General features: G+C 65.0%; 46 protein-coding genes and 1 tRNA gene. 25 read left to right on the top strand and 22 right to left on the bottom strand.

Annotated features, from left to right (window positions below):
- Positions 1 to 164: 164 nt before the first annotated feature.
- The 4 genes from QBJ92_RS16280 to proC all read left to right on the top strand — a co-directional run bounded on the left by QBJ92_RS16280 (position 165) and on the right by proC (position 2,448).
- Positions 165 to 725, top strand: a complete 561-nt coding sequence (locus QBJ92_RS16280) for a TspO/MBR family protein (protein ID WP_277970752.1) — start codon at positions 165 to 167, stop codon at positions 723 to 725.
- A gap of 21 nt (positions 726 to 746) precedes the next feature.
- Positions 747 to 1,025 (top strand): accessory factor UbiK family protein, encoded by a 279-nt coding sequence (locus QBJ92_RS16275; protein ID WP_277970751.1) that lies wholly within the window; start codon positions 747 to 749, stop codon positions 1,023 to 1,025.
- A 105-nt stretch (positions 1,026 to 1,130) separates the two neighbouring features.
- Positions 1,131 to 1,634, top strand: a complete 504-nt coding sequence (locus tag QBJ92_RS16270) for a YbjN domain-containing protein (RefSeq protein ID WP_277970750.1) — start codon at positions 1,131 to 1,133, stop codon at positions 1,632 to 1,634.
- Between the two features lie 34 nt (positions 1,635 to 1,668).
- Positions 1,669 to 2,448: a pyrroline-5-carboxylate reductase gene (gene proC / locus QBJ92_RS16265; protein ID WP_277970755.1), complete on the top strand. Its 780-nt coding sequence runs from the start codon at positions 1,669 to 1,671 to the stop codon at positions 2,446 to 2,448.
- Between the two features lie 10 nt (positions 2,449 to 2,458).
- Here the strand turns inward: proC and QBJ92_RS16260 are convergent, their stop codons facing one another.
- Positions 2,459 to 2,947 carry a MarR family transcriptional regulator gene (locus tag QBJ92_RS16260; RefSeq protein WP_277970749.1) on the bottom strand — a complete coding sequence of 163 codons (489 nt, stop codon included), beginning with the start codon at positions 2,945 to 2,947 and terminating at the stop codon, positions 2,459 to 2,461.
- A gap of 72 nt (positions 2,948 to 3,019) precedes the next feature.
- Between QBJ92_RS16260 and QBJ92_RS16255 the strand changes: the two genes are divergently transcribed.
- The 3 genes from QBJ92_RS16255 (at position 3,020) to QBJ92_RS16245 (ending at position 6,791) form a co-directional block, all read left to right on the top strand.
- A complete protein-coding gene (locus QBJ92_RS16255; protein ID WP_277970748.1) occupies positions 3,020 to 4,171 on the top strand; it encodes a branched-chain amino acid aminotransferase in 1,152 nt (383 codons plus the stop codon).
- Between the two features lie 64 nt (positions 4,172 to 4,235).
- Positions 4,236 to 4,310: transfer RNA gene (locus QBJ92_RS16250), tRNA-Gln, on the top strand.
- 555 nt (positions 4,311 to 4,865) lie between these two features.
- A complete protein-coding gene (locus tag QBJ92_RS16245; RefSeq protein WP_277970747.1) occupies positions 4,866 to 6,791 on the top strand; it encodes a glycoside hydrolase family 97 protein in 1,926 nt (641 codons plus the stop codon).
- 318 nt (positions 6,792 to 7,109) lie between these two features.
- On the opposite strand, the gene QBJ92_RS16240 is transcribed toward QBJ92_RS16245, so the two are convergent.
- Together QBJ92_RS16240 and QBJ92_RS16235 are read right to left on the bottom strand one after the other, a co-directional pair.
- The gene (locus tag QBJ92_RS16240; protein WP_277970746.1) at positions 7,110 to 7,577 is read right to left on the bottom strand and encodes a group I truncated hemoglobin; all 468 of its coding nucleotides are present in this window, start codon (positions 7,575 to 7,577) and stop codon (positions 7,110 to 7,112) included.
- An 18-nt stretch (positions 7,578 to 7,595) separates the two neighbouring features.
- Complete coding sequence (locus tag QBJ92_RS16235; protein ID WP_277970745.1) at positions 7,596 to 8,480, bottom strand: DUF3034 family protein; 885 nt, start codon at positions 8,478 to 8,480, stop codon at positions 7,596 to 7,598.
- A 110-nt stretch (positions 8,481 to 8,590) separates the two neighbouring features.
- On the opposite strand from QBJ92_RS16235, the gene QBJ92_RS16230 reads away from it, so the two are divergent.
- Both QBJ92_RS16230 and QBJ92_RS16225 read left to right on the top strand, forming a co-directional pair.
- Positions 8,591 to 9,196, top strand: coding sequence for a methylamine utilization protein (locus QBJ92_RS16230; protein ID WP_277970744.1), 606 nt, complete (start codon positions 8,591 to 8,593; stop codon positions 9,194 to 9,196).
- On the top strand, positions 9,193 to 11,559 hold the full coding sequence (locus QBJ92_RS16225; RefSeq protein WP_277970743.1) for a putative bifunctional diguanylate cyclase/phosphodiesterase: 2,367 nt from the start codon (positions 9,193 to 9,195) through the stop codon (positions 11,557 to 11,559). Before QBJ92_RS16230 ends, QBJ92_RS16225 begins: the two co-directional genes overlap by 4 nt.
- A 68-nt stretch (positions 11,560 to 11,627) precedes the next feature.
- On the opposite strand, the gene QBJ92_RS16220 is transcribed toward QBJ92_RS16225, so the two are convergent.
- Both QBJ92_RS16220 and QBJ92_RS16215 read right to left on the bottom strand, forming a co-directional pair.
- Positions 11,628 to 12,614, bottom strand: a complete 987-nt coding sequence (locus tag QBJ92_RS16220; protein WP_277970742.1) for a GGDEF domain-containing protein — start codon at positions 12,612 to 12,614, stop codon at positions 11,628 to 11,630.
- A gap of 132 nt (positions 12,615 to 12,746) precedes the next feature.
- Complete coding sequence (locus QBJ92_RS16215; RefSeq protein WP_277970741.1) at positions 12,747 to 13,073, bottom strand: hypothetical protein; 327 nt, start codon at positions 13,071 to 13,073, stop codon at positions 12,747 to 12,749.
- Positions 13,074 to 13,118: 45 nt separating this feature from the next.
- On the opposite strand from QBJ92_RS16215, the gene QBJ92_RS16210 reads away from it, so the two are divergent.
- The 3 genes from QBJ92_RS16210 to QBJ92_RS16200 all read left to right on the top strand — a co-directional run bounded on the left by QBJ92_RS16210 (position 13,119) and on the right by QBJ92_RS16200 (position 18,663).
- Positions 13,119 to 15,614: a TonB-dependent receptor domain-containing protein gene (locus tag QBJ92_RS16210; protein ID WP_277970740.1), complete on the top strand. Its 2,496-nt coding sequence runs from the start codon at positions 13,119 to 13,121 to the stop codon at positions 15,612 to 15,614.
- Positions 15,615 to 15,711: 97 nt separating this feature from the next.
- The gene (locus tag QBJ92_RS16205; protein WP_277970739.1) at positions 15,712 to 17,559 is read left to right on the top strand and encodes a methyl-accepting chemotaxis protein; all 1,848 of its coding nucleotides are present in this window, start codon (positions 15,712 to 15,714) and stop codon (positions 17,557 to 17,559) included.
- Positions 17,560 to 17,610: 51 nt separating this feature from the next.
- Positions 17,611 to 18,663 carry a DUF2332 domain-containing protein gene (locus tag QBJ92_RS16200; protein ID WP_277970738.1) on the top strand — a complete coding sequence of 351 codons (1,053 nt, stop codon included), beginning with the start codon at positions 17,611 to 17,613 and terminating at the stop codon, positions 18,661 to 18,663.
- A 65-nt stretch (positions 18,664 to 18,728) separates the two neighbouring features.
- Here the strand turns inward: QBJ92_RS16200 and QBJ92_RS16195 are convergent, their stop codons facing one another.
- Positions 18,729 to 19,508 carry a class I SAM-dependent methyltransferase gene (locus QBJ92_RS16195; RefSeq protein ID WP_277970737.1) on the bottom strand — a complete coding sequence of 260 codons (780 nt, stop codon included), beginning with the start codon at positions 19,506 to 19,508 and terminating at the stop codon, positions 18,729 to 18,731.
- An 84-nt stretch (positions 19,509 to 19,592) separates the two neighbouring features.
- On the opposite strand from QBJ92_RS16195, the gene QBJ92_RS16190 reads away from it, so the two are divergent.
- Positions 19,593 to 20,024 (top strand): Rrf2 family transcriptional regulator, encoded by a 432-nt coding sequence (locus QBJ92_RS16190; RefSeq protein ID WP_277970736.1) that lies wholly within the window; start codon positions 19,593 to 19,595, stop codon positions 20,022 to 20,024.
- Positions 20,025 to 20,043: 19 nt separating this feature from the next.
- Here QBJ92_RS16190 and asd read toward each other — a convergent pair whose 3' ends face one another.
- Complete coding sequence (gene asd / locus QBJ92_RS16185; protein ID WP_277970735.1) at positions 20,044 to 20,895, bottom strand: archaetidylserine decarboxylase; 852 nt, start codon at positions 20,893 to 20,895, stop codon at positions 20,044 to 20,046.
- Positions 20,896 to 21,033: 138 nt separating this feature from the next.
- A complete protein-coding gene (hemA, locus tag QBJ92_RS16180) occupies positions 21,034 to 22,248 on the bottom strand; it encodes a 5-aminolevulinate synthase (RefSeq protein WP_277970734.1) in 1,215 nt (404 codons plus the stop codon).
- 308 nt (positions 22,249 to 22,556) lie between these two features.
- Here hemA and QBJ92_RS16175 point away from each other — a divergent pair, with 308 nt between their 5' ends.
- From QBJ92_RS16175 to QBJ92_RS16150, 6 genes are all read left to right on the top strand, one after another.
- Positions 22,557 to 23,948, top strand: a complete 1,392-nt coding sequence (locus tag QBJ92_RS16175) for a cytochrome ubiquinol oxidase subunit I (RefSeq protein WP_277970733.1) — start codon at positions 22,557 to 22,559, stop codon at positions 23,946 to 23,948.
- Between the two features lie 5 nt (positions 23,949 to 23,953).
- On the top strand, positions 23,954 to 24,961 hold the full coding sequence (gene cydB, locus QBJ92_RS16170) for a cytochrome d ubiquinol oxidase subunit II (protein ID WP_277970732.1): 1,008 nt from the start codon (positions 23,954 to 23,956) through the stop codon (positions 24,959 to 24,961).
- A complete protein-coding gene (locus QBJ92_RS16165) occupies positions 24,961 to 25,083 on the top strand; it encodes a DUF2474 domain-containing protein (protein ID WP_277970731.1) in 123 nt (40 codons plus the stop codon). Before cydB ends, QBJ92_RS16165 begins: the two co-directional genes overlap by 1 nt.
- Positions 25,084 to 25,111: 28 nt before the next feature.
- Entirely contained in the window at positions 25,112 to 25,786 is a 675-nt protein-coding gene (locus QBJ92_RS16160; protein WP_277970730.1) for a 2-dehydro-3-deoxy-6-phosphogalactonate aldolase, read from the top strand.
- A 128-nt stretch (positions 25,787 to 25,914) separates the two neighbouring features.
- Positions 25,915 to 26,466: a GNAT family N-acetyltransferase gene (locus QBJ92_RS16155; protein ID WP_277970729.1), complete on the top strand. Its 552-nt coding sequence runs from the start codon at positions 25,915 to 25,917 to the stop codon at positions 26,464 to 26,466.
- A gap of 37 nt (positions 26,467 to 26,503) precedes the next feature.
- Positions 26,504 to 28,012: an acetyl-CoA hydrolase/transferase family protein gene (locus tag QBJ92_RS16150; protein WP_277970728.1), complete on the top strand. Its 1,509-nt coding sequence runs from the start codon at positions 26,504 to 26,506 to the stop codon at positions 28,010 to 28,012.
- A gap of 58 nt (positions 28,013 to 28,070) precedes the next feature.
- Here QBJ92_RS16150 and QBJ92_RS16145 read toward each other — a convergent pair whose 3' ends face one another.
- The 4 genes from QBJ92_RS16145 to QBJ92_RS16130 all read right to left on the bottom strand — a co-directional run bounded on the left by QBJ92_RS16145 (position 28,071) and on the right by QBJ92_RS16130 (position 32,721).
- Entirely contained in the window at positions 28,071 to 29,357 is a 1,287-nt protein-coding gene (locus QBJ92_RS16145; RefSeq protein ID WP_277970727.1) for an MFS transporter, read from the bottom strand.
- 94 nt (positions 29,358 to 29,451) lie between these two features.
- Positions 29,452 to 30,945, bottom strand: coding sequence for a tryptophan halogenase family protein (locus QBJ92_RS16140; protein WP_277970726.1), 1,494 nt, complete (start codon positions 30,943 to 30,945; stop codon positions 29,452 to 29,454).
- Positions 30,942 to 32,000, bottom strand: a complete 1,059-nt coding sequence (locus QBJ92_RS16135) for a cupin-like domain-containing protein (RefSeq protein WP_431358424.1) — start codon at positions 31,998 to 32,000, stop codon at positions 30,942 to 30,944. Before QBJ92_RS16135 ends, QBJ92_RS16140 begins: the two co-directional genes overlap by 4 nt.
- Positions 31,987 to 32,721, bottom strand: a complete 735-nt coding sequence (locus QBJ92_RS16130) for a SapC family protein (protein WP_277970724.1) — start codon at positions 32,719 to 32,721, stop codon at positions 31,987 to 31,989. Before QBJ92_RS16130 ends, QBJ92_RS16135 begins: the two co-directional genes overlap by 14 nt.
- Before the next feature lie 153 nt (positions 32,722 to 32,874).
- Here QBJ92_RS16130 and QBJ92_RS16125 point away from each other — a divergent pair, with 153 nt between their 5' ends.
- Positions 32,875 to 34,179 carry an MFS transporter gene (locus QBJ92_RS16125; RefSeq protein WP_277970723.1) on the top strand — a complete coding sequence of 435 codons (1,305 nt, stop codon included), beginning with the start codon at positions 32,875 to 32,877 and terminating at the stop codon, positions 34,177 to 34,179.
- Here QBJ92_RS16125 and otsA read toward each other — a convergent pair.
- The 4 genes from otsA to QBJ92_RS16105 are packed head-to-tail and all read right to left on the bottom strand — an operon-like array spanning position 34,160 to position 39,342.
- Positions 34,160 to 35,560 carry an alpha,alpha-trehalose-phosphate synthase (UDP-forming) gene (gene otsA / locus QBJ92_RS16120; protein ID WP_277970722.1) on the bottom strand — a complete coding sequence of 467 codons (1,401 nt, stop codon included), beginning with the start codon at positions 35,558 to 35,560 and terminating at the stop codon, positions 34,160 to 34,162. The genes QBJ92_RS16125 and otsA overlap by 20 nt on opposite strands.
- Positions 35,557 to 37,338 (bottom strand): glycoside hydrolase family 15 protein, encoded by a 1,782-nt coding sequence (locus QBJ92_RS16115; protein ID WP_277970721.1) that lies wholly within the window; start codon positions 37,336 to 37,338, stop codon positions 35,557 to 35,559. The genes otsA and QBJ92_RS16115 overlap by 4 nt, the downstream gene beginning before the upstream one ends.
- Positions 37,335 to 38,087: a trehalose-phosphatase gene (otsB, locus tag QBJ92_RS16110; RefSeq protein ID WP_277970720.1), complete on the bottom strand. Its 753-nt coding sequence runs from the start codon at positions 38,085 to 38,087 to the stop codon at positions 37,335 to 37,337. The genes QBJ92_RS16115 and otsB overlap by 4 nt, the downstream gene beginning before the upstream one ends.
- Positions 38,088 to 38,142: 55 nt before the next feature.
- Positions 38,143 to 39,342 (bottom strand): multidrug effflux MFS transporter, encoded by a 1,200-nt coding sequence (locus tag QBJ92_RS16105; RefSeq protein WP_277970754.1) that lies wholly within the window; start codon positions 39,340 to 39,342, stop codon positions 38,143 to 38,145.
- A gap of 210 nt (positions 39,343 to 39,552) precedes the next feature.
- Between QBJ92_RS16105 and QBJ92_RS16100 the strand changes: the two genes are divergently transcribed.
- Together QBJ92_RS16100 and QBJ92_RS16095 are read left to right on the top strand one after the other, a co-directional pair.
- Positions 39,553 to 40,965 carry an amino acid permease gene (locus tag QBJ92_RS16100; protein ID WP_277970719.1) on the top strand — a complete coding sequence of 471 codons (1,413 nt, stop codon included), beginning with the start codon at positions 39,553 to 39,555 and terminating at the stop codon, positions 40,963 to 40,965.
- Positions 40,966 to 40,993: 28 nt separating this feature from the next.
- Positions 40,994 to 41,941, top strand: coding sequence for a cation diffusion facilitator family transporter (locus QBJ92_RS16095; RefSeq protein ID WP_277970718.1), 948 nt, complete (start codon positions 40,994 to 40,996; stop codon positions 41,939 to 41,941).
- A gap of 131 nt (positions 41,942 to 42,072) precedes the next feature.
- Here QBJ92_RS16095 and QBJ92_RS16090 read toward each other — a convergent pair whose 3' ends face one another.
- The 3 genes from QBJ92_RS16090 to gltX are packed head-to-tail and all read right to left on the bottom strand — an operon-like array spanning position 42,073 to position 45,017.
- On the bottom strand, positions 42,073 to 42,258 hold the full coding sequence (locus tag QBJ92_RS16090) for a hypothetical protein (protein WP_277970717.1): 186 nt from the start codon (positions 42,256 to 42,258) through the stop codon (positions 42,073 to 42,075).
- Complete coding sequence (locus QBJ92_RS16085; protein ID WP_277970716.1) at positions 42,255 to 43,541, bottom strand: citrate synthase; 1,287 nt, start codon at positions 43,539 to 43,541, stop codon at positions 42,255 to 42,257. The genes QBJ92_RS16090 and QBJ92_RS16085 overlap by 4 nt, the downstream gene beginning before the upstream one ends.
- A gap of 18 nt (positions 43,542 to 43,559) precedes the next feature.
- Entirely contained in the window at positions 43,560 to 45,017 is a 1,458-nt protein-coding gene (gltX, locus tag QBJ92_RS16080) for a glutamate--tRNA ligase (protein ID WP_277970753.1), read from the bottom strand.
- A 37-nt stretch (positions 45,018 to 45,054) separates the two neighbouring features.
- Here gltX and QBJ92_RS16075 point away from each other — a divergent pair, with 37 nt between their 5' ends.
- The gene (locus QBJ92_RS16075; RefSeq protein WP_277970715.1) at positions 45,055 to 47,349 is read left to right on the top strand and encodes a ComEC/Rec2 family competence protein; all 2,295 of its coding nucleotides are present in this window, start codon (positions 45,055 to 45,057) and stop codon (positions 47,347 to 47,349) included.
- Here QBJ92_RS16075 and lexA read toward each other — a convergent pair.
- Both lexA and QBJ92_RS16065 read right to left on the bottom strand, forming a co-directional pair.
- Positions 47,340 to 48,014 (bottom strand): transcriptional repressor LexA, encoded by a 675-nt coding sequence (gene lexA / locus QBJ92_RS16070; protein ID WP_277970714.1) that lies wholly within the window; start codon positions 48,012 to 48,014, stop codon positions 47,340 to 47,342. The two genes, QBJ92_RS16075 and lexA, sit on opposite strands and share 10 nt — an antisense overlap.
- Positions 48,015 to 48,070: 56 nt before the next feature.
- A complete protein-coding gene (locus tag QBJ92_RS16065) occupies positions 48,071 to 49,261 on the bottom strand; it encodes a molybdopterin molybdotransferase MoeA (RefSeq protein WP_277970713.1) in 1,191 nt (396 codons plus the stop codon).
- A 258-nt stretch (positions 49,262 to 49,519) separates the two neighbouring features.
- Here QBJ92_RS16065 and QBJ92_RS16060 point away from each other — a divergent pair, with 258 nt between their 5' ends.
- Both QBJ92_RS16060 and QBJ92_RS16055 read left to right on the top strand, forming a co-directional pair.
- The gene (locus QBJ92_RS16060; protein ID WP_277970712.1) at positions 49,520 to 51,853 is read left to right on the top strand and encodes a TonB-dependent receptor; all 2,334 of its coding nucleotides are present in this window, start codon (positions 49,520 to 49,522) and stop codon (positions 51,851 to 51,853) included.
- Between the two features lie 87 nt (positions 51,854 to 51,940).
- A complete protein-coding gene (locus tag QBJ92_RS16055) occupies positions 51,941 to 52,591 on the top strand; it encodes an RluA family pseudouridine synthase (protein WP_277970711.1) in 651 nt (216 codons plus the stop codon).
- A 184-nt stretch (positions 52,592 to 52,775) separates the two neighbouring features.
- Here the strand turns inward: QBJ92_RS16055 and QBJ92_RS16050 are convergent.
- Positions 52,776 to 53,042, bottom strand: a 267-nt coding sequence (locus QBJ92_RS16050; protein ID WP_277970710.1) for an aminoacyl-tRNA hydrolase, incomplete at its 5' end; no start/stop codon positions are given.

The raw sequence follows: 53,042 nt of genomic DNA, 5'->3' as shown, positions 1-53,042 counted from the left end.
GTCGAGTTCCTGATCGGCGCAGAGCGCATCGCTCCTTCGGATCAGGCGGCAAATAATCCCACCGAGGCGCCGGGAGTTACCGTATAGCGCGATCGTCCGGGTCGGCTCGCCGATCGCGGGATGAACGCAGCGTGGGAAGGTGAAAGCGCGAGATGGCGACGAACATGGCGGGCAGTATCGTGTCGAAACGGCAATTGCGCGTGTCTCTGCTGCGCTGGATCGCGTTGACGGTTCCGGGCATGCTGTTGCTCGGATTCGGTGCCGCGCAGCTCGCGCCGCTCGGCAAGAACAACGTCTGGTACGCCGGGCTGGTCAAGCCCGCGTTCAACCCGCCGGACTGGGTTTTCCCGGTCGCCTGGTCGCTGCTGTACGCGATCCTCGGGGTAGCGCTCGCGCTGATCCTGAACGCGCGCGGGGCGCGGTTGCGGACGCCCGCGCTGATCGTGTTCTTCGGGCAGCTCGTTCTCAACCTGTCCTGGTCGCCGCTGTTTTTCGGCCTGCATCAAGTCGTGGTCGCGCTCGTGCTGGTCGGGCTGATGTTCGGTGTGACGTTGTTGATGACGATCCTGTTTTCGCAGGTTCGCGGGGTCGCGGCGGTGCTGCTGGTGCCCTATCTTGCCTGGCTGCTGTTCGCCGCGTATCTCAATTACGAGATTCTGGCGCTGAACCCGGGGGTGGAAACCCTTGCACCCGGTTCGACGACCACCCAAATTCTTGCTACATGAGTTCGATTGGATTTTTCGCAGATGCAAGCCGACAACAAAATCTTCGATGATTTCGCAAAATTCGTCAACGGCGCGGCGGGTACGCTGGCGGGCGTTGGCCGGGAAGCCGAGGCTGGCGCGCGTGCGCGGGCACGCGAGTGGATCGGCGGGCTCGACTTCGTGTCGCGCGACGAGTTCGAAGTCGTGAAAGCGATGGCGACCGCAGCACGGGACGAGGCCGATGCGCTGCGTGCAAGGCTTGATGCGCTGGAAGCCAAGGCGGCAGGCGCCCCTCCGGCTGCGCCGGCAAGCGGAGTCTGACCTCATCTTATCCACAGGAAATTCTCCGGGCATTCGCACCTATCGCTTGTGTCGCCGCGTCCCAGCGGCCACGCTTTTGGTCGTAGCGTGGACGGAGGGCTCGGAATGATATTGGACGAAGCCGATTTCGACCGCGACGACGCGGCACCGATCGATATGCTCGAGAGCTATTTCGCGGCGCACGGGTGGGATTACGAGCGGCAGGACGATGAGGTCATTGCCAAGGTCAAGGGCAGCTGGGCGCAATATGAATTGCGCGCGCTGTGGCGGGACGAGGACGGAGTCATCCAGTTTCTCGCTTTCCCCGACATCAAAGTCGCGGATGACAAACGCGCCGCGATGTACGAGGCGATCGGGCTGATCAACGAGCAGTTGTGGGTCGGCCATTTCGAATTGTGGTCGTCGAGCGGGATCTTGCTGTACCGCCATGCCGCGATGATCGATGGCGACGGCGGGACCTTGTCGCTTGGGTCTGCGGAGTTGATGGTGGAAAGCGCGATCGACGAGTGCGAGCGCTTCTATCCGGTGTTCCAGTTCATCCTGTGGGGTGGCAAGACCCCCAAGGAAGCACTGGCTGCCGCCATGACCGAAACCCAGGGCGAAGCCTGAGCGCGTGACGGATTTGCGCGGGTGCCGGATCTGGATGATCGGATGCGGCAATATGGGCGGCGGGATGCTGCGCCGCTGGATCGCGAGCGGTGTGGTGGCGGGTGGCGACGTCGATGTCGTCAACCGCGCGGACCGAAGCCTTCCCGATGGGGTGCGGCAGGCGCGTGATCTGCCCGACGGGCCGTTGCCCGATATCGTCATCCTCGCGATGAAGCCCCAGCAACTCGACGCCATCGCCGCGCGGTTCGCGTCGCGATTGACGGGGGCGGGGATGCTCGTTTCGATCCTTGCGGGGGTCGAGGAAGCCGCTTTGTCCGCGCGGTTCGACGTTGCGGCGATCGTGCGGGCGATGCCCAATCTTCCCGTCGCGATCGGCAAGGGCGTCGTCGCGCTCGACAGCGCCAGCGCATCTGCGACAGCAAAGACGCTGGTCGAGCAGCTGATGCAGCCGCTCGGCCTGGTCGAGTGGGTCGCGCCCGCCCAGTTCGATGCGGTGACGGCGTTGGCCGGGAGCGGGCCGGCGTTTCTCTACCGTTTCATTGAATCGCTGACGCTCGCAGGGGTCGCGCAGGGGCTCGACCGCGATCAGGCGGAACGGCTCGCGCTTGCGACCGTCGAAGGGGCGGGGCTTCTCGCCGCCGCGGCGGAGGTCGCGCCGGGGGCGCTCGCGGAGCAGGTGGCGAGCCCTGGGGGATCGACTCGTAAAGGGCTCGACGTGCTCGATGCCGATGATGCGCTAACGCTATTGCTGACCCGGACGATCGACGCGGCGACGCGGCGCAATGCGGAAATGGCCGCGACCGCCCGCACCTGACCGCGTGGCGCTATTCGTGCGGTCCCGACAGGCGAGTGAGACCCTCGTCGTCGATCATGCCTTCGAGCACCGACCAGAAGCCCGTCACCGCATTTTGCCCTGCGCGCGCATACGCTCGCGACCAGTGCTCGCGCAGCATCTGGAACAGCTCCCGTTCGAACGCCGTCCCCGTGTCGGACAATCGCAGCAGGCGCTGACGGCGGTCGCGTTCGCCCACGCGCGTTTCGACCAGCTCGCGGTCGACCAGTTCGTTGAGTACGCGGCCGAGCGATTGCTTGGTGATTCCCAGCAAGCTCAGCAGGGCACTGACCGTAAGATCCGGGTGCCGCGCGATAAAGTACATTGCGCGATGATGCGCGCGGCCCAGGCCCATTTCGGCCAGACGCGCTTCCGTCGTGCGCGCGAGCGTACTTTGGGCGAAGTAGAGCAATTCCATCCCGCGACGAATTTCATTCTCGCGGAGGAAGAGCGGCGAAGCAGAGGCGATTGCGGTTGCCATTGTTGACCGCGTTTGACGTGTCCCGTACACCCCTTCAACCCCCAAATTGTCGCAATATGTCGCAAGGATACCATGTCGCACACCGCCTCGCTCGCCAACGCTCCGCTTGCCGATCCGTCGGATGGCGGCGCGGTGCACTCTTCGCCGACGTTCGCGTTCGAACCGAATGCGAATCCGATCGCGGCGAACGAGCGTGCGGCGCAGCTCGTCAATCCCGGCTTCGGCCGGGTCTTCACCGATCACATGGTGACGATCCGCTACAGCGAGGCGGCGGGGTGGCATGACGCCAAGATCGTCGCGCGGGCGCCGTTCACGATGGATAGCGCCTCCGCTGTGCTGCATTACGCGCAGGAGATTTTCGAGGGGATGAAGGCGTATCGGCTGCCCGACGGCGGCGCCGCGCTGTTTCGCCCGACCGCCAATGCCGCGCGATTCCGGTCTTCGGCCGAACGCATGGCGATGGTGCCGCTGCCGGAAGAGCTCTTCGTCGAATCGGTCCGCGCGATCGTTCGCCAGGAAGCCGATTGGATCCCGGACATCGACGGCGGTGCGCTGTACCTCCGCCCGTTCATGATCGCGAGCGAGGTGTTCCTCGGGGTCAAACCCTCCGCCGAATATCTCTACGCAGTCATCGCCTCGTCGGTCGGCGCCTATTTCAAGGGCGGCGCTCCGGCGGTGACTCTTTGGGTGTCGCAGGATTACACGCGCGCCGCGCCGGGGGGCACCGGCGCGGCGAAGTGCGGCGGCAATTACGCCGCCAGCCTGATCGCGCAGGCCGAGGCGACCCGACAGGGGTGTGACCAGGTGCTGTTCCTCGACGCGGTCGAGCGCCGCTGGATCGAGGAACTGGGCGGCATGAACATCTTCTTCGTGTTCGACGACGGCACGCTGCAGACGCCGCCGCTGACCGGTACGATCCTGCCGGGCATCACCCGCGACTCGCTGATCACGCTGGCACGCGACATGGGGCTGACGGTGCGGGAGGAACCCTATGCGATCGACCAGTGCCGCGCGGACGCTGCGAGCGGCCGGCTGCGCGAGGCGTTCGCGTGTGGGACCGCGGCGGTGGTCACGCCGATCGGCACGATGAAGATGGTCGATGGCGCATTCGACATCGCGGACGGGGGCGCTGGCGAGACGACGAGCCGGTTGCGCCAGGCGCTGATCGACCTGCAACGCGGCGTCGCGCCCGACCCGCACGGGTGGCTCGAACGCGTTATCTGACGCGATCCGCATTTTTTCGGTTTGCATCGGGGCACGCGCAGCTTAAAGGCCTGCGCTCCCGGATTGGGGCGTCGCCAAGTGGTAAGGCAGCGGCTTTTGATGCCGCCATTCGCAGGTTCGAACCCTGCCGCCCCAGCCAGTTCCAATATATCGATTAAATGCGATTTTTTAGCAGGCTGGGTTGATAGTCTGTGGGGCAGGTTCGCGGGGCAGTTCTGTGGGGCCTTGGACAACCGTAGGTTGGACCGGGGATCGACACCCCACTTCCCACGTCGTTCCGATTAAAGGGACTCGGACCTTGACAGCGTGTCGGTGTACCGGCCCGCTCCTCGAATGTCGTTATGACATCCTTTTCGCGGGTTCGGTGCCCCGATCGTCGTTACGGCGGGCGGCAAGGGCCTCGGCACCATGGCGAAAGCCGCCCACTCGACTGGGGGGGGGGCGGCGCCTTCATTCCGTCGGCTAGGATGACTCGGGGCACCAACGGTAGCTCATAAACGCTTTGGACGCCGCAACCTCGTTTCGACTTTGCTCTGGCCGACGGCTTGAGCCTGACAGCGTGATTCCGGGGTCATCGCGCTTCGTTGTCCCGCATGGTCGAATGCCGTTCGGCCATCTATTCGTAGGATGGCTGGCGGCTCGGGTGACAATCCGACATGGAGAGCAAATTACTGTTCGCGCGGAGTACGCCCCCATGTTTTTCAAAGGTGTGCTTGGCATGGCGCTGGCCATGGCCGTCGGCGGCTGTACGAAATTCGACGTGGCAAAACCGGATGTGTCGCCTGACGGAACCATTGGGATCGCCGCCGGGATCGCGCCGAATGGTGCGTTCGAGGTTTCGATCAGGCATCGCGGCAAATCCCTGATCGATCCTTCGCCGGCCGGTATCCTGCTGGCGGATCACCCTTTCGGGGCGCTGGTCGAGACAGGACGGACCCGTTTGATCGCGGCACTCGGCTGCCCCGGCGAGCGGATCAGCGCGCGCGAGAAGGGCCCGCGCGGCCGCGCTGTCATTCTGGAAACAGCAGCGTGCGATGACGGGGCCGCGTTCAGGGTGATCGTCCCCGGACATCCGTCCGAGGGCGTTTGGCGTGTGACAGGGGAGTCGACCCGCTTTGTCACCGCCCGCAACGATGCCTGTCTGGGCGTTCGGCATGAGAAGTTCTTTAACAGCCACGAGGGCGACTACAAGCCCGTGCGCCTCCGCACGCTCAAGCATGACGATCTGTACGACCTCCCGCTGACCTGTGCCACCGGGCGAGAGGGGGAAACCTACGCACTCACCGAGAGCAACATCGAGAATTACGCGGCGGCCTATCTGACGGGAACGGTCTCTGGCAACGCTGTCTCGGTCCGCCTGACACCGCGGCCCGACGACGATCGGCTCGCCGTCGTCTTGCCTGCCGGGGAAAAGATCACGACGCCGTGGCGCATCGTGATGATCGCCGACCGGCCCGAGCGATTGGTCGAGAACCGTATGGTGCAGCGTCTCGCTGCGCCGTCCCGGATCGCTGACACTACCTGGATAATACCTGGCAAGGCCGCATGGGGGTGGTGGTCGGGTCTCCTTGCGCCGGATGTGCCCAATGCGGGCCACAACATGGCGACGTACCGACGCTATATCGATTTTGCCGGTCGCATGCGGCTTCGCTATTACGTCATTGACCAGGGGTGGGCGTCGAAGCCGTCCGGACCTGGTCAGCCGGCCGACGTCCTGACGCCGGCCGAGGGCATCAACGTACCCGAACTGGTCGAATATGCCCGTCGGCGCGGCGTGCGCATCTGGTTGTGGACCGACTGGACGTCGCTCGACGGGCGGATGGATGCCGTGCTCGCGTGCTGGCAGGGCTGGGGCGTTGCGGGGATGAAGGTCGACTTCATCTACCGGCAGGATCAGGCCGTTGTCGGGTTCTATCACCGACTGCTCGCCACCGCCGCCCGGCACCGCATCCTCGTCAACATGCACGCTGCGTTCGTCCCGCGCGGACTGGAGACGACCTATCCTAATTTCCTCACGCAGGAAGGGGCGATGGGCAACGAGTACAACCGCTGGAGCCGGAAGGTCACGGCGGGCTACGACGTCCGCGCCGCCTACACCCGCGCGACGATCGGACCGATGGACTATACGCCGGGCGGGTTCCGCAACGTGACACCCGCCGCGTTCTCGCCAAAGGCGCCCGCTCCGGAAGTGACGACGACGCGGGCGCATCAGCTCGCGCTGTTTGTACTCTATCCCAGCCCGCTGACCAGTTTGGCCGACGCGCCTGTCGCATACCGCAGTGCGGATGGACGCTGGGCGCCGGGCGTGGCCTTCATTCAGCAAGTCCCGACGACCTGGGACGAGACGCATGGGATTGCGGGAGCCATGGGCGAATGGATCGCCGTCGCGCGCCGCAACGGGGAACGCTGGTACGTCGGGGCCATTACCGACAGCACGGCGCGGACCGTTTCCCTCCCGCTCAATTTTCTCAAGAACGGACGCTGGAAGGTTCGTGCGTGGATTGATGGCAAGCCCCCCAGCGCGCTCGACGATCGGACCGGGAAGGTCCGCGCCGGGACTCAGCTGGGCGTTCCGATAGCGGCGAACGGGGGCGCCGCCCTCGTTTTCGAACGACCGTGACCCGGCATCGTTGCCACGTTGGCTGAGGGCCCGATGTCGATCGCATCGGGGGTGGCGCGTTTCGTTACGTCGCCGGGAAATCCGAGCTTTGCCGCGACGGTATCGTTCCAGCCATAGGGGGCGGTCCGCACTGCGATGTTGCCGGCGTTGTCGATAATCGCGTTGTGGTGCAGAAGCCGCACCGGGATCTCCCGCGGCAGATCGACGATGGTGTAATCGCGATGGCGCTGGCTGCGACACGCCTGCGGTTTCTGCAGGACCCGGCCCTTCGAAGGGTTCAGGGTTTCCCCGGTGTCAAGCGTCGCCGTCCATCCTCGATCAGCGTTGCACGGTATCGCGGCGCATTGGCGCAAGCTTCGCCAGGAAACGGTTCTGCGCCGGGAACGCGACGCCTTCCTTCCGCATCGCCGCCTGCAAGTCCTCGACCAGCGCACCCATGTCGGCTTGCTGCACGCCGAGGTTCTTGTGGGAATCCCGCATGGTCCGCCCGGTGTAGGTGCAGCCTCCGGCGAGGATGTAGCAGAACTGTTCCTTCAGCAGACGCCGCAGCCGGACGATGTCCTGGCCTTTGAAGATGTCGGCGATGCGGTTGTCCGCCACCAACCGGTTTACGAAGTCGTCGGTCATCCGATCTATCCCGACGCGCCCGTGAAACGCGCGGAGCATGGCGGATCCGCGGAACGGCGTCGCGCCGGCGTTGGTGTCGTGCTGCGCGTACGGCGCGACGGGGTCTTCGCCCGGTGGGATCGTCTGGGCGGCAGCGGCAAGCGCGAGAAGCAAGATCATCGTGGCACCATCCGCATGTCAGAAACGTCCCTGAAGCGACACAAGCGCGCCGCGTTGGCCGCGGACGGTCGCGATATCGCCGAGGTCGGTATAGGCGGCGGTCAGTGTAGCGTGGCGGTTGAACGACCACGCCGCGAAGCCGTCCCACGCATTCTGCTCCCGCGCGAAGCCGAGATTGTTCGGCTTGGTGCGATATTCGGCGCCGATCACCAGATTGCGAGTCAGCAGGCGGCCGATCGACCCTTCGAACTGGGGACGATACCGATCCTCGCGATCGCCCCCGAACCCCAGAAGGCCAAACTGGTTGGCCTTGGTGAACCGGACGGTCGCACCCAGCAGCACGCTTTTTGACAGGACCAGCTTGGTTGCGGCGGCATAGAAATCCATGCCGCGCTGCGCCTGTCCACCGACCGCGCGGATGACGGCGCCCTTGGTGGCGATCTTGTACTGCACACCGATCGCGATCTGCGGCAGCAACCGGTCCTGATCGTAGACGGCATCCCCGACAAGACGGAGTTTCGCCCCGACGATATGCTGCCCGAACGTGAAGCCGCGCCCCAGTCCAAGCGCCGCTCCGGCTGCGCGCGTGTCGAACGCCTGATGAGCGTAGGACAGCTCGACGCGATTGGAAAAGCCGATTGCGCCTCCGAAGCTGGTCAGGTCGAAGTTCGGGAGGGCGACATAGCTGGCATGCACGCTACCACCGATGCCGTCCTTGGTCTCGGCGCCGGAAATGACCGCCCAGGTCGCCAGCCCGCCGCCGGCAGACCCATCGACGGTGGACACGCCATCGGTCAGCAAAAGCTTGCCGCCCTGGCGTCGTTCACTCGCCCCAGCCGGTGTGGCGATGAGAAGCATGGCACCAAGCACCGATGCGATCAGGGATGCCAGAAAGGACGTCATGGAATACCGGCGCTCGGATTTGGGTCGGACCAGAATATGGCAGATTGCCGTGAGTTTTTCGTAAATGCGGCATTGAGGGTTTAGAAAGCGTTTGGCCCTAGAGTATCTCGATGCAACGCTCTCATGCCTGGATTGCGGCGCTTGCCGTCGCATGTGCTCCGTCCGCCGTTCACGCCGCCACGGTCACGATCGACGTGCGCGATGCAGCGGGCCAGCCGCTGCCCAATTCGGTCGTATTGATCGACAGTCCGAACAAACCCGCGGTCGCGATGAGATCCGCCGGATCGTACCAGATGGCGCAACAGAACATCATGTTCGCACCGCATATCCTGATCGTCCCGGTCGGCGCGAGTGTGACCTTTCCCAACCGCGATCGTGTCCGGCATCACGTCTATTCCTTCTCCGCAGCGAAGAAGTTCAACCTCAAGCTGTACGGCAAGGACGAAACGCGCAGTGTCGTGTTCGATAAGCCCGGGGTCGTTTCGCTCGGCTGCAACATTCATGATGCGATGAACGCGTTCATCTTCGTCGTCGATACGCCGTTTGCGATGACGACCGACGCACAAGGCCGGGTCACCATTCCGAACGTTCCCGCCGGTACCGTCACCGTGCGCGTGTGGAACCCGTTGATCCGGGCCAGCGGCAACATGCTGTCGCAAAGCTTGGCGGTTCCGGCGGCTGGGCTGTCCACCACCTATACCATCCGGAACAAATGATCTTGCGTCGCGCGCTGCGCCGGATCGTCAGGCGGTTGCGGTTTCGGAACCTCAGCACGCGGTTGTCGGTGCTGTATACCGCACTGTTCGCCGCCGCGCTGATCGTGGTCGCGGTGGTCGGTCAGATCATGATCCTCAACCACGCGAAAGACAGCGTTCGGGCCGAACTGGCGACGAGCGGCACCGTGTACGACCGGATCTGGGCGCTGCGCGCGAGCGCGCTGGCGAGTTCGGGCGACGTGCTGGCGCGCGATTTCGGGTTCCGCAGCGCGGTCGCGAGTGGCGACCGTGAAACGATTGCGTCGGCGGTCGGCAATCTGCGCGACCGCGCGGACGTACCGAACGCGTTCGTCGTCGATCAATCCGGCGACGTGATCGGCGACGGGCCGGCGGAGTTGCGCAGCATCGTGCGCGACTTGCCGACGAGCCTGTCCGGCGACCGGGCGGACGCAACCGTCATGACCGAGGGCGGCGCGTATCGCGTCCTGGCGTCCCCGATCCTCGCGCCGGTCAAGATCGGATCGGTGATCTTTGCCGTTCCGCTCGACGCCCGCGAGATCAGCGCGCTTCAGCGCCTGTCGGCAATCCCGCTTAACGCGACGATCCTCCACCGCGATCCGCGTGGCCACTGGATTGCGCGCGATGCGAGCGTTCCGGTGACGCCGGCGCTGGATACGATGATCGCGCACGGCAGTGGTGACGCGACGCCGACGACGCTCGACCTGCCCGGAGGCCGCGCGTTTGCGCTCGTGAAGCGCCTCAAGGGCCGCAACGGTATTCCGGAAGCGGTATTGCTGCTGAGCTATCCCCAAGCGCGCGCTTTGGCCTCCTATCGCGCGCTGCAACTCGGCATTGCGCTGGCCGGAGCCCTTGGGCTTGTCGTGGTGCTCGTCGGCAGCGGTCGCCTTGCCCAAAGTATCGCACGCCCGATCACGGCGCTGGATGCTGCCGCCAAGGCGCTGGAAGAAGGCGGAAGCGTGCAGGTCGCGGTGGCCAGTAGCGACGAGATCGGGCGGCTGGCGGAAAGCTTCAACCTGATGTCCGCGGGGATCAGTGAGCGCGAACATCGCATCGCGCATCTCGCTTTTCATGATTCGCTGACGGGCTTGCCCAATCGCACTCTGTTCCGCCAGCAACTCGAAGCGGACCTGACCCGCGCGGGGAAGATGAACCGCAAGGTCGTCGTCCTCTGTCTCGATCTCGACGGGTTCAAGGGCGTCAACGATACGCTCGGTCATCCGGTCGGGGATGCGCTGCTACGGCATTTCGGCGGCCTTCTGGCGACGCTGGCGGTCGATGGGTTGGTGTCGCGGCTGGGCGGCGACGAATTTGCGATCATCCTCGCCGACCCCGACGATGCGGACCGACCGCGCGCGCTGGCACAAGCGATCCTGGACAAACTCCGGCTGCCGATGCGCGTCGACGGGCACGAGATTCCGTGCGGGGTCAGCATCGGGATCGCTGTCAGCCCCGGCGACGGTGCCGATCCCGACACACTGCTCAAGAATGCCGACCTTGCGTTGTACCGCGCCAAGCGCGACGGTCGCGGGGTCTTCCGGTTCTTCGAACCCGCGCTCGATGCCGCGGCCCGCAAACGCCGTCAGCTCGAACTCGACTTGCGCGATGCCTTGCACACCGGGCAGTTTCGGCTGAATTTCCAGCCGATCTTCGATCTCAAGGCGGATCGTATCGGCGGGTTCGAAGCGCTGCTCCGCTGGGAGCATCCCGAACGCGGGGCGGTCGCTCCGATCGACTTCATTCCGGTCGCCGAGGAGAGCGGATTGATCGTCGCGATCGGCGAATGGGTCATGCTCGAAGCCTGCCGTCAGGCGGTGAACTGGCCGGCGCATGTGCGCGTCGCGGTGAACGTCTCGCCGCTGCAGTTCCGCTCGACTGGGTTTGCCAACATCGTCTTCCAGGCGCTGTCGAACAGCGGCCTGGCGCCCGAGCGGCTCGAGGTCGAAATTACGGAATCGGTCTTTCTGGAAGGCGAGGGCACCGTGGTGACACTGCTCCATCGGCTTCGGGCGATGGGCGTCCGCATTGCGCTCGACGATTTCGGGACTGGTTATTCGTCGCTGAGCTATCTGCGCAGTTTCCCGTTCGACAAGATCAAGATCGACAAATCTTTCGTCGATACGGTTGCGCGAGACGCCGGGTCGGCCGCGATCGTCCGCGCCATCCTCGATCTCGCCGATGCGCTGCACATGGATACGACCGCGGAAGGGGTGGAGGATCGCGACCAACTCGCGAAACTGCGCGGGCAGGGGTGTGGCAGCATCCAGGGCTATCTGTTCAGTCGGCCGATCGAAGCGGGAATGGTGGCAGGCATGATCGCCGAGCGCATGACGGCGGCCGCCTGAGCCGAACGGACGCCGCCAAAGTGTCTGTCTCGACCGAAAACGAACGGGCGAGCTGAAGCCCTTAATCTTTAAGCGGAGAGCAGCTGATTCCGCCCATTTTGCTTTGCACCGTAGAGCAGCCGATCGACGCTTTCGCAAAAGTCGCGCGCCTGTGCGTCCGCGCTCGGGATCACGGTGTTGACGCCGACGCTCGCAGTGACGAACGGGCTGCAATCCGAATCGTCGTGCGGAATGGCGAGCGCCTCGATCGCCTGACAGCTGTGGCGTGCGATCGTTAGCGCGGTCGCTTCGTCCGTGTCGGGAAGCAGCAGGACGAACTCCTCGCCGCCAAAGCGCGCAACGACGTCCTGCGCGCGGCCGATCTGCTTCAGCGCCGCAGCCACCCGGACGAGGCACTCGTCGCCTTGGACGTGGCCATAGCGATCGTTGAACCGCTTGAAATAATCGATGTCGAGCAGGATCATCGACAGCGGACGTTCGGTACGATGGGCATTGTCCCAATCGGCCTGAAACCGTTCATCGAAGCGGCGGCGGTTGGCGGTGCGGGTCAGGCCGTCCTCGAACGACAACGCCTCCAGCTTTTTCTGCATCTTGACGAGCTCCTGCTCGATCCGCTTGCGCTCGCTGATATCGAACATGAAGCCGATCAGGCTTTCGACATCGCCCGCCGCGTTGCGCACGACGTGGACGACGTCCCGGATCCACACGAACCCGCGGTCTCTGGTCAGCGCGCGATAATCGGCTTCGTGGTCGATCCCGGCGATCGACTGCGCGACGCAATAGTTGACGACATGCTCGCGGTCGTCCTCGTGCATCCGCGATGACCAGTCCTCGACCGAAATCCAGCTGTCCTGCGGCCAGCCGAGCAGCGTTTCGATCTGCGGGCCGATATAGGTGAAGCGCATCGTCGCCCAGTCGATCTTCCACGGGATCGCGCGCGTCGATTCAAGAAGCGTCCGGTAGACCGCTTTTTCGCCTCCAGGATCCATACTGGTGTCACTCGTGGGCACCGAGCCACTGTGCAGGGTCGCGGCGGGGGCGTCTTGGTGCGGCATGGAAGCTGATCCGTTCACGGAGTGGAGCAAGCTATCGAATATCGGCGATATTCCCTGGCGTACAGGATCGGCCGTTAAGACATCATGATCCTTTGGAACGATGAAGGGTCGGCGACCGGTTCCAGAGACGGTTCAGGCCGGTCGTTCCCCCTCGGCGGGGTTCGAGCGTGGCCGACTTTCGATCACGCGGATTAGACTGACGCCGCCCAGCACGCAGATCATGCCGATGGCGATAAACAAGGATGGCCCGCGGCGTCGGATCAGTGCGCGCGCGGAGTGCCGAAAGAGGGAAACGCTCACGGCCGTGACCGCGACGAATGCGGCCCGGAAATTCCGGAAACCCCCTAAAAGCGGCAACTGACAATTTTGTCCTATAATAAATCCATGAGCACTTTCGCCATGTTTCGCAAGTCCTGGGAAGTCGCTCGCGCGCATCATCAGCGCATCTGCGTTGATCATCGCGGGCGGGTTTCGCGGTCGCTTGCCATCGGAATGGAAAACACGTTGAAGCACAGCCGCCTTTTGCTCACTGCCGCGCCAGTGGCGTTGATGTTTCCTGCTTTCGCCCATGCCTTGCCGGTGTCCGCAAACGCGGAAGCGCCGCCAGCCGCCGCCACCGCCGCGGTCGAGCCATCGGTCGACAAGGCGCCAGCCAAGGAAGTCTTCTCCACCGGCGTGGCCAAGGCGCGTGACCTGCTCGACAGCGCGATCTCGACCAGTTCGCTCAGCGAGCAGGAAATCCTGAAATTTTCGCCACAGTCGGTCGCCGACCTGCTGCGCAACTTGCCGGGCGTGCGCTCGGATGCGTCCCAGGGCGACGGTTATGGCAATATCTCGATCCGCGGCCTGCCGATCGCCGCGACCGGCAGCAAGTTCGTCCAACTCCAGGAGGATGGGCTTCCCGTCTTCGAATTCGGCGATATCGGGTTCGCGACGGCAGACACGTTCCTGCGGTATGACACGACCGTCGGTCAGGTGCAGGCGATCCGCGGCGGATCGGCCTCGACGTTCGCGTCGAATTCCCCCGGCGGCGTGATCAACTTCATCTCCAAGACCGGGGTGAACGCCGGTGGCGCCGTACAGACGACCTTTGGTCTCGATCATCGATCGTACCGGCTCGACTTCGATTACGGCACGCCCTTGTCCGACACGCTGCGCGTCAACGTCGGCGGCTTTTACCGTCGGGGCGAGGGGCCGCGGTCCACCGGCTTTGACGGTCAGGACGGCGGCCAGATCAAGGTCAACGTCACCAAGGAGTTTACCGGCGGTTATATTCGTTTCTACGGTAAGTATCTGAACGATCGGACGCCGGTCTACGGCTATATTCCGATGAAGGTTACCGGGACCAACAGCGATCCGACCTACTCCAGCGTCGCCAATTTCGACATGAAGCGCGATACGCTGCTGAACCGGAATTTCACCACGATCGTCGGGCTGGACGGAAATGACGCGCTGTCGCGCCAGAACGTCCGCGATGGTCAGCATCCGATCGTCAAATCAGTCGGGTTCGAAGCGCAATTCACGGTCGCGGGATGGTCGATCACCAATCGTTTCCGCTACGCAGGCATCAGTGGCAGCTTCGTCAGCCCGCAATTCGTTCAGGTCGGCGATGCCGCGGCGATCACCGGTCGCTTGGGCGGATCGGGTGGCAGCATTGCCTTTGCGAACGGCCCCAACGCCGGCACCGTGATCGCCAACCCATCGGCGCTCAACGGCAACGGCCTGCTTGCGGCAATCGGGATGGCCAGCAACCGCTACAATAGCCTCGATAACGTCACCAACGATCTTCGGGGCAGCCGGACGTGGAGCGTCGGTAGCGGCGCGCTCACCACCACAGCGGGCTTCTACAAGTCGCGCCAGAATATCGGCACGACGTTCCTTTGGACATCCGTGATCCAGGACGTGCGCGGCGGCGGTCGCGGAGCGCTGATCGACGTTACGTCGGCGACCGGCGTACCAATCACGCAGAATGGGGTTTACGGCTTCGGTGCCGCGTTGCTCGGCGGATGCTGCCGCCTCAATTACAACGTCGCCTACGATGTCAACGCGCCTTACGGCTCGGTCAACTATCAGATCGGCAAGCTGTCGCTTGGCGGTAGCCTGCGGTACGATATGGGCAGCGCCAACGGGACCTATACCGAGGGCACGGGATTCTCATCCTACGACATCGACGGTAATGGCGTAATTTCCGACGCGGAGTCCCGTACGTCACGCTTCGGCGCAGCGGTACCGGGACTGATCGACTATTCGTACAACAACCTGTCCTACTCGGCGAGCGCCAACTATCGCATCGCCCAGACCTGGTCGGTCTTCGGGCGGTACAGTCGCGGCGGGCGAGCCAACGCCGACCGCATCATCTCGTCCCGCTTCCTCAACTTCAAGGACGGCAGCCTGCTCCGGCCGGAAACGGCGGTGGACAAGGTTACACAGGCCGAGGGCGGGTTCAAATACCGCACCGACTCGACGATGTTCAATCTGACCGGGTTCTGGGCGGAGGCAATGGACACCAACCTCGACCCGCGCGACGGCGCACCGGTTGAGCGCTTGTTCCGGGCCAAGGGAATCGAGCTCGAGGGCAGCTACACGCGCGGCATTGCCAGCATCACGGCGGGTGCGACCTACACCAGTGCGAAGATCGCTAAGGACAAGGTCACGCCGATCTTCGTCGGGAATACCCCGCATAACCAGGCGGGGCTGATCTATCAGGTTACGCCGCAGATCAGCGCGGACCGGTTCAATATCGGCGCAGTGATCATCGGAACGACCGGCAGCTACGCCGGCGATGACGAACAGCTGCGGATCCCGGCGTATGTCACGACCAACGCCTTTGTGCAGTTCCACGTCACCCAGCAGCTTCTGTTGTCCGTGAACGCTGCCAACCTGTTCGACTCGAAAGCCATCACTGGCGTGCAGGACACGACGATGCCTGCCGGCGGAATTGTGATGGGCCGGACGCTGCCGGGTCGGACTGTTTCTGCGGCGGTGCGCATGGACTTCTGAATTTTTCCGCTCCGGGCGCGAGCGTGCCCGGAGCCCCAGTCTCGGAAGTTCACCCCGGCGTCCGCAATGCCGGCCATTACCTATCGAAAGTCTTTTGATGTTCAAATCCATGAAGATCCCGAGGAAGCTGGCGCTCTCTTTCCTGATCATCTGTATCTCGGCAGCGGCGATGATGGGGGTGTTCTTCACGAACATCACGGCAATCCGCCACGCCTCTGATGGCAACAATCTCAGCCAGGGTATTCATGCCAAGGCGCTCACGCTGGAAACGTCGCTGCTGCGCCAGAACAGCCAGATGCGCGGTTTCCTCGTCACGGCCGACCCCACGTATCTGAAATCCTATACCGAAGCCCAGGGCGACTATGACGCCGCGTCGGAAGAGCTTGAGACCCTCTTGACCCAACCGGAGTTGCACGCCGCACTTCTCAAGTCGCGCGCGGCGACGCTCGACTGGCGCAAGGCGTGGGGCGACCGTCTGATCGATCTCGTCAAGGCAGGCGAGCGCGAGCGCGCGGAGGCCGAGGTGCGTGCGGCAGGGAAGGCGGTGCTGACGACGGCAGCCGTGCTGCCGCTGCGCGATATTCGTGACGCCGAAATCGCATTGATCGAGAAGAATTCGGCGAGCCAGCAATCCGCTATTGCGGCAGCCGTGACCGTGCTGGTTATTGGCGGAATGGCGTTGATCGCGATCGCCGTCACGCTCGCTTTCGTCCTCAGCCGCCTGATCGCGCAGCCGGTATCACGCCTGACCAAGACAATGGCGGATCTCGCGGCGGGCAAGAACGATCTCTCGGTGCCCGACCTCGATCGGAGCGACGAACTGGGCGATATGGCGCGGGCCGTGCTGGTGTTTCGCGATGCGGCGGTTGCCAAGGAAGCTGCCGACCGGGGCGCAGCGCGCGCGGAGGCAGAACAGCAGATGGTCGTCGACACGGTCTCGCTGCATCTGTCGGAGGTCGCGGAGGGCAATCTCACCGCCGAGATTACCCGCGACTTCCCGAGCACCTATGCCGCGGTAAAGACGAATTTCAACGCAGCGGTGGTCGCCCTGCGCGACCTGATTTCCTCGGTGCGGGAGTCGACCACGTCGATCCGGACCGGATCAGTCGAGATCGCGCAAGCATCGGAGGATCTTGCGCGTCGGACCGAGAGCAACGCGTCGAACCTCGAAGAGACGTCGGCCGCGGTCGTCCAGATGGACGGACGTCTGAAGAACACCGCCGAAGCCGCCAACCGAACCGCCGAACGCGCCAACGGCACGATGGCCACGGTGGCCGAGGGCCGCTCGACTGCGGACGAGGCAGTGGAGGCAATGAGCCGGGTGTCCGACAGTGCCAAGGGGATCGACAGCGTGATCGAGGGGCTCGACAAGATCGCCTTCCAGACACGCGTGTTGGCGATGAATGCGGCGGTAGAGGCCGGGCGTGCGGGGGATGCCGGACGCGGGTTCGCGGTCGTCGCCGATCTCGTTTCGGCGCTGGCGATGCGCGCCGAGGAGGAAGCCGGTCGCGCGCGCGACCAGTTGAGCGCGACGCAGACCGACATCGTCACCGCAGTCGAGGCGGTGCACAAGGTCGATGCCGCGCTCGCCGACATCACCGCTGGCGTCAGCGACGTGAACGAGCTGCTCGGGGCGATCGCGACGGACAATCAGACCCAGTCGAGCGCGATCACGCAAATCAGCGCGGCAATCTCGACCATGGATCATGCGACCCAGCAGAATGCGGCGATGGTCGAGGAAACCTCTGCCGCTGCGCGCAGTCTCGCCACGGAAGTGAACCTCCTGTCCGAACATGCTGCCCGCTTCAACGTCGGCGGCCCGGTGAAGGCGGTGCCAAACGCAAGCCAGGCGCGTTTTTCCGGACCGGTGAAGCAGCTTCCGGCGGCGGCGGTCGCCAAATTGGTCCGGCCGGATGCCGGCGCGGACGACTGGCAGTCTTTCTGATCTCGGTTCTCGTCACTGCCTCGGTCGCGTTGCGGCCCTCTGGGAACCGATATGCATAGGATCACGTCTTCTCCCGAACGCGGGGAGCTAGGGCGATTTGCCGAAGTCGCGCGTGCGTTGGGATCGCCGTTCGTCGCGGCAGTACTCGAAGCCGGAGAGCGCCAGTTGCCGCACGCGCCGCGCACGGCGGCGCTGATCCGCGACTGGCCCGGGGAGACCGGCTCCGACGCGGTTGCGATGCGGTTCAACGCCGCGCTCCACGCGATCGCACGCGCCGGTCGCCAGCCGGCGCTGACCGCGCTGTACACGCAGCAGCATGACGACTTCGACGGGGCGATCGGTGCGGCGCTCGCCGCGTCGGACGATGTCATCGCGGTGTCGATGCAGGATACCCCGCAGACCAACGAAGTCGGGCGATCCGCCGCGATCGCCGCGGCATTGATGGTGGCCTATCAGACGTTCGGCATGCCGTTCGAACTGTTCGAGATCGGTTCCAGTTGTGGACTCAATCTGAACCTTGGCCGCTATGGTTATGATCTTGGGGGCATTTCGGCGGGCGTCGGCGGCTCACCGGTGCAGATCGCGCCGAAATGGTCGGGCGCGAATCCGCCCCCCGCACCGCTCGACGTGATTGCCGCTAGCGGGGTCGATCTGAACCCGCTCAAGGCAAGCGAGCCGGGCACGCGGGATCGGTTGCTGTCCTATGTCTGGGCGGATCAACCGCATCGCGCGCGGCGGCTGGAAGCGGCACTCGCGTTGGCGCTGCGATACCCGCCACGAGTCGATCATGCGAACGCCGTTCCCTGGCTGGCGGCGCGACTGGAGGAGGCACAACCCGTTGGGCAGTGTCGGGTCGTCTACCATTCGATGGTGTTGCAATATCTGTCCGTGCGGGACCGGGATGTCATCATCGCCACGATCCGCCACGCCGGTGCGCGCGCGACAATCAAGCGGCCACTGGCGTGGATCAGCTTTGAATGGTCACAAACGCGCGACGAAGTGCAGCTTTGCCTGACATGCTGGCCGGGGGGCGAGACGCGGGTGTTGGCGATCTGCCACGCTTATGGGGAGTGGATCGATTGGCGGGCCGGAACGGGCCGTTAGGGTGACCTGAAACAAAAGCGTCGAACGCTCGCGGCCTAACGGCCTGCAAGACGTTCGACGCTGGCTTACCGCCGGGCCACGGCGATCAGCGCGGTCGATGGAACCGGCAGGATCGTGCGGTCGCCCGCCATGGTCCGAACTTCGCGGACCACCGCTGCTTTCTCCGCGTCGCTCAGGCTCGTCCAGTCGGGAGACATGCCGAACAGCGTGTCGGGCTCGGCAAGCGCGTCCAGATCGAGCGCGAAGTCCCGCGTGACGTGCTCGACGTGCGGCGCGCGATATCCCGCGGTCGTCAGTTCGCGCGCAAGCGCGTCCGGGTTGCTCAGCGCTCTGATCGCGTCGGGCATGGTCATACCGTCCCGTTCGGGGAAAAGCTTCTGACGGATCTGACCCAGCAGCAGGAAGGTCGCGGCCCCGCGATCCTGCCATGTCGCGATCACGCCGTATCCGCCGGGGCGCGTCACGCGCGCCATTTCGGCCAGACCTTTGCGCCAATCGGGAAACATAACGACGCCAAAGATCGAGAAAACCGCGTCAAAGCTGCCATCTTCCAGCGCAAGCGCTTGTCCGTCCATGACGAGAGGCTCGATATTGGGCACGTTTGCCGCCGCGATGCGGGCGACCATCGCAGGTGAAAAGTCGGTGGCGACGACGTACGCGCCCGTCCTGGCTGCAATCAACGCCAGCGCACCCGTACCGGCTGCAACGTCAAGAACGCGGCTGTCCGCCGTCAGGGGAACCCGCTCGATTGCTGCTTGGGCATATAGGCCGGTGAAGGGATGCGCGGTCTTTTCATAATGCTGGGCAACCGTGTCCCAATGGTGAGGATCGTCGAACGCAGGCATAGGGAGACTCCGAATCACGTAACATCATAAGTATCGTGATAACGCGCGTTTGCCAATCCCGTTTGACGTGCGAAGGACCTCAACGTGCGCAACGATAGCCGCCTTTCACGTATGCTCCACGTGCTGCTCCACATGGCACGGCATGACGGCCCGATGACCTCCGACGCGATCGCTCGAATGCTCGGAACCAACCCGGTCGTCGTGCGCCGTACGATGGCCGGCTTGCGCGATGCGGGATATGTGCGGTCGGAAAAGGGGCATGGCGGTGGCTGGGCGATCGCGACGGACCTGGCGAGCGTGTCGCTGCTGGATGTCCACCGCGCGGTAGGTGGTCCCCGCCTGTTCGCGATCGGAAACGAACATCCGAACGCCGACTGCGCGGTCGAAAAGGTCGTCAACGCGGCGGTCGAGGGGGCGCTGCGGGAGGCGGAGGCGCTGTTGGTCGCACGGTTGGGCGCGGTAAGTCTGGCGGAATTGGCCCGGAGTTTCGACGCGCGGTGCAATCCACCCGATTAGAACGCGCCGTGCCTATCGCTCAGGCCGCGCTGTCGCCCATCCGCTCGCCGAGCCGAACCGGTCGCTCGGGCACCCAGTCTTCGTTGAATGTGATCGCGCCCTGCTGGAAGAGCATCACGACCGTCGAACCGAGCAGGAAGCGGCCCATCTCCGCGCCCTTTTTCAAGACGATGTCCTGATCGGTATAGGTCCATTCGGACGGCGTCCTGGGACGCTTGCGATTGACCACGCCATGCCAGACAGTTGCGATGCTTCCGACAATCGTCGCCCCGACCAGCACCATCACGAACGGCCCATGTTCCGGCGATGCGAAGACGCAGACGACCCGTTCATTGCGGGCAAACAGGTTGGGCACGCCGCGAGCCGTGGTCGGGTTTACCGAGAAGAGCTTCCCCGGCACGTGAATCATCCGCGTGAGCGTGCCGTCGCACGGCATGTGCAAGCGATGATAGTCCTTGGGGGAGAGGTACAAATTGGCGAACGCGCCATGGCGGAGCTGCCCCGCGAGCGCAGCGTCCCCGCCGACCAGGTCTGTGGTCGTAAAGCGATGCCCCTTGGCCTGGACGATTTGGTCGTCATCGATGGTCCCGAACTGGCTGATCGCGCCATCGACCGGACACACGAAATCGGCAGTCGCGATCGGGCGGCTGCCGACTTTGAGGGGGCGGGTGAAGAAGTCGTTGAAGCTCTTGTAGCTCGCGACGTCTGGATTCACGGCCTCGCTCATGTCGACCGCATATGTGCGGATGAACCAGCGGATCAGTCTGGTGGTCCACGCCCCGCCCTCCGCTCCGGCGACCCGGCCCGCGAGCGTGGTCAGGCGCTGCTTGGGCAGCATGTGCTGGAGAAGTATCTTCAAGCGGTCGGGCATCAGAACCTCGTAACATCGACGACACACCTGTAACGGCAGAAGCGGGCAGGTCGACCTTCTGAATGCTACGGGCATGGCGATGGGCGGCGATGCGTGGTGATGAGCTCGCGGCGAGCCAGGAGACGCCCTATCTCCCGTCTACGCGGCAAGCGCCCTCTCGGAACAAGCCGCTCGAGCCTCGACGAGGGCCGCGACAAGGTCCTCTATGTCCGCGTCGCTGTGCGCCGGCGTCGGGGTGATTCGCAGCCGTTCCTGGCCCACCGGAACCGTCGGATAGTTGATCGGCTGGACGTAGAGCGCGTGGTGTTCGAGCAGATAGGTGCTCATCGCCCGACACAGATGCGCGTCGCCGATCAGTACGGGAACAAGGTGGCTTTGCGTCGCGCTGAGCGTGAAACCCGCAGCGCGTAGCAGCGTCTTCAGGCGAGTCGCATTCGCTTGCTGCCGTTCGCGAAGCGTTGGATCTTCCTTCAGGCGACGGACCGCGGCGAGCGCGCCTGCCGCGAGGTGCGGGCAGAGCGACGTCGTGAAGATGAAGCTGTCGGCGAAACTGCGGATCACATCGATCAGCAGATCCGGCCCCGCAACATAGCCCCCCATTACGCCAAATGCTTTGGCAAGGGTTCCTTCGATCAGCGTGACCCTGTCAGCGACGCCGTCGCGCTGCGCGACACCGGCGCCGGTCGCGCCATACATGCCGACGGCATGCACTTCGTCGAGATAGGTGAGCGCGTCATAGCGGTCGGCTAGGTCGCAGATTGCCGAGATCGGCGCGATGTCGCCATCCATCGAATAGACGCTTTCGAACGCAATGATCTTCGGGCGCGCGGAGTCTACCGATTGGAGCAATCGTTCGAGGTCGGCGAGGTCGTTGTGGGCGAAGATGAACCGTTCGGCGCCCGAGCGCCGGATTCCTTCGATCATCGAGTTATGGTTGAGCGCGTCGGAAAAAATCGCACAGCCGGGGAGCAGTTTGCCGAGCGTGCCGAGGCTGGCGAGATTGGAGATCCAGCCCGAGGTGAAGACCAGCGCCGCATCCTTGTCATGCAAACTGGCCAGCTCCGCTTCGAGCGCGACATGTTGGCGGTTGGTGCCCGAGATGTTGCGCGTGCCGCCGGCACCGGCGCCGGAGGTGGCGATCGTCTCATGCATCGCGGTCAGCACGGCAGGGTCCTGGCCCATGCCCAGATAGTCGTTGCTGCACCAGACGGTTACTTCCGTCGCGCCGTGTGGGCTGTGCCAGATCGCCTTCGGGAACGCGCCGACGATGCGTTCGAGTTCCACGAAGGTGCGGTAGCGACCGTCGAGCTTGGTCTGGGTGAGCAACGCTTCGAAATGCGAAAATGGATTCATGATACGTGTCCTGAATCAGTGCCTAGGTCGCGATCGACCGTGATACGTGCCCGAACGAGAAATGCGGTTTGGGGCACCGGACGACATATATGTATGGTATATGTTTGCATGCAATATTGAAAATCAACCATACAAGAAAAGAAATCCTTTTTCCTGTCGCTTCGCCGGCGGTCACAGTCGAATTTTACCGGCTGGCGAAGCAGCCGGTAGGACAATCTGACCTATTGTATGGCATCGAAGAACGGTGCAAAGCGGCGGTGTGCCATACATAAACGCGCTCCCCGGCGCTTGTCGGTAAAAGGACGGTCATGGATTTCAGCTTCGATGCGTTGACGCTTGCGCGCGCGCAATTCGCGTTCACCATCTCGTTCCATTTCGTCTTCCCCGCTTTCTCGATCGGGTTGGCCAGCTATCTGATGGTGCTCGAAGGGTTGTGGCTGAAGACGGGAAGTGGCGTGTACGCCAACCTGTATCGCTACTGGCTCAAGATCTTCGCCGTGACGTTCGGCATGGGCGTCGTCTCCGGGATCGTCATGTCCTACCAGTTCGGCACCAACTGGGCGGTGTTCTCGGACAAGGCCGGGCCGATCGTAGGGCCGCTGATGGCTTATGAAGTCCTGACCGCCTTTTTCCTCGAAGCGGGTTTCCTGGGGGTCATGCTGTTCGGAATCAGCAAGGTGGGCAAGGGGCTGCACTTCTTCGCCACCTGCATGGTCGCCCTCGGGACATTGATTTCGGCAACCTGGATCACCGCGGCGAACAGTTGGATGCACACCCCGGCCGGTTTCGTCATCAACGCCAAAGGCCAATTCATGCCGGCCGGGTCGTGGCTGCCGATCATCTTCAACCCGAGCTTTCCGTATCGCCTCGTCCACGTCGTGATCGCCGCGTATCTCACGACTTCGCTGGTCGTCGCCGCGGTCGGTGCGTGGCACCTGTTGCGGGATCGGCGCAATCCGGGTGCGCGCAAGATGTTCGCTATGGCGATGGGCATGATCGCGATTGCTGCACCGCTGCAGATTTTCGCGGGCGATACGCAAGGGCTCAATACGCTCGAACACCAGACCCCCAAGGTTCTGGCGATGGAAGGTGATTTCGAACCCAGCCCGCAGGGCGCGCCGCTGATCCTGTTCGGCATTCCGAGCCAGAAGGACGCCAAGGTCTATTACAAGGTCGAGATCCCGCAGCTCGGCTCGCTGATCCTCAAGCATTCGCCAAACGCGCCGCTTCCCGGGCTCAAGGATTTCCCGCGCGCCAAATGGCCGCCCGTACCGATCGTTTTCTGGTCGTTCCGGATCATGGTAGGGCTTGGCATGGCGATGCTTGGCCTCGCGGTATGGGGATTGTGGGCGCGGCTGCGGGGTCGCTTGTATGAAACGGCATGGCTGCATCGTGCAGCCGTCGCGATGGGGCCGACTGGATTCATCGCGGTGCTGGCCGGCTGGGTGACGACCGAGGTGGGGCGACAGCCGTACACGGTGTACGGTTATCTACTCACCGCGCAGTCGCGATCGCCGCTCGCGGCGCCCGCAGTGGCGACGTCGCTCCTCGCGTTCGTGATCGTCTATTTCGCGGTGTTCGGTGCGGGCACCTATTATCTGCTGCGGCTGATGGCGCATGCCCCGCAAGCGCACGAGAGCGAGCCGCCGCATGTTCCGCAACGCGCAGCCGGGCTCGTTCCCGCAGCCGGACTGGAGTGACGTCGATGTCCAATTTCTTCGATCTTGCGACGATCTGGGCGGGGATCCTCGCGTTCGCCATTTTCGCCTACGTCGTGATGGACGGTTTCGACCTCGGCATCGGCATCCTGTTCCCGGGCTTTGCGGTCGGCGATGAGCGCGATCAGGCAATGAACTCGATCGCGCCGGTGTGGGACGGCAACGAAACGTGGCTGGTGCTGGGCGGCGGCGGACTGATGGCGGCGTTTCCGCTGGCCTATGCGATCATCCTCCCGGCGACCTATCCGCTGGTCATCGCGATGCTGCTCGGTCTCGTATTCCGCGGTGTCGCGTTCGAGTTCCGCTGGCGCGATCCACGGCATCGCGCGCTGTGGGATGTCGCGTTCTGCGCCGGGTCGGTGATCGCCACGCTGGCGCAAGGCATGGTGCTCGGCGCTGTGCTGCAGGGCGTTCACGTCGTCGGGCGCGGCTATGGGGGCGGGTGGCTCGATTGGCTGACGCCGTTCACGGTGCTGACCGGCGTGGCACTGCTGATCGGCTATGCGCTGCTCGGCGCCACCTGGCTGATCGGCAAGACGGAAGGCGCTGCGCAGGCGCATGCGCGCCGGATGGCGTTCGGGCTCGGCATCGCAATGCTGATGGCGATGGCCGCGGTCAGCATCGCGACGCCGCTTCTGGCGTTCGATTACTGGCGACGCTGGCTCGCCTTCCCGGGCATCCTGCTGACCGCGCAGGTTCCGCTGCTGGTGGTCATCACTGCCGTGCTGTTCTTCCGTAGCCTCCAGCGCGGGGGGGAACGGATGCCGTTTCTGCTGACGCTCGGCCTGTTCGCGCTGGGGTTTGCCGGGCTGGGAATCAGCATGTTCCCTTACGTCGTGCCGCGCGCCGTGACGATCTGGGACGCGGCAGCGCCAGCGGGAAGCCTGGTCTTCATGCTGGTGGGAACGGTGACCATCATTCCGGTCATCATCGGCTACACCGCCTGGGCCTATTATGTGTTTCGCGGCAAAGCCGGCGTGGCGGGATATCATTGATGCCTGGCTCTTGCTCGCGCCCGCTGTGGCGCCGGATCGGGTGGATGCTGCTGATCTGGCTGGGCAGCGTGTTGGCGCTCGGCGCGGTGTCGTTGGTGATCCGATTTTGGCTTCACGCATGAGTATTCCCTCGATCAGAACGGAAATCCGATGACACGTGACGACGGTGTAATCGACTTCGGTCAAGCCTCTGCCGCCTTGCCGCTGGTCGCGATCCTGCGCGGCATCACCCCCGCCGAAATCGACGAAACCGGCGATACGCTGGTCGAGGCTGGCTTTCGGCTGATCGAAGTGCCGCTGACGTCGCCCAATGCCTTTGTCAGCATCGCCCGTCTGGTGAAGCGGGTAGGGCCGGACGTCGTCGTCGGGGCGGGGACGGTTCGCACGGTCGACCAGCTTCAACACCTCGTCGATTGCGGCGGTCGCCTGATGGTCACGCCGCATGGCGACGTCGCGTTGATCCGCGCCGCCAAAGCGCTCGGCTTGTTCACGCTGCCGGGCGTGGCCACCCCGACCGAGGGATTTGCCGCGATCGATGCCGGGGCGGACGGTCTGAAGATATTTCCCGCCGATACGCTTGCCACATCGACGTTGCGCGCGTGGCGGACGGTGATGGGCGACACGCTCTTATGCCCGACAGGTGGGATCACGCCCTTGGCGATGCGGGAATATGTGGCCGCCGGTGCCTCGGGCTTCGGTCTCGGTTCGGCGTTATACGCGCCGGGTGCATCGCCCGCTGCCACCCGGCAATCCGCCGACGCTTTCGTCGCCGCGTGGCGCCGCCCGGACGAAGAATATGCGCGATCAGGGGCGGTCGAGGCGTGATCGCCGATGGCGGCGGATATTGGTCGAGCTAAGTAGTTTCCGTTCTGGCGTCGGGCGTGGGTCGGCGGCAAGGCAGCATTTCGCAGGAGCGTCCAGAACGGGGGCATCCCTGCGCGAAAGGTCTCCCGATGATCCAGCCGAGCCAGCAACTGTCCACTCGTAGCGGTTTCACGTTTCAGGTTCGTCCCGCCCGCCCGGCGGACGACGGCACGGTCGCAGAATTCTTCACCCACGTGACTCGCGAGGATTTGCGCTTCCGCTTCCTGACCGCGTTGAGCGACGTCGGTCCGGCGCAGATCACGGCGCTGACGCATGTCGACCACCGCTGGTCGGAGAACTTCCTCGCCTTCACCTCCGATGGATCGACGATGATCGCGACCGCCATGCTTGCGTGTGACCGGAATTTCGACCGGGGCGAAGTTGCCATTGCGATCCGCAAGGACTTCAAGGCGAACGGCATCGGCTGGGCGTTGCTCGCGCATGTCGCACGCGTCGCCGATGCCAATGGGGTAAAGGTGCTGGAGGCAATCGAGAGCCGCGCGAACCATGCCGCGATCGAAGTGGAGCGCGACATGGGCTTTACGGTGGAACCCTATCCGGGCGACAGCACGTTGTTGTGCGTCAGCCGCGCGCTGGGCCGCGATGGTCTGCCTGATTCGATTGGTGCCGTGACCAAGTGACCGCATCCAACGACGCCGTGTTAAGGACGACCCGATCATGACGAGCAGAATTAGCGCGCAGCTTCGCGACCGGATCATGAGCGCCGATGCGGCCGCCAGGTTGATCACTGCGGGAAGTACCGTCGGTCTGAGTGGCTTTACCGGATCGGGCTATCCCAAGGCGGTTCCTCTTGCGCTCGCCGCGCGGATCGAGGCGGAACACGCGCTCGGCAACGCGTTTCAAATTCGCGTATGGACCGGTGCCTCGACCGGGCCCGAACTCGACGGTGCGCTCGCCAAGGCGAACGGCATCGAATTTCGCCTGCCGTATAACTCCGACCCGATCGCACGCGAGAAGATCAACCGCGGCGAGATGGACTATTTCGACATGCATCTGAGCCAAGTCGCGCCGATGGCGTGGCAGGGCTTCCTCGGGCCGCTTGATACCGCCGTGGTCGAAGTGTCGGGAATTCGCGCCGACGGGTCGCTGATCCCGTCGTCCTCGATCGGCAACAACAAGACCTGGCTCGACCGCGCCGACCAGATCATTCTTGAGGTCAATCGCTGGCAGAACCCGGCGCTCGAGGGGATGCACGACATCTATTACGGTACGGCCTTGCCGCCGCACCGCGTGCCGATCCCGCTGGTGCGGCCCGATGACCGGATCGGCGAAGCGTATTTCCGGGTGGACCCTGCCAAGATCGTCGCGATCGTCGAGACCGACGCCCCCGACCGCAACCTGCCGTTCGCTGCGCCCGATGCCGCCGCGCATGCGATCGCGGGCCATCTGATCGAGTTCTATCGGCATGAAGTGGCGCGCGGGCGCTTGCCCGCGACGCTGCTGCCGCTTCAGTCCGGCGTCGGCAACATTGCCAATGCCGTGCTGACCGGGCTTGTCGCTGGGCCGTTCGAGGACATGACCTCCTACACCGAAGTGATCCAGGACGGCATGCTCGACCTGCTCGATTCGGGGAAGCTGCGCATGGCGTCGGCAACCGCCTTCTCGCTCAGCCCTGAAGCCGCCGCGCGGCTCAATGCGAACATGCGCACGTATCGTGACAGGATGATCTTGCGGCCGCAGGAAATTAGCAATCATCCCGAACTGATCCGCCGGCTCGGCTGTCTGGCGATGAACGGGTTGATCGAAGCCGACATCTACGGAAACGTCAACTCCACCCATATCATGGGATCGCGAATCCAGAACGGCATTGGTGGGTCGGGCGATTTCGCGCGCAACGCCTATGTTTCGATCTTCATGACGCCGTCGACCGCCAAGGGCGGCGCCATCTCGGCGATCGTTCCGCAAGCCAGCCATGTCGATCACATCAGTCAGGACGTGCAGGTGCTGGTCACCGAACAGGGCCTGGCGGATCTGCGCGGGCTGAGCCCGAAGCAACGCGCGGAGGTGATCATCGAGAATTGCGCGCATCCGGATTACCGTCCTGCGCTGAACGACTATTACCGCCGTGCCCGGGCAGGGTCCTACGGTCAGCAGACGCCGATGCTGCCGGGCGAAGCGCTGTCCTGGCATCAGCGCTACATCGATACCGGCACCATGCGAATGTAGCCGCGCCGGGTGTGGAAGCGGCGACCTTTCAGAGCGGAAGACGTCGCCGTCCGCTCCCCTAGCGCGTCTTGAGCAACGTCAGGCCGCCCAAACTCAGCACCCCAGCAGCCACCAGATACACCCCGACCAACGATGGCCCGCCGTGTCCCGCGAGGGCCTGGGCGGCGATCGGCGCCAGCGCGCCACCGATGATGCCGCCCAGGTTGAACGTGATCGAAACGCCGGTGTAGCGCACTCCCGGCTCGAACAGCGACGGCAGCCATCCGCCAAGCGGGCCATACGCGAAGCCCATCGCGAACAGCGAGGCGGCGAGCCAGACGAACACGATCCACAATGCGCCCGACCCAAGCATCGGCCCCATCAGCATGCCCGAGAGCACGCACCCGACGAAACCCCAGCGCAGCATCCGCGTCGCGCCGGTCCGGTCCGCCAGCGTACAGGCGACGATAACCCCGAGCGCGAGGAACAGGATCGCACCGATCTCGACCCCGAGGAAGGCCTGGCGACCGTATCCGAGGGTCGTGGTCCCGTAGCTCAGCGCGAAGGCGGTGGTGAGGTAGAATAGCGCGAAACACGCGACGACTCCCGTCGTCCCGGCGATCGTCGCGCGCAGATGCGAGCCGAACAAATGCGCGATCGGAACGCGCGGGAGCGCGTTGTGCGCCGCGGCTTCCCGGAAGGCGGGCGTCTCGGTGAGTTTGAGCCGCACCCACAAGCCGAGCCCAACGAGGACCGAGCTCGCAAGGAACGGCAACCGCCAGCCCCAGTCCCGAAATTGCTGATCGCTCAACAGGGCTCCGAGGATCAGGAAAAAGCCATTCGCCGCAATGAACCCGATCGGGGCACCGAGCGGGGGGAACATTCCCCACCGGTTCTCATGCCCCTTGGGCGCATTTTCTACCGCCAGCAGCGATGCGCCGCCCCATTCGCCGCCGAGCCCCAACCCCTGTCCGAAACGAAGGATGCACAGCAGCAACGGGGCAACCCAGCCGATTTGCGCGTAGCTCGGCAGGAACGCGATCGCGACGGTCGAGCCGCCCATCAGCATCAGCGACGCGACGAGTGTGGACTTCCGCCCGAGCCTGTCGCCGAAATGACCGAACACCGCGGCACCCAGTGGACGCGCGAGAAAAGCGAGCCCGAAGCTGGCGTAGGACGCGAGCAATTGGACTCCCGGATCTTCCGCTGGGAAGAACAGCGGACCGAAGACCAGCGCCGCCGCCGTCGCATAGATGTAGAAATCGTAGAACTCGACCGACGTACCGATCAGGCTTGCCAGCAAGATACGCTGCGTCGACGCGGCGGTGGTTGGCGCACGATCGGCGCGGGCGGGAGCAGTCGTCATATCCGGGCTCTATCGCGCGTTTGGCCGTGTGTCGAAGGTCGAGCAGTTTCGCTCGGGATATCGCCGCCTGATGACGATCGACCGATCCGCCCCTTCACTCGGCGCGGGCATACTGCTGCAGGAACGTCGCATAGGGCGGCAGCCGCTCGACCGTTGCGGACACCCCGCGTTTGAGGTCGGACAACGCGGCACGGAGGTGTTCGGTCGGCATCGTCGCGGGCAATCGGTGATGACTGCGCGGGACCACGCCCTGGCCCAGCATTACTTCGATCCAGCTATCGGTCCGGAACAGCTCGTCCTTGTCCTGATAGGCCGTGGCGGACTCACGGAACAACGCGATCCGGCTCGCCAGACTGTCCGGGACCGTCAGCTCGCGGCGTGAGCGCCAGAAGGGGGTGTCATCCCGCTGGGTCAGCACGTAATGCAGGATGATGAAGTCGCGAACCTGCTCCCACTCGCGGCGGGTGCGTTGGTTGAACCGTTCCGCCAGGGCCGCGCTGTCTTCCCCGAACGGGAAATTCTGGATCAGCCACGTCACCGCGACCATGACAAGATGAATGCTGGTCGATTCAAGCGGTTCTACGAAGCCGCTGGCCAAGCCGAGTGACAGGCAGTTGTGGTTCCAGACCCGCTTCCGCATCCCGCTGGTAAAGCGGATCTGACGCGGTTCGGTCAGCGGCCGACCGTCGAGCGCGGCGAGCAAACGGTCGCGCGCGGCATCATCAGAGAGATACTCGCTCGAATAGACCAGGCCATTGCCGGTGCGATTCTGCAACGGGATCTTCCAGCGCCACCCTTCGCCATGCGCGATCGCACGCGTGTAGGGCAGGGGTGGCCCGTCCGACTCGGTCTGGACGGCAAAGGCGCGATCGGTCGGCAACCAGTGCGACCAGTCCTCGAACCCCGTCTCCAGCGCATCCTCGATCAACAACGCACGGAAGCCCGTACAATCGATGAAGAAATCCCCCGCGATCCGCTCGCCCGAGCCCATCAGCAACGCGGCGATCGCACCGCTTTCGCTGTTCCGTTCAACCTGCGCGATGTGGCCCTCGACGCGCCGCACGCCCGCCGACGTCGCGATCCCGCGCAGGAAGTGCGCATAGCCGGTCGCATCGAGGTGGTAGGCATAGGCAAGCGTCCGGTCGGGATCGAGCGCGAAGCGCTGCGCCGCCGCTGCCTGCAGTTCGAGCGAATAGTCGCCATAGTCGCCGCCGAACCCGCGCGCGCGGGCTTCGAGCCAGAAATGCTGGAAATCGGCGACGAACGTGGACCGTCCGACCGATCCGAACGCATGGAAATAGCGGGCGTCGATCCGGTCCCACTGTTCGAACGCGATGCCGAGCTTGAACGTCGCGCCGGTCGCGCGGATGAATGCGTCCTCGTCCACGCCGATGAACTTGTGGAAGGCGTTGATCGTCGGGATCGTCGATTCCCCGACCCCGATCGTGCCGATATCATCGGATTCGACGAGTGTGACCTCGACCAGCCCGGCAAGCTGCCGCGCGAGCGCCGTCGCGGCAAGCCAACCGGCGGTCCCGCCGCCGGCGATGACGACACGCTTTTGCGGAAGGGGGCGGGGGTCCGTCATCGGTTGAGCCGGTTGGCGACCATCGCGCGCAGCCGCCGCGCGGCCATGGCGTCGAGCGGCGCGAGCGGCCCGTGCGCCGGGGGCGGAAGATGCGCGGTGGCGACGTCGGACGCGCCGAAGAGATAATGATCGAACATCGCGCGCCACGCCTGCCGTTCGGCTTCGGGGCGCCCCCGCAGGCTCAGCAATCCGTGCAGCAGCGTCGTCATTGGCGTATCCAGGAATGCGGGAACACTATTCCACCAATAGTTCACCAGGATGTTGAAGCCGTCCAGCGCCTCGACGTGGTGCCACCACAAGGCGGGGTAGATCAGCACGTCGCCCGGTTCGAGTTCGGCCACTTCGGCCGCCTCAAGCGCCGCAGCAAAGCGCGGATAGCGGTCCAGATCGGGCGTACGCAGATCAACCATGCTGACGACCTGCCCGGCCGGGGTTGGTTCGATCGGGCCGGGGTAGAGGTTGCTCACCTGATCGGGCGGGAACAGCGTGAAGCGGCGATGCCCTGCGACGCACACCGCCATGTTGTTCGACATGTCCCAATGCGTCGCGGCGATCGTGCGGTTGCCGATCCAGATGCTGGCAAGCGGAGGGTGATCCGTGAAGGTGCCGTCGGACGGGACGATATCGTTGGCCGCGCGCAGGCCCGGAAGATACGTGTCGATGTCGGTCGACCCGAGATACACGGCGGGTGCAGTCGCGTCGTCGGGCAGGTCGAGCAGCCGGTCCAGCACCGCACCGAGCGCGGCCGCGCGCTCCGACGAGAAGTTCATCCCGGTCGCATCCGCGGTATAGTGGAATCGTCCGCCGATCGCCGGCGCGCCGACATAGACCACTACTGGCTGCCCGCCGTCCGCCGCGCGGAGCAACGCCGCCGCTGCGGCAGGCGATTCGCGTCCAGCCTTGACCAGCGGCCAGTCGCGCGCCGCGCCCTTCAGGACGATCGGTCTTCCCTCCGCGATCAGCGCGCTCACTGCGATCGAATCGATCGCGATGTCGGATCGCTCGGCTGTAGCGCGAACCACGGCAGGCCTCCCTGCAGGTTCAACGGGCGGCATCGCGCACCCGTTTTCGATCGAGCAGCGAGGACAGGTTGCCGAGCGAGCTGATCGCCCAGACCGCGCAGCGCAGGAAGTCCCCAGCATGCAGTTTTGCGAGCGCCGGGCCGTCGAGCGCCGCAAACCGGTCCGCCGAGAGGAAACAGACATCGGCGATGGCATACCGGCGACCATTCCCCAGATCGAGATCGAGGGTCGCTTCCTCGATCAGCCCCGCTTCGGCAAATGCCTGCATCATCGCGGGCGTGATCTGCTCCCCGGCGTAGATCGTCCGCAAGATTCCGCTGACGTGATCGAGATACGGTGCATTCCCGCCGTGATCGCGGAAGACCGGTTCGCCCGTCGTCCTGCTCACGCGCGGATCGGCAAGATCGATATGGATCATCGGCTCCCCCGGTTCGCCGGGGGGTGGAACGCCGATCGAGAACGGACCGCGCTGCATCAGCGCGGGCACGAAGCGGGCGTTCCACGACCCGTCCTCGACGAACAGATTCTCGCCTCGGTCCAGCCCGAGCAGCACCGAAGCGCGCAGCGCACCATTACCCGAACGCCGGAACAGGATCGTATAGTCCCGCGCGAGCGCTTCGAATTCCGTAGGGAAGACGGTGACTTCGTTGACATGGTCCCCCCACGGCGCGCCACGCGTCGTGACGATGCCGACGTCGTGATGATCGACGTTGTTGAGCAGGACGGGGGTACTTGAATGAACCGGTCCGGTCATAGTCGCCGCTGTGCCCCCTATCAGATCTTATCCTGCCACCGTGCAGCCGAGCGCGGCCCCGCGATGATCCTCCCCAGGAACCGCTGCATGGTTTCTGCCGCGGTCGACGCAATCATTGCACGTGCGCGGTGACCGGGTAAACAGATCACTCAGATGTCGCGCCCAGCTCCGTCCTCGCAGACTCCCGCCGACGGCATCGCCCCGGATCCTAAGCGCGCGCAACGGATGTTCGCGCTGTCGATCGGCCCGTATTTCATGGGCGGGTTCGTCGTGTCGCTCGTCAGCTTGCTGGTGCTGCGGCTCAAGTTGTTGATGGCGCTGGATTACGTCCAGTCATCCCTGGTCCAGTTCGCCTTTCATTCAAGCTATCTGCTGTTCGCGCTGCCGATCACCGCCTGGTTGGTGCGGATCGGCTACATGCGCGGCATTGCGACGGGGCTGCTGGTCATGGCGGTGGGGTGCGTCAGCTTCGTCGGTGCGGCGGCGCTACACAGTTACGCGGTGGTGCTGCTCGCGTTGCTGACGCTGTCGGCGGGCGTGACGTTCCTGCAGATTGCCTGCAGCGTGACGGTCGCCGTGGTCGAGCCTGCGCAGCGCGCGATCCCCCGCGTCACGCTGCTGCAAGGCTTCAATTCGGTAGGGACGGTGCTGGCGCCATTGATCGGCGCGTGGTTTCTGTTTGCGGACCATGGCAGCACCGCGTCGGACGGGGCGTGGACGATGCTGGCGATCCCGTTCGTCGCGTGCATGCTCGTCCTGCTTGGCCTGGCGCGCGCCTTCTGGTCGAACCGCGAACTGCTGGCGGGAATGCCGAGGCCGCGGCGTGTCCGCGTGGGGGAACTGCACAGGTTGATCGCCGACCGTCGACTGGTGGCGGGGGCACTCGCGATGTTCGCCTATGTCGGCGCGGAGGTTACGATCGGAGGGCTGCTGGCCGGGTATTTGGTCCTGCCGGAGATCCTTGCGGTGGAACCGATCACGGCGGGGCGGCTCGTCAGCCTGTACTGGGGCGGCGCGATGCTGGGGCGGTTCGTGGGCGCTGCGATCATCACTCGTGTACCGGCGCCCCGCCTACTGGCGCTGGCGGCGGTCGCGGCGACCGTATTCGTCGTGGTCGCGACGCAGGCAGATGGCGCACTGGGCGCGACCGCGCTGATAGCGGTCGGGCTCTGCAACTCGATCATGTACCCAACGCTGTTTGCGCTGTCGCTGCCCGACGATCAAAGCCTCGCGCCGCATGCATCGATGGTGCTGTGCATGGCGGTGGTGGGGGGCGCGGTCGTCCCGGTGCTGACTGGTGGGCTGGCGGACCAGATCGGCCTTGGCAACGCATTGCTTCTGCCGGGGCTTTGCTACCTCGGCATCGCCGCCTTCGCCTTCGGCTGCACGCGGACCCGGGGTGGAGTCGAACAAGCCCCCGCGATCGTCCGCAGCCCGGTCATCCGGCCGCGGACGTAGCGGTATCGCTGGACGAAATCAGCGCAGCGAGGAACGTCTCGCGCCACCAATTGATGTCCTGCTCCTCGATCGAATCCATGCACGCACGCCAGCGGCGGATTCGCTCTTCCCGGTCCATCCGCAAGGCGCGCTGGATCGCATCCGACATTTCCTCGGCGCTGTAGGGGTTTACGAGGATCGCCTCGGTCAGCTGCGCCGCCGCTCCCGCAAAGCGCGACAGGATCAGCACGCCGGGGTCTTCCGGATCCTGCGCGGCGACATATTCCTTGGCAACGAGGTTCATCCCGTCGCGCAGCGGCGTGACAAGCCCGATCTTGGACGCCCGATAAATGCCGGCCAGCGTATCGCGGCCATAGCCCTGATTGACGTAGCGGATCGGCACCCAGTCGACATCGGCATACGCACCGTTGATCCGCCCCGACAGGCTCTCGAGCGTGTTGCGGATCCGTTGATAGCTCCCCACTGCGCCGCGCGATGGCGGGGCGATCTGGAGCAGAAACACTTCCTTGCGCTCTTCCGGATGCTCGACGAGAAACCGTTCGTAGCCGAGGAAGCGTTCTTCCAGACCTTTGGAATAATCGAGCCGGTCAACCCCGACGATCATGTCGCGACCATCCGCGCTGTCGCGCATCCGGCGATAGGTGAGCCGTGCCACAACACTGCGCGCAAGGTCGGCAAATTCCGGTGCGTCGATCCCGATCGGACAGGCGAGCACGCGAACGCTGCGCTCGCCCAGCGTCACGATGCCGTCGTCGGATACCGACGCGCCCATTTCGAGCCGGACGAAGTCGAGGAAGCTTTCGAGCCACTCCTCGGTGTGGAACCCGATCACGTCATAGGCGAAGAGCCGACGGACGAGCTCTTGCGCTTCCGGCAAGATCGACAGCAAGCGGCGCGGCGGCCACGGGATGTGGAGGAAAAAGCCGATCCGGTTCTTGCACCCGTGCTTGCGCAGTTCGTCGCCTAGCGGGAACATGTGGTAATCCTGGATCCACACGACGTCCTCGGTCTCGATCAGCGGGTGGACGGTGGCCGCGAAGCGTTCGTTGACGCGCTGATACCCGCCTGCAAAATCCCGTTCATATTCAGCAAGATCGACGCGGTAGTGGAACAGCGGCCACAACGTCCGGTTCGCGTAGCCGTTGTAATATTCGTCGATATCCTGGTCTTCCAGGTCGATCGTCGCGGTCGTCACGCCATCGTTGCGATGGAAGTTGATGTCGCCGGTGAAGTGATCGGTCCGCTCCCCTGACCAGCCGAACCACACGCCGCGATATTGCCGCAACGCGGATTGCAGCGCGACCGCCAGGCCCCCCTGGGCGCCGGACTCCGACCCCTTTGGCGCGGAAACGCGGTTTGAGATGATTACCAGCCGTGTCATCGGATCGAGCTCCACGGTTTGCTCAGCAGGGCGGCGCAATTGATCATGCCGACCAGCGAATAAGTTTGGGGATAATTCCCCCACAATTCACCCGTTTCCGGTTCGATGTCCTCGGACAGCAGACCCGCGGCGGTCCGCCGTGCGAGCATCTCCTCGAACAGGGCGCGGGCATCTTCGCTGCGCCCCGTGAAGTGGAGCGCCTCGATCAGCCAGAACGTGCAGACATTGAAGGCAGTTTCGGGCATCCCGAAATCGTCCTCGATCGCATAGCGCAGCATGAACGAGCCGCGTCGCAGCCCTTCCTCCGCAGCCTTCAGCGTATCGATGAAGCGGGGATCCTCGGGCTCGAGGAAACGCAGGTCGAGCAGCTGCAACAGGCTCGCGTCGAGATCATCGCCTGCAAAAGTTGCCGACATGCGTCGGGTTTCGGGCCGCCAGGCAGCGGTTTCGATCCGTTCGCGGATGGTTTGCGCGCGTTCCTGCCATAGTATTGCCCGCTCGGAGAGCCCGAGCTTGTGCGCGGCGTTGGCGAGCCGGTCGCACGCCGCCCAGCACATCGCAGACGAATAGGTATGGACGCTCTGCCGCGTCCGCAACTCCCACAGACCCGCATCGGGCTGGTCGTAATTCGCCCAGGCGCGTTCGCCGACATGTTCGAGCGATTCGAAATCCTCGAGCCCGGCGAGCCGGAACAGACGCGTGTCGAAGAAGGCATGGACGCTGCACAACACGATCTGGCCATAGGCATCGTGCTGGATCTGCTCATACGCCTGATTGCCGACGCGCACCGGGCCCATCCCGCGATAGCCCGGAAGTGCGGGTTCCTCGCGCTCCTCGAGCTGCGCCTCGCCGAGTACGCCGTACAGCGGCTGGATGTGGCCGCCCGCCGCCGCATCGACGATGTTGCGCAAATAGCCGAGATACCCCTCGAGCACGTCGAGCGCGCCGAGCCGGTTGAGCGCCTGCACGGTATAATAGGCATCGCGCACCCAGCAGTAGCGGTAATCCCAGTTGCGCTGCGAACCAGCATGTTCCGGGACCGACGTGGTCATCGCCGCGACGATCGCGCCGGTTTCCTCATGCTGGCACAGTTTGAGCGTGATCGCCGAGCGGATCACCACGTCCTGCCATTCGAGCGGGATCGCGAGGCCGCGGACCCATTCCTGCCAGTGTGCCGTGGTCTTCGCGAGCATCGCATCCAGCGTCTCGGCGAGATCGCCAGCGAAACTCTCGTCCGGCCCGAGGAAGAAGTGCAGCGGCCGTTCGACCCGGAACGGCAATTCGTTCTGGATCATGCCGACCGGCGCGGTCGTGCTCAGGCGCAGCGACATCGTCTCGAGCAGGAAACGGATGTGGTTCGACCCGCCGATCTTCTCGTTGCACGTGCCGCCCCAGCCACACGTCGGACGCAACTGGATGCGGACCCGCGGGCTGCCCGCGACCGGGCGGACGATCCGCGCGAACGATACCGGGCGATAGCTGCGGCCATTGCTGACGAAGCGCGGGCAGAAATCGATCACCTCGATCGCGTTTCCGCCGCTGTCGGTATGCCGCGTGATCAGGATCGGGGTGTTGCGGATGTAATGCTGTTCGACCGAGACGCTGTCCTCGATCGCAATCCCCCAATAGCCACGCTCGGGCTTCTCGCCGCCGAGCAGCGCGGAGAACAACGGGTCCCCGTCGATCCTCGGCACGCAGCCCCATACGAAGCTGCCGGCGCGGTCGACGAGCGCGCTGACCTGGCAATTGCCGATCGGCCAAAGATCGAGCGAGCTCATGCCGCACCCTCGCAAGCGCGTTCTAGCCAGTCGAGCGTGGCGTCGACGTCGGGCAGGCGATAGCGCGCACTGCTCTCGCGCGGCGCGCCGATCAGGATCCCCGCACCGCCGTGTTCGGCGGCAGCGACCATCGCGGGCTCATCGGTATCGTCATCCCCGAGGAAGACCGGCGTGAACCCGCGCATCGGGGATTCCGCCATCAAGCGCCGCAACGCCGAACCCTTGTCGCCACCGCCGACGCGCAGCTCGACCATCATCTTGCCGGTCTGCAGGTGCAGCGCGGTCTCGTCGGCCAGCGTCCGCGCGAGGGCGTTCGCGGCGTCTTCCATATGCGCCGCGCCGCGATAGTGGAGCGCTGCGCCAAAGGGTTTCTCCTCGACCAACAGGCCGGGTGTCGTATGTGCAAAGTCTGTCATGGTCTGCAGAATACGATCGAGGGCAACCGGTCGTTCCGGTAGCGAGCGCTTTCCGTCGTACGATTGTACCTCCAGGCCGTGACTTCCGGCGATCGTGATCGGCAACGGACCGAAAAGGCCGAGGATGCTGTCGACCGAACGCCCGCTGATGATCGCGACACGTCCGTTCAGCTTCATGCGCAGGCGTTCGAGCAGGGCGGCGAGGCGCGCATCGACGCGCACCAGCTCCGGGCGTTCGGCGAGTTCGACGAGCGTCCCGTCGAAATCGAGAAACAGCGCCGCTCCCTGCAGGAGCGAGACGGGCGGCGGCGAATCCGGGGGGGAAGTCATCATCCGCGCCCGATAGCAACGCTTGGCGGTGCGCGTCACCCCGCGTCGTGGATGGCGTCTAGCGATCCAGCATGCGCGGCTGGAACAGCTTGCCGTTCTCGATCACCAGGATCAGGAGCAGAACCGCGACACCGATCGCAAGATACCCGATCGCGAGCGGAAGCGTCGTGCCGTTGTACGATTGGCCGATCGCGGAGCCGACCAGCACCGCGCCGACGCTGACGATGAACCCCTGGACGGACGAGGCCGTGCCCGCGATGTGCCCGACCGGCTCCATCGCCATCGCGCCGAAGTTCGACCCGCAAAGCCCGATGCACGTCATGCTGAGCGCCTGGAAGATCATGTAGGTGACGAGGGTCTCGTCCCCCAGCGCGATCACCCCGAGATGCAGCACCGACAGGCCGATCAGCCCGAACACTGCCGCCTGCGAGATCAGCCGTGTCCCCAGTCGCTCGACCAACCGGCTGTTGGCGAACGATGCGCACCCCATCGAGAAGGCGCACACCGCGAACAGGATCGTGAACCGGTCGCCCGCGTGGAATTCCTCGACGAAAATCTGCTGCGACGATGCGACGAACGCGATGATCCCGCCAAAGGTCAGCGACGCCGCCACCGCATAGCCTGCGGAATCGCGGTTGGTCAGCGTCAGCCGGTACGACGCGCTGAGCGTGGCGAGCGAAATCGGCACGCGCCTCTCGACGCGCAACGTCTCGGGGAGGCGCGCGAATGTCCACGCCAGCACGAACGCGGCGAACCCGGCCAGCGCGTAAAAGATGAACCGCCACGGCCCGATGACGAGCAACATCTGCCCCAGGCTCGGCGCGAGGATCGGTACGAGGAAGAAGATCATCTGCGCGATCGACAGGGTCCGTGCCATCGTCCGGCCCGAGAAGTTGTCGCGCACGATCGCCACCGCCAGCACCCGCGTCGCCGCCGACATCAGCCCTTGCAGGACGCGCGCGCCGATCAGCGCCGGAAAGGTTGCGGAGCTCGCCGCGAAGATGCTCGCGGCGACGAAGCCGACCAGCGTGATGAGCAGGATCGGCCTGCGTCCGTAGCGATCGGTCAGCGGGCCATAGGCAAGCTGCCCGACTCCGAAGCCGAGCATGTAGAAGGTGATGATCCATTGCCGGTGATTGGCGGTCGCGATCGACAGGTCGCGCCCGATGTCGGCCAGCGCTGGCAACATCAGATCGACGCCGAGTGCGTTCACCGCCATCAACGCCGCGACGAAGGCGACGAACTCATGCCGGTGCATCGGGACGGCGGGGGAGGGACTGGTCATGCGCGACCGCTTAATGCGGTGGGGTGGGATAGGCCATGGGGGATGGCGGGCTTGACCGCTGTCTGATGGAATCGAACGGGGGACTCGCGCCACGATTACCACCCCCGCCGCCCGGGGGCTTTCCTCCAGCGACCCTCCCACTGTAAGGCGCTCGACCAACGATAGAAAAATCCCGGGGGAAGCATGGCCAGTCTGTTGCGCCGCAAGATCATCAAGACCGGCGCGGAGCAGCCCGCCGAGCATCAGCTCGCGCGGACGCTGTCCTGGCCGCATCTCGTTGCGCTCGGGGTCGGGGCGATCGTGGGGACGGGGATCCTCACGCTGATCGGCGTGGCATCCGACCGGGCGGGCCCCGCCGTGTTGCTGAGCTTCGTCGTGGCGGGCGCGATCTGTGCATGCGCGGCTTTGTGCTATGCCGAGATGGCGACGATGATCCCGGCGTCGGGCAGCGCTTATACCTACAGCTATGCCGTACTCGGCGAAATCATCGCCTGGGTCGTAGGGTGGAGCCTGATCCTCGAATATTCGCTCGTCGTCTCGGCGGTTGCGGTCGGGTGGTCGAGCTATGCCGTGCGGTTCCTGGCGGGGGTGGGGATCGTCCTGCCCGATGCGCTGACGCACGGGCCCAGTGCTGCGGGCGCATTCGGGATCAACCTGCCGGCGGTGTTCATCATCGCGGTCGTCGCAGGGCTGCTGACGCTCGGCACGCGCGAGAGCGCGCGGATCAACAGCGCGCTGGTGATCCTCAAGATCGTCACGCTGACACTGTTCGTCATCGTCGCGCTGCCGCACTTCGACACCGCCAATCTCACGCCGTTCGCGCCTTATGGCTATGGCAGCGTCGCGGGCGCGGACGGGGTGAAGTACGGGATGATGGGCGCCGCCGCGATCATCTTCTTCGCCTTCTACGGCTTCGACGCGATCTCGACCGCGGCGGAGGAAACCAAGAACCCGGAGCGCGATCTGGCGATCGGGATCGTCGGGTCGATGGTGGCCTGCACGATCATCTATATCGTGGTCGCGCTCGCCGCGGTCGGTGCGGTCCATTACAGCGTGTTCGGCAAGAGCGCGGAGCCGCTCGCGCTGATCCTCGTCCAGTTGCGCCAGCCCGGCATTGCCACCGTCATCGCTGCTGCCGCGGCGATCGCCTTGCCGACGGTGCTGCTGGGGTTTCTGTACGGTCAGAGCCGGATCTTCCTCGTCATGGCGCGCGACGGCTTCCTCCCGCCCGCGCTCGCACGCGTTTCGGAGCGCGGGACGCCCGCGCGCGTGACGATCGTGACCGCCCTGTTCGTCGCGGTGATCGCCGCGTTGATGCCGATCGACGTGATCGCCAGCCTTGCCAATGCGGGCACGCTGTGTGCGTTCGTCGCGGTGGCGGCGTGCGTGCTGGTGCTGCGTCGACGGTCTCCGGATGCGCGGCGGCCGTTCCGGATGCCGCTGGCGTGGATCGTCGCGCCGCTCGCGATCCTTGGGTGCGTCTATCTTTTCACCAGTTTGCAGGTGGTGACGCAGCTTTCGTTCCTGGGTTGGAACGTATTGGGGCTGGTTGTGTACTTCCTCTACGGCCGGGCCCGCGCGACGATGGTCGTCTGATCGGCGCCGGAAACAGGAAACCACAAGCATGTCGGCTGCCAAACGAGGCGAATCCAATCTGGTGATCTTCGCTGCTCTTGCGGCGAACCTCGGCATCGCCGTGGCGAAATTCATCGCGTCCGCAATCACCGGGTCGTCGTCGATGCTGACCGAGGGGTTCCACTCGGTCGTCGACAGCCTCAACCAGCTGCTGCTGCTCTACGGCCAGCATCGCGGCAAGCGCCCGCCCGATACCGCGCATCCGTTCGGCTATGGTCGCGAGCTGTATTTCTGGAGCTTCGTCGTCGCGATCCTGATCTTCGGCGTCGGCGCGGGTGTGTCGGTCTACGAAGGCTGGGTGCATATCGAGGAGCCCGAGCCGCTCCGCGATCCGCTCGTCAATTATGTCGTCCTGGGCGTCGCCTTCCTGTTGGAGGGCGGGTCGTGGTTCCTCGCAATGCGCGGTTTCGCCAAGGACAACCAAGGTCGCGGTTGGTGGCAGGCGGTGCGCCGGTCGAAGGATCCGACCGGGTTCATCGTCCTGTTCGAGGATTCGGCAGCGCTGGCCGGGCTGATCGTCGCGGCGGTCGGCGTATGGGCGAGCCATGCCTATGCCGATCCGCGGATCGACGGCGTCGCCTCGATCCTCATCGGCGTCATTCTCGGCGTCGTTGCGATGTTGCTGGCGCGCGAGGCGAAGGGGTTGCTGATCGGGGAGGGCGCGGACCCTGCGATCGTCGCGCGGGTCGAGGGGATCGTTTCCGGGTATCCGGACATTACCGCGGTCAACCACGTCCGCACGATCCACACCGCGCCGCAGAGCATCTTCGTCGCGATCAGCGCGGACTTCCGCGATTCGCTGACGCTGGGGGAGGCGGAAACGCTGATCGAGACGATCGAAACCGAGCTCAAGGCGGCGGAGCCGATGTTGTCGTCGATCTACATCCGGCCGGAGAAAAGCGAGAATGCCGCGACGCTGAGGGTGGCGGAGGAGTAGCGCTTGTTGCTTAGCCCCTCCCCTTCAGGGGAGGGGGTGGGGTGGGGACGTGCCGCGAATCCGCACGTTGGTCTCTGCTGGACTGCCCCACCCCCAACCCCTCCCCTGAAGGGGAGGGGCTAAGGAAGAGTCTACCGGCGCGACCACCAGATCGCCGCGAGGCCAATCGCCGCGAGGATCGCGCCGTACACGGCCCATTGCGTCTGCGCGATCATGAAGCTCGATGCCGGCCAATGCACCAGCCCGAGCCCCTGACCAATCCATAGCAGCCCCATCAGCGTGGCAAGCACGCCGACAAGGGCCACCACGGTCTTCACTTACGCGCGTCCAGCGCAACATAGTCGCGCTGCGTCGGGCCGGTGTAGAGCTGCCGCGGACGGCCGATCTTCTGCTCCGGATCCGAGATCATCTCGTTCCACTGCGCGACCCAGCCGACGGTACGCGCGAGCGCGAACAGTGCGGTGAACATCGTCGTCGGGAAACCGATCGCCGAGAGGATCACGCCCGAATAGAAATCGACGTTCGGGAACAGCTTCTTCTCGATGAAGTACGGGTCGCTCAGCGCCATTTCCTCGAGCGCGATCGCGACGTCGAACACCGGATCGGTCACGCCGAGCTCGCCGAGCACTTCGCGCACGGTCTGCTGCATCACGGTCGCGCGCGGATCGTAGTTCTTGTACACGCGGTGACCGAAGCCCATCAGGCGGAACGGATCGTTCTTGTCCTTGGCGCGCGCGATGTACTCGGGGATGCGGTCGACCGTGCCGATCTCGCGCAGCATGTTAAGGGCCGCTTCATTGGCGCCGCCATGCGCCGGGCCCCACAGGCAGGCGATGCCCGCCGCGATGCACGCGAACGGGTTCGCACCCGAAGACCCTGCAAGACGCACCGTCGAGGTCGATGCGTTCTGCTCGTGATCGGCGTGGAGGATGAAGATCCGGTCCATCGCCTTTTCGACCACCGGGTTCACCACATATTCCTCAGCGGGCACGCCGAACGTCATCTGCAGGAAGTTGCCGGTGTAGCTCAGGTCGTTGCGCGGATGCATGAACGGCTGGCCGATCGAATACTTATACGCCATCGCCGCAATCGTCGGCATCTTGGCGATGAGGCGATGGCTCGCGATCATGCGCTGCTGCGGATCGGTGATGTCCGCCGAATCCTGGTAGAAGGCCGACAGCGCGCCGACGACGCCGCACATGATCGCCATCGGATGCGCATCGCGACGGAAGCCGCGATAGAAGGTCGCGAGCTGCTCATGCAGCATCGTGTGACGGCTGATCGTGTAGCTGAACTTGTCGAGTTCCGCCTTGGTCGGCAGCTCGCCGTTGAGGAGGAGGTGGCAGACCTCCATGAAGCTCGACTGCTCGGCCAGCTGCCCGATCGGGTAGCCGCGGTGGAGCAGCACGCCTTCGTCACCATCGATATAGGTGATCGCGGAGTCGCAGCTCGCGGTCGAGGTGAAGCCCGGATCGTAGGTGAACATACCCGTCTGCGCATACAGCTTGCGGATATCGATCACGTCGGGACCGACGCTGCCGTGCATGACCTTCAAATCGAGGTCCTTGCCGGCGGCGCTCAGCTTGGCGGTGTCGGTCATCGGTTGTCCTTTCGTGCCTTAAACGATCATCTGGTCGGCGATCCGACCAAGACTTTCTTCGCGCCCGAGCAACTCGAGCACATCGAAGATTCCGGGGGAGGTCTTCCGCCCGGTCAGGGCCGCGCGAAGGGGTTGCGCGACCTGGCCGAGTTTGACTCCTGCGTCATCGGCAACCTGCCGTACCGCAGTTTCGAGGCTCTCCGTATCCCAGCTTTCGAGCGCGTCAAGCGCTGCGTGCAGCCGGGCGAGGAGCTTCGGCGCCTCACCGGAAACGAGCGCGGTGGCATCGCGATCCATTTCCAGCGGGCGTTTCCGAAACAGGAAGGCCGCGCCGTTCGCCAGATCGAGCAGATCGGCGGCGCGCGGCTTGAGCGACGCCATGCTTCGACCGAGAAGTTCGCGCTGCTCGTCCGTCGGTACGAAATCAAGCCGATCCGCTACCAGCGTAGCGAGCCGCTCATCGTCCGCAACACGGATGTACTGCCCGTTCAAATTCTCGAGCTTCTTGAAGTCGAAGCGCGACGGCGACTTGCCGACTCCGGCAAGATCGAACCATTCGACGGCTTGGGTACGGCTGATGATTTCGTCGTCACCATGGCCCCAACCCAGCCGCAGCAGATAATTGTCGAGCGCTTCGGGCAGCATGCCCAACTCGTCGCGATAATATTCCACCCCGACGGCACCGTGGCGCTTCGACAGCTTCGCGCCATCCGACCCGTGGATCAGCGGGATGTGTGCGTAAACGGGATCGGGCCAGCCGCCCTCGATCGCATCCATTGCCCGTATGATGGGCAATTGGCGGAACGCGTTGTTGAGATGATCATCGCCGCGAATCACGTGCGTCACGCCCATGTCGTGATCGTCGACCACGACCGCGAGCATATAGGTCGGCGTGCCGTCCGAGCGGAGCAGGACGAGGTCGTCCAGTTCGGCATTCTGCACCGTGACCGACCCCTGGACGCGATCTTCGATCGTCACCGCGCCATCGGTCGGCGCCTTGAGGCGGACCACGAACGGACGGCTGTCGTCGGCTTCCGCCGCCTTGTCGCGCCACGGGCTGCGGACGCGGAGCGGCTTCTTCGCCGCCTCGGCCTCGGCGCGCATCGCGGCGAGCTCTTCGGTCGTCAGGTAGCAGCGATAGGCGTGGCCATGCTCGACCATGCGATGCGCGACTTCGGCGTGGCGATCGGCGCGCGCCGACTGATACACTTCATCGCCATCCCAATCGAGCCCGAGCCAGCGCAAAGAGGTCAGGATCGCGTCGATCGCGGGCTGAGTCGAGCGCGCGCGATCGGTATCCTCGATCCGCAGCAGGAACCGCCCGCCGTGATGCCGCGCATACAGCCAGTTGAACAACGCGGTGCGCGCGCCGCCGATGTGCAGGAAGCCGGTCGGCGAGGGCGCGAAGCGCGTCACGACCTCGGTGCCGGGGGTCGTGGTGCGCGTGCCGTCGGTCGCTGCAGTGGTTTCAGTGATTGCGCTCAACCGCGCATACTCCCAGACTAGAAAATCGATGGCCGGATCAGCCTGCAGCGCCCCTAGCACGCGCTTTCCAGCGCTTCAAATCGGCGTGCGATGGCGGCTGTCGCAATTTTTCATTGCTGGGCGTTGTCTGGCGCGTGCCTTCGAACGATGGCTCGAGGCGGAACGCGACCAGCTTCCGTTGTGGCTTCCGGTAATGCTCGGCGGCGGGATAGCCGCTTGGTTTTTCCTTCGCGACAGCGCGGACTGGCAGATCGCGATATTGATCTCGCTGACAATCGCTTTGGGCTGTGCGGCGGCGGGGCGGCACGGGCGGGCTGCCCGCAGCATTGGCGTTGCAGCGTTGACGGTGGCGGTGGGGATCGGCCTGATCTGGTGGCGATCGGACCGCGTGACGCATGCCGTTCTGCTGCGCCCCACGATCGCGACGTTCGTCGCGCGTGTCGAGCGCATCGAACCCCTGCCCGCGCGCGAACTGGTACGCCTGCGGCTCGCGCCTCTCGCGGTTGTCCCGCGCGATGACGGACGGGATCGGCCGCTACCGGCATTGCCACGGCATTTGCGGATCAATCTTGCCACGGCGGACGTCCCCGTCGGGCTGGCGTCCGGGGCGGTGTTGCGTTTGTCCGCGCGACTGATGCCGCCGCCCGAACCGGCAGTGCCCGGCGCGTATGATTATGCGCGCACGGCCTGGTTCGACGGCATCGGCGCGACGGGCCGGGGGTTCGCGCCGGTGACGGTCGTCGAACCGGGGCGGCCATGGATCCTGCCGGGGCTCCGCGCGCGCCTGTCCGACCATATCCAGACGCAAGCCGGGGGCGGCGGGGCAGGGGGCATTGCTGCGGCATTGGCGACCGGCGACCAGGGATCGATTCCGCTGGAGGATACCGAGGCGATGCGGCGCTCGGGGCTCGCGCATCTCTTGTCCGTAAGCGGGTTGCACATCACGGCGGCGGTCGCGGCGACGATGATCCTCGTCACCCGGTTGCTTGCCCTGTCCCCGTGGCTGGCGCTGCGATGGCGGTTGCCTCTCGTCGCAGGGGCGGCGGGGGCGCTGGTGGCGATCGGGTACACGATGTTGACGGGTGCGGAAGTTCCGACGATCCGCTCGTGCGTCGCGGCCTTGTGCGTGCTGCTTGCCCTTGCGCTCGGGCGCGAGGCATTGACGTTGCGGCTGGTCGCTGCGGGTGCCCTGGTGGTTTTGGTCCTTTACCCGGAATCGCTGGCCGGACCGAGCTTTCAGCTATCGTTCGCCGCCGTCGTGTCGATCATCGCGTGGAACGATCATCCCGGTATCCGCGCGCTGGTCGCACCGCGCGAGGAACCGCGTCGCACACGGGTGGCGCGGAGCGTCGGGTCGCTGCTGATGACAGGGCTCGTCGTGGAGGCGGCGCTGCTCCCGATATCGCTGTATCACTTCCAGAAGGCGGGCGTTCACGGCGCTGTCGCCAATATCTGCGCGATACCGCTGACGACTTTCGTCGTCATGCCGCTGGAAGCGGCCGCGCTGCTATTCGATACGATGGGGTTGGGGGCACCGTTCTGGTGGGCGACGCGCCTGTCGCTCGACCTGCTGTTGTGGATCGCGCGGACGACCGCGGCGATCCCGGGATCGGTCGCGCCGCTGCCGGCGATGCCGGACGGCGCCTATGCCGCAATGGCGATCGGCGGATTGTGGATTGCGCTTTGGCGAACGCGCTGGCGACGGCTGGGGATCGTCCCGTTCGTGATCGGCGCGGGGTGGGCGATCTCGACACCAGCGCCCGACCTGCTCGTGACCGGCGACGGACGTCACGTCGCGATCCGGACTCAAGGCGGCGAGGTCGCTTTGCTGCGCGACCGGACGGGGGACTATACCGCAGACATTCTCGCACAGGGCGGCGGGGTGACAGGGTTGCCCGTGCTGTGGTCGGATCAGCGCGATGCGCGGTGCAGTCGCGACCTGTGCATGGCGGTCCGCACGGTCGGGGGGCGTCGCTGGACCGTGCTGGGAACACGCAGCGCCTATACGGTTCCGCTCGAGGATCTGGTCCGCGCTTGTGCCGCGGCGGATATCGTGATCAGCGATCGCTGGCTTCCGCGCCGTTGCAGCCCGCGCTGGTTGCGGCTTGACCGTACGACGTTCAGGCGAACCGGCGGTGTGGCAATCACCTTCCCGCCGTCCACCGTCTGGCCAACCATAGCCGCGAGGGCGTCACCAGCAGTCCTCACGGTGCGCCATCCAGAAGACTCGCACCCCTGGATCGCGCCCCTCGTCATGGAGAGGGAAACGCGCGTCCGCCGGCACCGGTCCCGGCGGGCGCATCCCGAAAAGCATCAGTCGTAGCGGCGGAGCAACCCGGCGAGCTTGCCCTGAACGCGAACCTGCGCGGGTTTGTACCGCTGCGGATCATACGCCCGGTTCGCCGGATCAAGCCGAACCATCGCACCTTCGCGCCGGAAGAACTTGAGCGTCGCTTCGCTGTCGTCGATCAGCGCCACGACGATCTCGCCGTCGCGCGCGATGTCCTGGCGCTTGATCAGCGCATAATCGCCATCGAGAATCCCGGCCTCGACCATCGAATCCCCTGCGACTTCGAGCGCATAATGCTCGCCACCGCCGAGCAGGGCAGCCGGCACCGACAGCATCGACGCACCCTCGAACGCCTCGATCGGCATACCGGCCGCGATCCGGCCGTGCAGCGGGATCTCGATCACGTCGTTGGCGGGGGCGGGCAGGACGCGGACGTTGGCGGGCGCTGCTTCCGGCGTGGCGCGAACCGGGGTCTTCGTGCCGCGTTCGGGCATCTTGAGCACTTCGAGCGCGCGCGCCCGATTGGGGAGGCGGCGGATGAACGCGCGTTCTTCCAGCGCGCTGATCAAGCGGTGGACCCCCGACTTGGATTTCAGGTCGAGCGCTTCCTTCATTTCCTCGAACGAGGGCGAGACTCCCGTCTCCTCCAGCCGGTCGTTGATGAAGCAGATCAACTCATGCTGTTTGCGTGTTAGCATTCCGGGCCCTTTCGTCGGAACAGACGACGAACCTATACGGAACATAAAGTCAGGCGTCAAGCGATCGGCAGGATTTCCACCGAGTCGCCCACCGCAGCGGCCGGCGCGAAGGGCGCGCGCACGATCATGCAATCCGCCCCGGCAAGCGTCTTGAGCAGCGACGAGTCCTGCCGCTCGGCGACATAGACGCGTCCATCGCGCGTAACCGCGCGCATGTAATCCTGCCGCCGATCGTTTTCGCGCACGGGGGCGCCGAGAATGGCGGGGTAGAAAACGGGGTGCGGATCGCGCGCACCCACCATCGCGGCGATCAGCGGTTTCAGGAAGATCGTTGCGGTGACGAAGGCCGACACCGGGTTACCCGGAAGACCGAGGACCAGCATGTCGCCGATCTTCCCCGCGAGCATCGGCTTGCCCGGGCGCAGCGCGATCCGCCAGAAGTCGATCGCGCCACCCGCCGCTGCCAGCGCCGGACGGATCAGGTCGTGATCCCCGACCGATGCGCCGCCGGTGGTCACCAGGATATCGGCTTCGACCGTCCGGAACGCATCGGTGATCGTGTCGAGCCGATCGGGGAGGATCCCAAGATCGATGATCTCCACGGGAAGGTCGGCCAACATTGCCGCCAGCATCACCCCGTTCGATTCCGGCAAGGTCCGGTCGCTCAAGGGCGCGCCGGGCAGGGTGAGTTCATCCCCGCTCGCCACGATCGCGACGCGCACCCGGCGCGCGACCGTCAGGCTGCCGTGCCCGCCGCTTGCCGCGAGCGCGATCCGTGCTGGTGTCAGCCGGTCGCCCATCGCGATCAGCGTATCGTTATGGGTGAAATCGATCCCGGCGCGCCGGATATTGCCACCACGCACCGGCCCGTCGCCCGACCGTCGAACGATATCGCCATCGCGGGCCGCTTCCTCCTGGACGAGCACCGCGTCGGCGCCTGGCGGGAGCGCCGCACCGGTGAAGATGCGCACGGTTTCACCCGCGCCGAGGGTGCCGTCGAACGGGTTGCCCGCCGCACTTTCGCCGATCAGCCGCAAGGGGCCGCCCAGATCATCGAAGCGAACGGCGTAGCCGTCCATCGCCGACAGGTCGCGCGCGGGTTGCGTCCGATTGGCGGCGAGGTCGCTGGTTGCCCATCGCCCCCCGGCGGCGCGCAACGGCACGGTTTCCGTCGCAATGACAGGCGCGAGCGCAAGGAGCCGGGACAGCGCGTCGGCAACGGCGAGCAGGGCGGGGGGCTGAGTCATCTGGGTTCCCTAACGTCTTGAACCAGTGTCCGTCGACCCCCGACGATCGGCCATAAGTGATGCAGACCGGCCACAGTCCGTCAGCGACTTTAACGATGCGGGTGCAGCGTCCAACTTTGTCATAATTCAGCAATAATCGCTGTCTAGCGCCCCGGTCACGGAAGCCTCCACACAGCAAAACCCAAGCGCGCGCGACACCGATGGTGCGGGCGACGGCGTCGGGCGGCGGCTTGCCGAGTTCGATCAAAGGGGAAAGTCGTGACCAAGACCGTCGTCAAATCGCTGTTGCTCGCCGGGGCCGCCGGCTCCGCTTTGTTAGCCACGGGCACTGCACTGGCGCAGACCGCGAGCGATCCCGCCACGGCGGCTACGGCGACGGTCGGTGCGTCGGCCACGCAGGACGGGCTCGGCGACATCGTCGTGACCGCCGAGCGCCGCACCGAGAATTTGCAGAAGGTGCCGATCTCGGTCGGCGTCGTCGGGGGTGACGATCTGCGCGCGTTCCAGAGCGGCGGCGGTGACGTGCTCGAACTCGCCAACCGCGTTCCCGGCCTGTACGCCGAGACGACCACCGGGCGCATCTTCCCGCGCTTCTACATCCGTGGCCTGGGCAACATCGATTTCTATCTCGGCGCGTCGCAGCCGGTGTCGATCATCCAGGACGACGTCGTGCTCGAGCATGTCGTGCTCAAGTCGAACCCGGTGTTCGACGTCCGCCAGGTCGAAGTGCTGCGTGGCCCGCAAGGGACGCTGTTCGGTCGCAACACGACCGCGGGCATCATCAAGTTCGACACCAACCGCCCGACCAACGACTTCCACGGCCGCGCGTCGGCCTCCTACGGCAGCTACAATACCGCGACGCTCGACGCAGGGATCGGCGGGCCGATCGTCAAGGACGTGCTGTCGTTCCGCGTGTCGGGGCTGGTCCAGCACCGCGATAACTGGGTCGACAACACCTACACCGGCGTCAGCGCGGACGGCACCGTCGGCGGCAAGGATAAGCTCGGCGGGTTCGATGAACGCGACGTCCGCGTCCAGTTGATGCTGACTCCGCCCGAGACCGGCTTCACCGGGCTGTTGTCGGCACATGCGCGGGATTACAGCGGCACCTCGACGATCTTCCATCGCGGCGCGCTCAAGCGCGGATCGAACGACGTCAGCGCCGCGCCGCGCGCGTCGGTCGCGCTCGACGAGGCGGCGAACAACCCGCAGGCGTACAAGACCTATGGCGGCTCGCTGAACCTCAAGAACGATTTCGGCGGGGTCGTGCTGACCTCGATCAGCGCGTGGGAAACGACCTCGGGCTACAGCCGCGGCGACACCGACGGCGGTGCCGCGATCAACTTTGCCGGCCCGCGCTTCTATGGCGAGAGCCAGGGCCGGATCCGCGATCTCGACCAATTGACGCAGGAAGTCCGCCTGTCGGACGACGGCACCGGGCGGTTCAAGTGGCAGATCGGCGGGATGTACTTCGAGTCGCGCGACGTGACCGAATTCGCCCAGCGCGGGGTGTTCCTGACGCAGCCCGACCTCAACGGCACGCGCCCCAACCCCAACAACCGCGTGCTGCTGCGCGACATCAACACGTCCTATGCCGGCTTCGGGCAAGTCAGCTACGAGATCGTGCCGAAGCTGACGCTGACCGGCGGCGTGCGCGTCACCAACGACACCAAGTCGACCCGGTTGCTCGTAGCCAACGCCAATGCGGCGGGCGTGTCGAGCTATACCGGGCGTCGTTACGTCCGCCTGTCGGACACGCAGCCGAGCTGGGACGCGAGCGCGCTGTACCAGTTCGATAGCAACGTCAGCGTCTACGCCCGTGTCGCGCGCGGCTTCCGTGGGCCGACGATCCAGGGGCGGTCGGCGGTGTTCAACGCGGACTTCACCACTGCCAATTCCGAAACGATCATGTCGTATGAGGCGGGCGTGAAGTCGAACCTGTTCGGCAACACGCTGCGCTTCAACGCGACCGGATTCTATTACGAAGTCAGCGACATCCAGCTGAACGGCAACGATTCCTTCGGCAACGGCGTGCTGTTCAACGCGGACAAGGCGAAGGCGTGGGGCGGAGAGGCCGAACTGACGTGGCGTCCGGTGCGCCAGTTGACGCTCGGGCTCGGCGGCAGCGTGCTCCACTCCGAGATCAACGACCCGCGCGTCTTCGCGCAGGTCTGCATCCTGGGCGGCGTCATCACTTGCACGGTGCAGGACCCGACGATCAAGGTGGGCGCGAACACCTTCGCCCAGATCGACGGCAATCCGCTGCCGAATGCGCCGAAATATCAGTTCAATGCGACCGCGCGCTACGACGTGCCGCTCGGCAACGGCGGGTCGCTGTTCCTGGCGGGCGATGCCAACGTCCAGGGGTACACCAGCTTCGTCCTGTACAAGACCGCCGAGTTCACCTCGGACGGAACGTTCGAGGCCGGCCTCAAGGCGGGCTATGTCGCGCCGGACAACAAGTATGAGCTGGCGGTGTTCGTCCGCAACCTCACCAACGAGAAGAACCTCAAGGGTGTGATCGAGAATTACAACGCCGCCGTGTTCAACGATCCGCGCATCATCGGCGTGTCGTTGGCGGGCAAGTTCTGACACGTTTCCGCCGCGCCGCCCGCCGCTTTGCGGTTGGTCGGCGCGGCGGCTCTGGCGTGGGCGCGCTTCCGGTGGCAAGAGGCGCGCATGCTGGTAAATCACGTTCTCTTCCTCGACGGCGAGGCGCTCGTCATCGACAAGCCTGCCGGGCTCCCGGTCGACCGTCCCCGCGACGGTTCGCTGAGCCTTGAAAATCACCTCGACGGGCTGACCTTCGGGTTCAAGCGCTGGCCGGTTCCGGTCCACCGGCTCGACCGCGATACGTCGGGCTGTCTGCTGCTCTCGCGCAACCCCAAGGCGCACGCGAAGCTGCAACAGGCATTCGAACAGGGGCTGGTGCGCAAACGCTATCTCGCGGTGCTCGACGGCGTCGTGGAGGGCGAGGGCGGTCTGATCGACATCGCGCTGGCGAAGGTCAGCACGGTCGAGGAGGGCTGGCGGATGGTCGGCAGCCCTCAGGGGAAGGCGTCGCGGACGCACTGGCGTGTGCTCGACGTCAAGGACGGGCGCAGCTTCGTCGAATTCGTTCCCGAAACCGGGCGCACCCACCAGATCCGCGTCCATGCGCTCGAAGGGCTTGGCGCGGCGGTGGTCGGCGATCCGGTGTACGGCAAGGGCGGCGGGCAGACCTTGCTCCACGCCGCCGAACTGACGATCCCGCGCGCGGGCAAGGAGCCGATCGTGGCGAAGGCACCGCTCCCCGAGCGGTTCCTGGCGGCGGGGTTCAGCGAGGGCTGAACGCCAGCGCTTCTGTCTTTTGGCATGGCTCTGCTCCACACCTTCCGTTCGTCCCGTAGCGAAGGACAGGGTTGAGTGCGGAATGGTGCTTCGATACGCGCCCTCGATACGCCCCGAGAGGGGCTCCTCGGTCGCTACTCAGCACTAACGGTTGGGGGGTGTTCGGGTAGTCGAGGGCCCTCAATCAATCCGTAACTCGCCCGCGCAGCGATTTGACCGTCCCGCGTTTGGTCTTCCCCTCCATCCGCCGGGTCTTGGCCGCCTTGGACGGCTTGGTCGGGCGGCGGCGCTTGGGGACGATCGTTGCCTCGCGGATCATGTCGATCAGCCGCTCGCGCACTTCCGCGCGGTTGAGCAATTGCGACCGCGCGCCTTCGCTGCGCAGCACCAGCACGCCCTCGCGCGTCAGCCGCGATCCTGCCAGCACCGCGAGCCGGTTCTTGACCGCATC

The organism is Sphingomonas echinoides, from assembly GCF_029623395.1.
GTDB classification, from domain to species: Bacteria; Pseudomonadota; Alphaproteobacteria; order Sphingomonadales; family Sphingomonadaceae; genus Sphingomonas; species Sphingomonas echinoides_A.
This window is presented reverse-complemented; position numbering and strand designations above follow the sequence as displayed.

Excerpts from the sequence above, each read along its gene's own strand:
- QBJ92_RS16115 (WP_277970721.1), bottom strand. The coding sequence starts at position 37,338 with ATGAGCTCGCTCGATCTTTGGCCGATCGGCAATTGCCAGGTCAGCGCG.
- QBJ92_RS16125 (WP_277970723.1), top strand. The coding sequence starts at position 32,875 with ATGTCGCGCCCAGCTCCGTCCTCGCAGACTCCCGCCGACGGCATCGCC.
- proC (WP_277970755.1), top strand. The coding sequence starts at position 1,669 with ATGATCGGATGCGGCAATATGGGCGGCGGGATGCTGCGCCGCTGGATC.
- QBJ92_RS16155 (WP_277970729.1), top strand. The coding sequence starts at position 25,915 with ATGATCCAGCCGAGCCAGCAACTGTCCACTCGTAGCGGTTTCACGTTT.
- QBJ92_RS16130 (WP_277970724.1), bottom strand. The coding sequence starts at position 32,721 with ATGACCGGACCGGTTCATTCAAGTACCCCCGTCCTGCTCAACAACGTC.
- cydB (WP_277970732.1), top strand. The coding sequence starts at position 23,954 with ATGTCCAATTTCTTCGATCTTGCGACGATCTGGGCGGGGATCCTCGCG.
- otsB (WP_277970720.1), bottom strand. The coding sequence starts at position 38,087 with ATGATGACTTCCCCCCCGGATTCGCCGCCGCCCGTCTCGCTCCTGCAG.
- QBJ92_RS16200 (WP_277970738.1), top strand. The coding sequence starts at position 17,611 with ATGCATAGGATCACGTCTTCTCCCGAACGCGGGGAGCTAGGGCGATTT.
- QBJ92_RS16140 (WP_277970726.1), bottom strand. The coding sequence starts at position 30,945 with ATGACGGACCCCCGCCCCCTTCCGCAAAAGCGTGTCGTCATCGCCGGC.
- QBJ92_RS16165 (WP_277970731.1), top strand. The coding sequence starts at position 24,961 with ATGCCTGGCTCTTGCTCGCGCCCGCTGTGGCGCCGGATCGGGTGGATG.
- QBJ92_RS16220 (WP_277970742.1), bottom strand. The coding sequence starts at position 12,614 with ATGCCGCACCAAGACGCCCCCGCCGCGACCCTGCACAGTGGCTCGGTG.
- QBJ92_RS16255 (WP_277970748.1), top strand. The coding sequence starts at position 3,020 with ATGTCGCACACCGCCTCGCTCGCCAACGCTCCGCTTGCCGATCCGTCG.
- hemA (WP_277970734.1), bottom strand. The coding sequence starts at position 22,248 with ATGAATCCATTTTCGCATTTCGAAGCGTTGCTCACCCAGACCAAGCTC.
- QBJ92_RS16260 (WP_277970749.1), bottom strand. The coding sequence starts at position 2,947 with ATGGCAACCGCAATCGCCTCTGCTTCGCCGCTCTTCCTCCGCGAGAAT.
- QBJ92_RS16105 (WP_277970754.1), bottom strand. The coding sequence starts at position 39,342 with ATGCACCGGCATGAGTTCGTCGCCTTCGTCGCGGCGTTGATGGCGGTG.
- QBJ92_RS16085 (WP_277970716.1), bottom strand. The coding sequence starts at position 43,541 with ATGACCGACACCGCCAAGCTGAGCGCCGCCGGCAAGGACCTCGATTTG.
- asd (WP_277970735.1), bottom strand. The coding sequence starts at position 20,895 with ATGCCCGACCGCTTGAAGATACTTCTCCAGCACATGCTGCCCAAGCAG.
- QBJ92_RS16135 (WP_431358424.1), bottom strand. The coding sequence starts at position 32,000 with ATGCCGCCCGTTGAACCTGCAGGGAGGCCTGCCGTGGTTCGCGCTACA.
- QBJ92_RS16100 (WP_277970719.1), top strand. The coding sequence starts at position 39,553 with ATGGCCAGTCTGTTGCGCCGCAAGATCATCAAGACCGGCGCGGAGCAG.
- QBJ92_RS16245 (WP_277970747.1), top strand. The coding sequence starts at position 4,866 with ATGTTTTTCAAAGGTGTGCTTGGCATGGCGCTGGCCATGGCCGTCGGC.
- QBJ92_RS16055 (WP_277970711.1), top strand. The coding sequence starts at position 51,941 with ATGCTGGTAAATCACGTTCTCTTCCTCGACGGCGAGGCGCTCGTCATC.
- QBJ92_RS16175 (WP_277970733.1), top strand. The coding sequence starts at position 22,557 with ATGGATTTCAGCTTCGATGCGTTGACGCTTGCGCGCGCGCAATTCGCG.
- QBJ92_RS16095 (WP_277970718.1), top strand. The coding sequence starts at position 40,994 with ATGTCGGCTGCCAAACGAGGCGAATCCAATCTGGTGATCTTCGCTGCT.
- QBJ92_RS16160 (WP_277970730.1), top strand. The coding sequence starts at position 25,112 with ATGACACGTGACGACGGTGTAATCGACTTCGGTCAAGCCTCTGCCGCC.
- QBJ92_RS16145 (WP_277970727.1), bottom strand. The coding sequence starts at position 29,357 with ATGACGACTGCTCCCGCCCGCGCCGATCGTGCGCCAACCACCGCCGCG.
- QBJ92_RS16280 (WP_277970752.1), top strand. The coding sequence starts at position 165 with ATGGCGGGCAGTATCGTGTCGAAACGGCAATTGCGCGTGTCTCTGCTG.
- QBJ92_RS16275 (WP_277970751.1), top strand. The coding sequence starts at position 747 with ATGCAAGCCGACAACAAAATCTTCGATGATTTCGCAAAATTCGTCAAC.
- QBJ92_RS16240 (WP_277970746.1), bottom strand. The coding sequence starts at position 7,577 with ATGATCTTGCTTCTCGCGCTTGCCGCTGCCGCCCAGACGATCCCACCG.
- QBJ92_RS16195 (WP_277970737.1), bottom strand. The coding sequence starts at position 19,508 with ATGCCTGCGTTCGACGATCCTCACCATTGGGACACGGTTGCCCAGCAT.
- QBJ92_RS16230 (WP_277970744.1), top strand. The coding sequence starts at position 8,591 with ATGCAACGCTCTCATGCCTGGATTGCGGCGCTTGCCGTCGCATGTGCT.
- lexA (WP_277970714.1), bottom strand. The coding sequence starts at position 48,014 with ATGCTAACACGCAAACAGCATGAGTTGATCTGCTTCATCAACGACCGG.
- QBJ92_RS16235 (WP_277970745.1), bottom strand. The coding sequence starts at position 8,480 with ATGACGTCCTTTCTGGCATCCCTGATCGCATCGGTGCTTGGTGCCATG.
- QBJ92_RS16075 (WP_277970715.1), top strand. The coding sequence starts at position 45,055 with ATGGCCGGATCAGCCTGCAGCGCCCCTAGCACGCGCTTTCCAGCGCTT.
- QBJ92_RS16215 (WP_277970741.1), bottom strand. The coding sequence starts at position 13,073 with ATGATCAACGCAGATGCGCTGATGATGCGCGCGAGCGACTTCCCAGGA.
- QBJ92_RS16205 (WP_277970739.1), top strand. The coding sequence starts at position 15,712 with ATGTTCAAATCCATGAAGATCCCGAGGAAGCTGGCGCTCTCTTTCCTG.
- QBJ92_RS16270 (WP_277970750.1), top strand. The coding sequence starts at position 1,131 with ATGATATTGGACGAAGCCGATTTCGACCGCGACGACGCGGCACCGATC.
- QBJ92_RS16150 (WP_277970728.1), top strand. The coding sequence starts at position 26,504 with ATGACGAGCAGAATTAGCGCGCAGCTTCGCGACCGGATCATGAGCGCC.
- QBJ92_RS16225 (WP_277970743.1), top strand. The coding sequence starts at position 9,193 with ATGATCTTGCGTCGCGCGCTGCGCCGGATCGTCAGGCGGTTGCGGTTT.
- QBJ92_RS16065 (WP_277970713.1), bottom strand. The coding sequence starts at position 49,261 with ATGACTCAGCCCCCCGCCCTGCTCGCCGTTGCCGACGCGCTGTCCCGG.
- otsA (WP_277970722.1), bottom strand. The coding sequence starts at position 35,560 with ATGACACGGCTGGTAATCATCTCAAACCGCGTTTCCGCGCCAAAGGGG.